This window comes from Ruoffia halotolerans (genome assembly GCF_014049385.1).
GTDB lineage: Bacteria > Bacillota > Bacilli > Lactobacillales > Aerococcaceae > Ruoffia > Ruoffia halotolerans.
This window is the reverse complement of sequence record NZ_JACAOA010000008.1, coordinates 1-57,671: the sequence shown is the minus strand read 5'-3', so window position 1 is coordinate 57,671 and position 57,671 is coordinate 1. Positions and strand designations below refer to the sequence as shown.

At 34.9% G+C, this 57,671-nt stretch carries 52 protein-coding genes, 1 other RNA gene and 1 other annotated feature (1 of these 54 running past the window's edge); of the genes, 12 read left to right on the top strand and 41 right to left on the bottom strand.

Annotation, left to right across the window (positions count from 1 at the left end; all coding sequences use genetic code 11):
• The 6 genes from HW423_RS04430 to HW423_RS04405 all read right to left on the bottom strand — a co-directional run.
• Positions 1-604, bottom strand: partial view of a DRTGG domain-containing protein gene (locus HW423_RS04430; protein ID WP_218930734.1) — the 5' end (the start) only. It extends 716 nt beyond the left edge of the window; 604 of the gene's 1,320 nt are visible here — the first part of the coding sequence; its start codon is at positions 602-604; its stop codon lies off the left edge, out of view.
• A gap of 86 nt (positions 605-690) precedes the next feature.
• Entirely contained in the window at positions 691-1,494 is an 804-nt protein-coding gene (locus HW423_RS04425; protein WP_218930733.1) for a ZIP family metal transporter, read from the bottom strand.
• 12 nt (positions 1,495-1,506) lie between these two features.
• Complete coding sequence (gene dinB, locus HW423_RS04420; RefSeq protein WP_235956294.1) at positions 1,507-2,553, bottom strand: DNA polymerase IV; 1,047 nt, start codon at positions 2,551-2,553, stop codon at positions 1,507-1,509.
• Between the two features lie 223 nt (positions 2,554-2,776).
• Entirely contained in the window at positions 2,777-3,148 is a 372-nt protein-coding gene (gene yajC / locus HW423_RS04415) for a preprotein translocase subunit YajC (protein WP_218930731.1), read from the bottom strand.
• Between the two features lie 71 nt (positions 3,149-3,219).
• Positions 3,220-4,365: a tRNA guanosine(34) transglycosylase Tgt gene (gene tgt / locus HW423_RS04410; RefSeq protein ID WP_218930730.1), complete on the bottom strand. Its 1,146-nt coding sequence runs from the start codon at positions 4,363-4,365 to the stop codon at positions 3,220-3,222.
• A gap of 15 nt (positions 4,366-4,380) precedes the next feature.
• Positions 4,381-5,157: a glutaminyl-peptide cyclotransferase gene (locus HW423_RS04405; protein ID WP_218930729.1), complete on the bottom strand. Its 777-nt coding sequence runs from the start codon at positions 5,155-5,157 to the stop codon at positions 4,381-4,383.
• 71 nt (positions 5,158-5,228) lie between these two features.
• Here HW423_RS04405 and HW423_RS04400 point away from each other — a divergent pair, with 71 nt between their 5' ends.
• A complete protein-coding gene (locus HW423_RS04400) occupies positions 5,229-5,855 on the top strand; it encodes a lysophospholipid acyltransferase family protein (protein ID WP_218930728.1) in 627 nt (208 codons plus the stop codon).
• Positions 5,856-5,910: 55 nt separating this feature from the next.
• On the opposite strand, the gene HW423_RS04395 is transcribed toward HW423_RS04400, so the two are convergent.
• Both HW423_RS04395 and HW423_RS04390 read right to left on the bottom strand, forming a co-directional pair.
• Positions 5,911-7,698, bottom strand: coding sequence for an ABC transporter ATP-binding protein (locus HW423_RS04395; RefSeq protein WP_218930727.1), 1,788 nt, complete (start codon positions 7,696-7,698; stop codon positions 5,911-5,913).
• Positions 7,699-7,700: 2 nt separating this feature from the next.
• Positions 7,701-9,455 carry an ABC transporter ATP-binding protein gene (locus HW423_RS04390; RefSeq protein WP_218930726.1) on the bottom strand — a complete coding sequence of 585 codons (1,755 nt, stop codon included), beginning with the start codon at positions 9,453-9,455 and terminating at the stop codon, positions 7,701-7,703.
• A gap of 545 nt (positions 9,456-10,000) precedes the next feature.
• Between HW423_RS04390 and HW423_RS11535 the strand changes: the two genes are divergently transcribed.
• Positions 10,001-10,171, top strand: a complete 171-nt coding sequence (locus HW423_RS11535) for a hypothetical protein (RefSeq protein ID WP_408014883.1) — start codon at positions 10,001-10,003, stop codon at positions 10,169-10,171.
• Positions 10,172-10,775: 604 nt separating this feature from the next.
• Here HW423_RS11535 and HW423_RS04380 read toward each other — a convergent pair.
• A complete protein-coding gene (locus HW423_RS04380) occupies positions 10,776-10,988 on the bottom strand; it encodes a YneF family protein (RefSeq protein ID WP_138403917.1) in 213 nt (70 codons plus the stop codon).
• A 72-nt stretch (positions 10,989-11,060) separates the two neighbouring features.
• Entirely contained in the window at positions 11,061-11,309 is a 249-nt protein-coding gene (locus HW423_RS04375) for a DUF896 domain-containing protein (protein ID WP_218930724.1), read from the bottom strand.
• Positions 11,310-11,394: 85 nt separating this feature from the next.
• Between HW423_RS04375 and lexA the strand changes: the two genes are divergently transcribed.
• Positions 11,395-12,015: a transcriptional repressor LexA gene (lexA, locus tag HW423_RS04370; RefSeq protein WP_218930761.1), complete on the top strand. Its 621-nt coding sequence runs from the start codon at positions 11,395-11,397 to the stop codon at positions 12,013-12,015.
• A 77-nt stretch (positions 12,016-12,092) separates the two neighbouring features.
• Here lexA and HW423_RS04365 read toward each other — a convergent pair whose 3' ends face one another.
• The 15 genes from HW423_RS04365 to HW423_RS04295 all read right to left on the bottom strand — a co-directional run bounded on the left by HW423_RS04365 (position 12,093) and on the right by HW423_RS04295 (position 29,448).
• Positions 12,093-12,605 (bottom strand): adenine phosphoribosyltransferase, encoded by a 513-nt coding sequence (locus HW423_RS04365; protein WP_218930723.1) that lies wholly within the window; start codon positions 12,603-12,605, stop codon positions 12,093-12,095.
• An 8-nt stretch (positions 12,606-12,613) separates the two neighbouring features.
• Complete coding sequence (gene recJ, locus HW423_RS04360; RefSeq protein WP_218930722.1) at positions 12,614-14,947, bottom strand: single-stranded-DNA-specific exonuclease RecJ; 2,334 nt, start codon at positions 14,945-14,947, stop codon at positions 12,614-12,616.
• Between the two features lie 5 nt (positions 14,948-14,952).
• Positions 14,953-15,363, bottom strand: a complete 411-nt coding sequence (locus HW423_RS04355; RefSeq protein ID WP_218930721.1) for a LapA family protein — start codon at positions 15,361-15,363, stop codon at positions 14,953-14,955.
• Positions 15,364-16,170, bottom strand: coding sequence for an SDR family NAD(P)-dependent oxidoreductase (locus HW423_RS04350; protein ID WP_218930720.1), 807 nt, complete (start codon positions 16,168-16,170; stop codon positions 15,364-15,366).
• A 16-nt stretch (positions 16,171-16,186) separates the two neighbouring features.
• Positions 16,187-17,110 carry a ribonuclease Z gene (rnz, locus tag HW423_RS04345; RefSeq protein ID WP_218930719.1) on the bottom strand — a complete coding sequence of 308 codons (924 nt, stop codon included), beginning with the start codon at positions 17,108-17,110 and terminating at the stop codon, positions 16,187-16,189.
• 133 nt (positions 17,111-17,243) lie between these two features.
• Positions 17,244-19,091, bottom strand: a complete 1,848-nt coding sequence (locus tag HW423_RS04340; RefSeq protein ID WP_218930718.1) for an acyltransferase family protein — start codon at positions 19,089-19,091, stop codon at positions 17,244-17,246.
• An 8-nt stretch (positions 19,092-19,099) separates the two neighbouring features.
• Positions 19,100-20,410, bottom strand: coding sequence for a GTPase ObgE (obgE, locus tag HW423_RS04335; protein WP_218930717.1), 1,311 nt, complete (start codon positions 20,408-20,410; stop codon positions 19,100-19,102).
• A 34-nt stretch (positions 20,411-20,444) separates the two neighbouring features.
• Positions 20,445-22,490: a glycine--tRNA ligase subunit beta gene (glyS, locus tag HW423_RS04330; protein WP_218930716.1), complete on the bottom strand. Its 2,046-nt coding sequence runs from the start codon at positions 22,488-22,490 to the stop codon at positions 20,445-20,447.
• Between the two features lie 13 nt (positions 22,491-22,503).
• Positions 22,504-23,388, bottom strand: coding sequence for a glycine--tRNA ligase subunit alpha (gene glyQ / locus HW423_RS04325; RefSeq protein WP_218930715.1), 885 nt, complete (start codon positions 23,386-23,388; stop codon positions 22,504-22,506).
• Positions 23,389-23,642: 254 nt separating this feature from the next.
• The gene (recO, locus tag HW423_RS04320) at positions 23,643-24,431 is read right to left on the bottom strand and encodes a DNA repair protein RecO (protein WP_218930714.1); all 789 of its coding nucleotides are present in this window, start codon (positions 24,429-24,431) and stop codon (positions 23,643-23,645) included.
• Positions 24,432-24,448: 17 nt separating this feature from the next.
• The gene (gene era / locus HW423_RS04315) at positions 24,449-25,354 is read right to left on the bottom strand and encodes a GTPase Era (RefSeq protein ID WP_218930713.1); all 906 of its coding nucleotides are present in this window, start codon (positions 25,352-25,354) and stop codon (positions 24,449-24,451) included.
• A gap of 9 nt (positions 25,355-25,363) precedes the next feature.
• The gene (locus HW423_RS04310; RefSeq protein WP_218930712.1) at positions 25,364-25,750 is read right to left on the bottom strand and encodes a diacylglycerol kinase family protein; all 387 of its coding nucleotides are present in this window, start codon (positions 25,748-25,750) and stop codon (positions 25,364-25,366) included.
• Positions 25,728-26,225, bottom strand: coding sequence for an rRNA maturation RNase YbeY (ybeY, locus tag HW423_RS04305; RefSeq protein WP_218930711.1), 498 nt, complete (start codon positions 26,223-26,225; stop codon positions 25,728-25,730). The genes HW423_RS04310 and ybeY overlap by 23 nt, the downstream gene beginning before the upstream one ends.
• A gap of 17 nt (positions 26,226-26,242) precedes the next feature.
• Entirely contained in the window at positions 26,243-28,465 is a 2,223-nt protein-coding gene (locus HW423_RS04300) for an HD family phosphohydrolase (protein ID WP_218930710.1), read from the bottom strand.
• Between the two features lie 23 nt (positions 28,466-28,488).
• Positions 28,489-29,448 carry a PhoH family protein gene (locus HW423_RS04295; RefSeq protein WP_218930709.1) on the bottom strand — a complete coding sequence of 320 codons (960 nt, stop codon included), beginning with the start codon at positions 29,446-29,448 and terminating at the stop codon, positions 28,489-28,491.
• A 232-nt stretch (positions 29,449-29,680) separates the two neighbouring features.
• Between HW423_RS04295 and HW423_RS04290 the strand changes: the two genes are divergently transcribed.
• Positions 29,681-31,597 carry a purple acid phosphatase family protein gene (locus tag HW423_RS04290; protein ID WP_218930708.1) on the top strand — a complete coding sequence of 639 codons (1,917 nt, stop codon included), beginning with the start codon at positions 29,681-29,683 and terminating at the stop codon, positions 31,595-31,597.
• A gap of 95 nt (positions 31,598-31,692) precedes the next feature.
• Here HW423_RS04290 and HW423_RS04285 read toward each other — a convergent pair whose 3' ends face one another.
• The 3 genes from HW423_RS04285 to HW423_RS04275 form a co-directional block, all read right to left on the bottom strand.
• Positions 31,693-32,136 carry a GatB/YqeY domain-containing protein gene (locus HW423_RS04285; RefSeq protein ID WP_138403936.1) on the bottom strand — a complete coding sequence of 148 codons (444 nt, stop codon included), beginning with the start codon at positions 32,134-32,136 and terminating at the stop codon, positions 31,693-31,695.
• Between the two features lie 21 nt (positions 32,137-32,157).
• The gene (gene rpsU / locus HW423_RS04280; RefSeq protein ID WP_138403937.1) at positions 32,158-32,331 is read right to left on the bottom strand and encodes a 30S ribosomal protein S21; all 174 of its coding nucleotides are present in this window, start codon (positions 32,329-32,331) and stop codon (positions 32,158-32,160) included.
• 217 nt (positions 32,332-32,548) lie between these two features.
• The gene (locus tag HW423_RS04275; RefSeq protein WP_218930707.1) at positions 32,549-33,004 is read right to left on the bottom strand and encodes a Fur family transcriptional regulator; all 456 of its coding nucleotides are present in this window, start codon (positions 33,002-33,004) and stop codon (positions 32,549-32,551) included.
• Between the two features lie 62 nt (positions 33,005-33,066).
• On the opposite strand from HW423_RS04275, the gene HW423_RS04270 reads away from it, so the two are divergent.
• Entirely contained in the window at positions 33,067-33,888 is an 822-nt protein-coding gene (locus tag HW423_RS04270) for a pyruvate, water dikinase regulatory protein (protein ID WP_218930706.1), read from the top strand.
• 62 nt (positions 33,889-33,950) lie between these two features.
• Here HW423_RS04270 and HW423_RS04265 read toward each other — a convergent pair whose 3' ends face one another.
• Genes HW423_RS04265 through hisS form a run of 3 tightly spaced genes read right to left on the bottom strand, consistent with a single transcriptional unit; the run spans position 33,951 to position 37,973 of the window.
• Positions 33,951-34,844 carry a deoxyribonuclease IV gene (locus HW423_RS04265; RefSeq protein WP_218930705.1) on the bottom strand — a complete coding sequence of 298 codons (894 nt, stop codon included), beginning with the start codon at positions 34,842-34,844 and terminating at the stop codon, positions 33,951-33,953.
• Between the two features lie 31 nt (positions 34,845-34,875).
• Positions 34,876-36,651 (bottom strand): aspartate--tRNA ligase, encoded by a 1,776-nt coding sequence (gene aspS / locus HW423_RS04260; RefSeq protein ID WP_218930704.1) that lies wholly within the window; start codon positions 36,649-36,651, stop codon positions 34,876-34,878.
• Entirely contained in the window at positions 36,651-37,973 is a 1,323-nt protein-coding gene (hisS, locus tag HW423_RS04255) for a histidine--tRNA ligase (RefSeq protein ID WP_218930703.1), read from the bottom strand. Before hisS ends, aspS begins: the two co-directional genes overlap by 1 nt.
• A gap of 41 nt (positions 37,974-38,014) precedes the next feature.
• Positions 38,015-38,209: a binding site (T-box leader), on the bottom strand.
• Between the two features lie 443 nt (positions 38,210-38,652).
• Here hisS and HW423_RS04250 point away from each other — a divergent pair.
• Positions 38,653-39,909 (top strand): N-acetylmuramoyl-L-alanine amidase, encoded by a 1,257-nt coding sequence (locus tag HW423_RS04250; protein ID WP_218930702.1) that lies wholly within the window; start codon positions 38,653-38,655, stop codon positions 39,907-39,909.
• Between the two features lie 56 nt (positions 39,910-39,965).
• On the opposite strand, the gene dtd is transcribed toward HW423_RS04250, so the two are convergent.
• The 6 genes from dtd to HW423_RS04220 all read right to left on the bottom strand — a co-directional run bounded on the left by dtd (position 39,966) and on the right by HW423_RS04220 (position 45,729).
• The gene (gene dtd / locus HW423_RS04245; protein WP_218930760.1) at positions 39,966-40,418 is read right to left on the bottom strand and encodes a D-aminoacyl-tRNA deacylase; all 453 of its coding nucleotides are present in this window, start codon (positions 40,416-40,418) and stop codon (positions 39,966-39,968) included.
• Between the two features lie 48 nt (positions 40,419-40,466).
• Complete coding sequence (locus HW423_RS04240; RefSeq protein WP_218930759.1) at positions 40,467-42,614, bottom strand: RelA/SpoT family protein; 2,148 nt, start codon at positions 42,612-42,614, stop codon at positions 40,467-40,469.
• A gap of 201 nt (positions 42,615-42,815) precedes the next feature.
• Complete coding sequence (gene deoC, locus HW423_RS04235) at positions 42,816-43,487, bottom strand: deoxyribose-phosphate aldolase (protein ID WP_218930701.1); 672 nt, start codon at positions 43,485-43,487, stop codon at positions 42,816-42,818.
• A 14-nt stretch (positions 43,488-43,501) separates the two neighbouring features.
• Positions 43,502-44,251, bottom strand: coding sequence for a 16S rRNA (uracil(1498)-N(3))-methyltransferase (locus HW423_RS04230; protein ID WP_218930700.1), 750 nt, complete (start codon positions 44,249-44,251; stop codon positions 43,502-43,504).
• Positions 44,251-45,213, bottom strand: coding sequence for a 50S ribosomal protein L11 methyltransferase (prmA, locus tag HW423_RS04225; RefSeq protein ID WP_218930699.1), 963 nt, complete (start codon positions 45,211-45,213; stop codon positions 44,251-44,253). The genes HW423_RS04230 and prmA overlap by 1 nt, the downstream gene beginning before the upstream one ends.
• 12 nt (positions 45,214-45,225) lie before the next feature.
• A complete protein-coding gene (locus tag HW423_RS04220; RefSeq protein ID WP_218930698.1) occupies positions 45,226-45,729 on the bottom strand; it encodes a DUF3013 family protein in 504 nt (167 codons plus the stop codon).
• A gap of 358 nt (positions 45,730-46,087) precedes the next feature.
• Between HW423_RS04220 and gpsB the strand changes: the two genes are divergently transcribed.
• From gpsB to HW423_RS04205, 3 genes are all read left to right on the top strand, one after another.
• Positions 46,088-46,444, top strand: a complete 357-nt coding sequence (gene gpsB, locus HW423_RS04215) for a cell division regulator GpsB (RefSeq protein ID WP_138403948.1) — start codon at positions 46,088-46,090, stop codon at positions 46,442-46,444.
• A 14-nt stretch (positions 46,445-46,458) separates the two neighbouring features.
• Positions 46,459-46,828, top strand: an RNA gene (gene rnpB, locus HW423_RS04210) — RNase P RNA component class B.
• A 92-nt stretch (positions 46,829-46,920) separates the two neighbouring features.
• The gene (locus tag HW423_RS04205) at positions 46,921-48,051 is read left to right on the top strand and encodes a THUMP domain-containing class I SAM-dependent RNA methyltransferase (RefSeq protein WP_218930697.1); all 1,131 of its coding nucleotides are present in this window, start codon (positions 46,921-46,923) and stop codon (positions 48,049-48,051) included.
• Positions 48,052-48,116: 65 nt separating this feature from the next.
• Here HW423_RS04205 and HW423_RS04200 read toward each other — a convergent pair whose 3' ends face one another.
• On the bottom strand, positions 48,117-48,563 hold the full coding sequence (locus HW423_RS04200) for a ribonuclease HI family protein (protein ID WP_218930696.1): 447 nt from the start codon (positions 48,561-48,563) through the stop codon (positions 48,117-48,119).
• Between the two features lie 37 nt (positions 48,564-48,600).
• Between HW423_RS04200 and HW423_RS04195 the strand changes: the two genes are divergently transcribed.
• Positions 48,601-49,566 (top strand): tetratricopeptide repeat protein, encoded by a 966-nt coding sequence (locus HW423_RS04195; RefSeq protein WP_218930695.1) that lies wholly within the window; start codon positions 48,601-48,603, stop codon positions 49,564-49,566.
• A gap of 107 nt (positions 49,567-49,673) precedes the next feature.
• Here HW423_RS04195 and HW423_RS04190 read toward each other — a convergent pair whose 3' ends face one another.
• Complete coding sequence (locus HW423_RS04190) at positions 49,674-50,072, bottom strand: DUF2187 family protein (RefSeq protein ID WP_218930694.1); 399 nt, start codon at positions 50,070-50,072, stop codon at positions 49,674-49,676.
• An 85-nt stretch (positions 50,073-50,157) separates the two neighbouring features.
• Entirely contained in the window at positions 50,158-51,060 is a 903-nt protein-coding gene (locus tag HW423_RS04185) for a diacylglycerol/lipid kinase family protein (RefSeq protein ID WP_218930693.1), read from the bottom strand.
• A gap of 195 nt (positions 51,061-51,255) precedes the next feature.
• Here HW423_RS04185 and trhO point away from each other — a divergent pair, with 195 nt between their 5' ends.
• The gene (trhO, locus tag HW423_RS04180; protein WP_218930692.1) at positions 51,256-52,230 is read left to right on the top strand and encodes an oxygen-dependent tRNA uridine(34) hydroxylase TrhO; all 975 of its coding nucleotides are present in this window, start codon (positions 51,256-51,258) and stop codon (positions 52,228-52,230) included.
• Positions 52,231-52,261: 31 nt separating this feature from the next.
• On the top strand, positions 52,262-55,972 hold the full coding sequence (locus HW423_RS04175) for a transglycosylase domain-containing protein (protein ID WP_235956286.1): 3,711 nt from the start codon (positions 52,262-52,264) through the stop codon (positions 55,970-55,972).
• A 282-nt stretch (positions 55,973-56,254) separates the two neighbouring features.
• On the opposite strand, the gene ccpA is transcribed toward HW423_RS04175, so the two are convergent.
• Positions 56,255-57,259 (bottom strand): catabolite control protein A, encoded by a 1,005-nt coding sequence (ccpA, locus tag HW423_RS04170; protein ID WP_218930691.1) that lies wholly within the window; start codon positions 57,257-57,259, stop codon positions 56,255-56,257.
• Positions 57,260-57,671 lie beyond the last annotated feature (412 nt).

Below are 57,671 nucleotides of genomic sequence, written 5' to 3'. Positions count from 1 at the left end.
GTGTTTGATCAATCGGCGTAAAGATATCGGCAATAGTCATAATTTCTTTCTTTATTTCTTGGTCTGCCATAGAACGGTTAATAATCGTCGCCACTGTAAATGAATCAAAAGGCGTCGAAATAACTGGTAATTTCTTCTCGTTAGCAAGTTCCACGATCTTATCACTCGTATCAAAGCCACCTGTAATAAGGACAGCAACATCATTCTCTAACGCCAATTGTTGAACTTCTTCCCTGTTTCCCACGATGATGAGTGAATTAGGTACAAAGTATTTTTTAACGTCATTTTCTTGCATTGCACCAATAATGAATTTATTAAGGTGACGATCTAAACCTTCTTCCCCACCTAGAACAGTTCCTTCGATTATTGAAACCATTTCATTAAAGCGTAACATTTCTGGTAAAAACTTTGATTTCTTCTCAATACGTATTGTTCCAACTCTCTCGATTGTTGAGACAATACCCAGTGTTTCAGCATCTTTAATTGCTCGGTAAGCCGTTCCTTCACTCATATTTAAATGCTTGGCGATTCCTCGAACGGATATTTTTTTGCCAATGGGAAGTGTTTCAATATATTGTAGTATTTGATTATGCTTAGTAGTCACTAAATCCCTCCAGATAAATAAAAAACTGTTATACTGTGAATCGATAATTACAGTATAACAGTTTAATTACAGATTGAAAATAATTATTAACCTAAGGCCACATCTAATATCATCATTAGGATAAAACCACCAATTAATGCTAAAGTTGCTTCATCCGTATGGTTAGAGGATTGTGATTCAGGAATTAATTGCTCAACAACCACAAAGATCATTGATCCAGCTGCGAAAGCAAGTGCATAAGGTAATATTTCTTGAACAACTAGAACGGCTGCTGCCCCAATAACAGCTGAAACTGGTTCAACAACCGCTGATAACTGTCCCATTTGAAACGCTTTTCGTTTCGTTCTTCCATCTGCATATAATGGTAATGATAAAGCTGATCCTTCAGGTATATTTTGTAAACCGATACCAATAGCTAATGCAATGGCTCCAGTTAAAGTTGCTCCACCATTACCAACGCCTGCTGCCGCAAAGGCAACACCTAAGGCGAGTCCTTCTGGAATATTATGTATGGTTACGGCTAAGAATAACATCATTGTCTTCGATAATTTTCTATTATCTGAGTCTCCATGGTCTTCAGATAAATGCGTATGCGGAACTGTGTAGTCAAGGAGTCTTAAAAATAAACCTCCAACCACAAAGCCTACTGCTACGGGTAACCAAGCCGGTAACGATGATGAGCTAGATTCAGCATATTCTAACGCAGGTGCTAGTAACGACCAAAAAGATGCTGCGATCATCACTCCTGCTGCAAATCCTTGCATAATTGCTAAAAAGCGATCATTCACTTCTTTAAAAAGAAAAACAAAAGAAGAGCCAAATAATGTACAAAGCCAAGTAAATATCCCTGCAATGAGTGCTTGAAAAATTGAATTACTAAATAATGCCATATATTTATTCTCCTAGTCTAAGTCAAGTTTAATTGATGTATATAAAGGGTGGTCGAAATTTGAAAAAGTCACACCTAATAATCGAATGGTCCGGTCAAGATGTCCATGCTCTTTCCAAATTTCCTTAGCTAATTCTATACTTTTTTCAAGAGATTCAATCGTTTCAATGGATTGAATTTGTCGAGTAATTGTCTCAAAATTATCGTATCGAATTTTCAAAGTAATCGTATGTGCTCTCATATCAGAAATATGATGTCGATTGTCCACCTGGTGTATCAATTTAACTATATTATCTACTACTTGAGACTCTAATTCAAGAAATACCGAGAAGGTTCTTTCTCTTCCAATTGATTTTCGTTCGCGCTTATTATTCACAGGTGTATTATGAACGCCTCGCACTTTAAAATATAAGGAATAGCCCATTTTACCAAAGTTATCAATTAATTCATCGAGTGACTTTTCGTATAAATCTTTCCCAGTAAAAATTCCCATATCATGGAAATTCGGGAGTGACTTCTTCCCTACTCCATGAAATTTATCGATACTTAATTCTTTTAAGAATTGAACAGCATCTTTGGGTTCAACTAAGGTGATTCCGTTAGGTTTATTATAGTCTGAGGCAATTTTTGCGATGAATTTATTATAAGAAATCCCCACAGAACAAGTTAAACGCGTTCGGCGGTAAACTTCTTCCTTTATCTCCATAGCCATGATTGTCGCACTCTTCATATTCTTTTTATTATTCGTTACATCCAAATAAGCCTCATCTAGGGATACAGGCTCAATTAAATCCGTATATTCATTAAAGATTTCTCTAATTTGCATCGATATTTCACGATAGTAATTTAAATCTCCTTGGATAAAGACAGCTTTAGGACAACGCATATAGGCTTCTTGAGCAGACATTGCAGAGTGAATGCCATACTTTCTTGCTTCGTAATTACAGGTTGATACAATCCCTCGTCCACCGGTAAGTTTGGGATGCTTTGCTATAACAACAGGCTTATTCTTTAATTTAGGGTTATCTCTCACTTCAACACTGGCATAAAAGGCATCCATGTCGACATGGAGAATTTTTCTTGATATATCGGGTTCAACTTCATCAAAAGATAAAATACCATATTGCACGCAACTCACCTCACTTTATTGTATATATTATACAAACACTTGTTCGTAAAATCAATCTCTAATGTTTAAGTATCATTTGAAGATAACTTTATTTATTGACAAAAAAATGCTCCAAGAAATCCCTTATACAGGAATTCTTAGAGCTTTATTGAAATTAAAGAGTGCTTTCAGTTTCATCGCTTTCTTCAGCAATGTCTTCTCGATTTTCTTCGTGAGCAATATCGTTCGCTACTTCAATTTCGTCTTGACGATTTACAATATTACCACCTTGAGTAACAGTTGCAATAGCACCTAATGTAAATGTTAAATATACACCTTCACAATCAAGTACGACTGTTTGACTACTTTGGCTCACTTCATCTACAACACCATGAAGCCCTCCGATAGTCACTACTGCGTCACCTGGTTTCATGTCATTTAACATCTCTTGTTTTTTCTGTGCCTGTTTCTTTTGTGGTCTTATTAGCATGAAGTACATTACTGCGAATAAAGCTATAAACGGCATAAAACTTAGAATAAATTCCATTAACGTTTGTCATCCTTTCATTTTTTAAGCATAAAGACAGTGTATCAAAAATTCAGACAATTAGCCACTATCTAGAAGTTTTTTGCGTTCGGTTTGTTATATCCGTATTTTTCGAAGAAATCTTCTCTAAATTCAAGTAATTGGTCGTCCATGATCGCTTTTCTAACATTTCGCATTAATTCTAATAAAAAGTAAACATTATGAATCGACGCTAATCGCATGCCAAACAATTCATCTGTCTTAATTAAATGTCTTACATAAGCACGCGTATAATTGCGGCAAGTATAGCAATCACAATTCTCATCAATCGGTCTGAAATCGCGAGCATACTGAGCGTTTTTCACAACTAAACGTCCATTACTTGTCATACAAGTTCCGTTTCTTGCGATACGTGTTGCAAGAACACAGTCAAACATATCAACCCCACGTATAACACCGTCAATTAAAGCATCCGGTGAGCCAACTCCCATTAAGTAACGAGGTTTATCTTTAGGTAATTCTGGAGTTAAATAATCTAAGACACTATTCATTTCCTCTTTTGTTTCACCTACAGATAATCCACCAATAGAATATCCAGGGAAATCAAGTGATACAAGATCTCTAGCGTGTTGAATACGTAAATCTTTATAACCCGCACCTTGAACGATACCGAATAAAGCTTGGTCTTCTGGTCGTTGATGTGCTTTAAGTCCACGCTCAGCCCAACGAGTTGTTCGGTTAATCGAATTTTTAACATAGTCATAACTGTGATGGAAGTCCGGACATTCGTCGAAACTCATAATAATATCTGCTCCAAGAGCATTTTCGATTTGAATTGCTTTTTCAGGTGTTAAGAATAATTTCTCTCCACTAATATGATTTCTAAAATGCACGCCCTCTTCTTCAATTTTTCGCATATCACTCAGTGAGAAAACTTGGAAACCACCAGAATCTGTTAAGACTCCACGGTCCCAGTTCATGAACTTGTGTAAGCCCCCTGCCTCTTCAACAATCTCTTCTCCAGGTCTTAACCAAAGATGATATGTGTTACTTAAGACAATTTCTGCACCCATATCTTTTAATTCTTCCGGTGATAAACCTTTGACCGTTGCCAATGTACCAACGGGCATATATATGGGTGTTTCAAAACTTCCATGAGGTGTATGTAAAATACCTAATCGCGCGCCTGTATTTTTCTCTTCTTTAATTAATTCGTATCTAATTGCTGGTTCTGTCATAATATTTCCTTTCTATTAATGCTTTAATTCTATCTCAAAAATAACCGGATACAGTTTCCCCGTAATATAAAACTGATTGCCTTCAATATGAGCAATTCCATTAAGGGAGTCTACTTCATCCAACTCTTGGTCTGTCAAATTCTCTTCGAGAACTTCAGTCAGGTCATACTTATATGTTACGATACCCGTTTTTGGATCGATGACAATGATTTCATTAGTATACCATACATTTGCATAAATATATCCGTTAGCAAATTCCAACTCATTGATTTCTTCTATTAATTGATCATTATAAGTCACATCAATTGTATCAATCACTTCAAAGGTGCTAGGATCTCTTTGTTCAAGGACACTCGTTCCATCTGACATCCAAATGACATCTTCTTGGTCGTCATAAGCTAATCCCCAGCCTTCGCCTTCATAATCTACGGTATCAATTATTTTTAAAGTATCTTTATCTCTTTTAAATGCCACGCCACTACGCCATGTCAGTTGCCACATTGCATCTGAAGTAACTGTCAGACCTTCCCCGAACAATTCTTTATCTAATTGATCAACGACATCATAATGACCTGTGTCTAAATCTAAATAACCTATCTTTGATTCACCGTACAAACCTGTTCCTAGCAATAATTCGCCTGCTTCATTTAATTCAAAGCCTTGTGTGAACGCTGTCGAATCACTTGGATGAATTGACAAAAGTTCATATTCATCTTGAGAAGCTACTGAAATTATTGGTATAATACAATGAACGCAAATTAATAATGTTATTTTGTGAATGATTTTCTTCATAAAAAACTCCTTTAACCCAACCTGAGAATATAGTAATTTTATCATATTTTTTAATAGAAAGGTCGTTAGTAATGAATCTCTATTCATTTTTATTATTTATAGTCAAATACATTGTATACATTTTTAATGGGAAACCCTATGTCGTTGGCCAGGAAAATTTATCAAAAGATGTCGCAATTATTGCATCAACCCACCGTCACTGGTTAGACCCTATTATCTTAGCTATGGTTGTTGAGCCAACTGAAATTGCTTTCATGGCTAAAGATACTTTATTTAAGAATAAAATCTTCCGCTATTTGTTGCCGAAATTAAATGTTTTCCCAGTCAAAAGAGAAAAACCATCACCGAAGTCACTTCGTCGTGGTGTTGAGGTCATGAACGAAGAGAATAAACATCTAGGAATTTTCCCTACAGGCTCACGCTACTCCACTGAAGTAAAAGGTGGAACTGCCTTTATCCAAAGGCTGAGTAAGAAGGATATTGTTCCAATTGCTTTGCAACCGCCAATGAATGCGAAAGAATTTTTCTTCCGTAAGAAAGCAAAAGTAGCCATTGGCGAACCTATTTCTTTCGATGATTCTAAAAAATATACTCGAGAAGAACTGAAACAAATTGATCTTGCGATTGCAGAGGCTTTCGATAAATTAGACAAGCAATTGGATCCTGATTACGAATATATCCCAAGTAAAAAAGACTAATAAAAAGACATCTAACTTTCCTTCTAATTTGAAGGCAGCTAGATGTCTTAATTTTTTAGTTTTTAGTCTGTAGTCGATACATTTGATAGTATGTCCCTTTTTTCTCAATCAATTCATCATGATTCCCTTGTTCGATAATGTTACCTTTATCAAGAACAATAATTTGATTGGCATCTCTAATCGTACTTAGTCGGTGAGCAATCGCAATGGTTGTTCGGTTCTGACGCATCTTCGCCAAACTTGCTTGAATATACTCTTCTGTTTCCGTATCAATGTTAGCTGTCGCTTCATCAAGTATTAAAATCTTTGGATCTCGTGCCATCGTTCTAGCGAATGAAATTAATTGTTTTTCACCACTTGAATAACTAGCTCCTCGTTCAATAACTCGGTGCTCATAGCCATCTGAATGTTTTTCAATAAACAAATTAGCATTTACAAAGTGTGCCGCTTCCCGAATCATTCGATCTGATATTGAATGGTCTAACAAACGAATATTTCGATTCACATCACCATAGAATAAGAAAGAATCTTGAAGAACTAACCCGATATCTTTTCTTAATTCTTCATAAGGAAACTCACGAATACTATGCCCGTCAATTAAAACATCTCCTGATTGAAACTCATAAAATCGCATTAAGACATTAATAATTGAACTCTTACCACTTCCGGTATGTCCGACAATCGCAACCGTTTCTCCTGGATTAACTGTAAAACTAATATTGTTTAATACATTTTGATTTCCATCATAAGAGAATGTTAAGTTTTTAAATTCAATTTTTGCATCTTTGATTTCAGCGTCTTCATGAACAATTTGCTCCGGCACATATTCCTCATGATCCAATACACGCAGAATACGTGAACTTGATACTACCCCATCTTGAAGTAAACTTAAACTATCCATCATCATTCCCATTGGTCTAAAGAATTGTGAACTATATTGAACAAATGCATAAATCACACCTACTTCTAATATACCATTTAAGTATTGTCTACCTAAGAAGTAGATCACTAAAGCTAAGGATAATCCTTCTAGTAAACTAATAACACTCATTAATAGAAGTGCATTCATTTTTACCATTTCATAGCGCGCATCAAAATGTTTTTCATTTTGGTCATCAAATTCATTAATAATTCGTTTCTCTTGACGGAAATGTTGAATAACATTCATCCCAAGAATAGACTCATTAATTTTAGTATTTAATCGACTTAGATTCTCACGCATTGAGCGATATACTTGTGAACTATAACTTTGATAATACCAAATAATTCCAATCATAATTGGAACAAAGATTAAGAATAACAATGCCATACTTGGATTCATTAAATACATCCCAACGAATACTGAAATGACCGTTACGACCCCTTCAAACAGTGCATAGAATGTATTCCAAAAGTTTTTCAATGTTTCTGTATCGTTTGTTACGCGAGAAACTATCGATCCGCCTGGAGTTTGGTCAAAGTATCGCATTCCTAGAGTATTTATTTTAGTAAATATTTTATCTCGGACGTTTTCAACTGTCTTTTCAGCAGCCATATTGAATAAATACGTCGATAAATAATTCGATACCCCTTGTAATAGAAGTAAGAAACCATAAGTTAAAGCAAAAGTTGTCGCTATTTGTACAGTAACGTCGAGATGTGTCAAATGATCATCAATAAATGTTTGAATTACTCTTGGCATAATAACAGAAACAGCTACTGTGACTGATGTAAATAAGATAGCAACAAAAAATGTCTTCCAATATGGTTTTGCGAAAGCAAAAATTCGTTTCGTTACGGTAAATTGCTCTCTCATGGACATTTTTCTTGCCCAAGCTGATTCATGTTGACCTTTACTTGCCATTATTACACCTCTTCCATTTCAGAACTTAATTCTAATTGTTGGTGTTCGTACATTTCTTGGTACCAACCGTTATTGTTAATTAATTCCTCGTGTGTTCCACGCTCAACAATTTGACCTTCATCAAGCACAACAATCTCATCCGCATGCATCACACTACTTAGACGATGGGCAGAAATTATTGTTGATTTGTCTTCACGTGTTTCTTTAATTGAATTTAGAATGGCTTCTTCAGTCTTAGCGTCTACGGCAGAAAGTGAATCATCCAATATCAATAATTCTGGATTAATTAACATCGCTCTCGCCATAGAAATACGTTGTTTTTGTCCTCCAGATAAAGCCACTCCACGTTCACCTACTAATGTATCATAGCCTTCACTAAAGCCTAATATGTCCTCATGAACTCTTGTCACTTTGGCAATTTCTTCAACTTCTTCATTAGTAGTATCCATATTCGCAAAACGAATATTATCACGAACAGTCGTAGAGAATAAGAAATTATCTTGAGGAACGTAACCGATGTTCGCTAATAAACTATCTAATTGATAATCTTTAATCGAAATTCCATTGAAGGTAATATCTCCTTTAAATTGGTCATAATCACGTAACAACAACTTAAATAATGACGTCTTACCAGATCCAGTACGACCAACGATTCCAAGTGTATTCCCTTGTTTGATGTGAATATCAATATCACGTAAGGAAGCCTTGTCATCATTATCTGGATAAGCAAATTCATCTATGTCAATATGAATATCACCTGAGATGGATTGACTCAATGCATCCGGTTCTTCAATAATCGTACTTTTTTCATTTAAAATTTCTAAAATACGGTCATAACTTGCTGAACCACGTTCTAAAATATTAAACAAACGCCCGATCGCAATCATCGGCCACTGTAAACGAGCCACATAACTAATGAAAGCAACTAATAAACCAATAGTAATTTCTCCTTGTGAAACTAGAAAACCACCAAAGAATACACCTAAAATCGTAGCTGCACCCATAATTAGTTGACTTGTAGGTCTAAACGCAGCATCAAATAAATAAACTTTTTGATTTCGATCAACTACGTTTGTCGTCATTTTCTTAAAGTCTTCAATATCTAACTCTTCCTCACCAAACGTTTTAATTACTTTCATACCCGTAACACTCTCTTGAACTTTATCGTTCATCGAAGAAAAAGCTGCTTGAGATTTTCGTGAGTGATAGTGAAGTTTACGACCAACAAAACGAATTAAAATCGTTAACAAAGGTATAGGTATGATCGACACTAGTGTTAATCGCCAATCTACAAAGAAAAACATCATGAATAATGTCAGTAATCCTTGAGATAAAGAGTCAACTAAGGTTAAAATTCCTCCTCCAGCAACCATACGAATCGAGTTCAAGTCATTTGTCGTTCTCGCCATCAAATCTCCAGTACGATATTTTTGAAAGAATATCGAATCCATTTGTGTAAAATGATTGAACAATCTTGCTCTAAGTATCTTTTCCAGTTTTGCTGATGTTCCAAAAATCTTCGTACGCCATACGTAACGCATCGCATATTGAACTATAGCAATAACAACCAGAATGACACTCCATATAACCAATTGACTTCCTGTAATTGTACCTGCAGTCATATTATCTATAATAATACCAATAATCATTGGCACAAGCGCAGTCATCACACTCAATAGAATTAACATTGATATTCCAAAAATATACGCTTTTCTTTCTTGTTTAAAAAACCAACCCAGTTTTCCAAACATATCCATACAATTCACCCCATCCTAAAATATAAAAAAGAGAGACACGCCATATCCTTTGCCTCTCAAAATAAAGCTATCATTTTCTTCTCAAAAACTTAACTTTTAACTAAAAAAGCCTTGATACAACCGCTATTAGTAGGATAAAACATACCATAGCCTATTTAATGAAGCAAATCTTTTGCACCTTATCTATTGAGAACAGTCTTAGTATTATAACACTTTTAAAATTGTCATGCATAATTAATTAGAAATGGTTACAAAAAATAATTAATTGATATCAGATGTTACGTATTTATTTTCTATGAAATTGAAAAAAATCTAAAAAAAAATAGAATGGAGAAAGAGATAGTGTTGGTTACAATACGGGATCCAACGCGGAAACTTTCATTCTTAGGAATGGAGGTTTTTTTATTAAACCATTTAAAACATTGGATGAACAACTCATCATTGTCCATAATAGGAATTTAAAAATTATTGATTATAAAAGAGCAAAACGATTTTTACTGACTAATAACTATTATAATATCATTAATGATTACAGTAAGTTCTTTATGGACAATGAAACTAATATTTATAAAAACAATGCTCCTTTCGATGAAATAACACAACTTCACATATATGATACAGCAATAACCCATGCTCTGATTAAACCGTTAGATCATGCAGAAGATCATATTAAATATATAATGCTCATCGTTTTGCCGATAATTATCCTAATATAAAATACGCCTATTTACAATTAAGTAGTTAAATAAAAAATAGAAATTCAAAACTAGACTGGTTAATTTCAAATCTTTGTAATTTAATAAAAAAGAAAACCAGACATAAAAAAGGATAATGCTATAAAACATTATGTAAAAAATTATAATGATTCCCAATATGGGTTATCCTAAACTTTATTGATTTCGGACAAATTAACACATTATTTTATTGCTTGCCTATATCCTTGTTAAATCAAATAGCAAAGAATTGCCTATCATTTGTTCATGAAAATCGAATTCTATAAATGGTATCTTCACTCCAGAAATGATGTATATAACGTTTTTATCATATTGCAATGTTTTGTTAATCGAAGTGAATATGCTTATTTACATAATTCTTTTCTAGACAAAATTAAATATTTGGAGAAAAAACAAAATTCTATTTCTATTAATGTCATTCAAAAAAGTTGGGATTTCCAGAGAATTGGCATGAAAACAACAAAAACATTTATTCATTAATACTCTTTTAGTATTCTGAATTTATAAATATTTTTTCATTGAATAAAAGGGTTGATAACACATAAATGCCATCAACCCTTTTTATACTTATTTTACATACGCTATATTAACGCTGTTTCATTGAGTTCATAATTTGTTGAACTTTCTTTTTAGATGGTTTTTGACCCATTTGAGCCATCATTTGAGAAATCATTCTCTCGTCAATCGGTGGATTTTCCTTAAAATAATCCATCATATACTTTCTTGATAGGAAGAAACCAGCGACAAAACCAATAATTAATGCAATAAATACGATAACTAACCATATCCAAGTTGCCATTTAACTACACCTCTCTTCTAAACATCATGTAATACAATAATACTAAATAATCATTGTGTTGACTAGAGAAAATTATTTGTTGTCTCTATTATGTAAGCCACGTTCTTTTTGTATCTCTTTCACTTTATTTGGAGTTAAGTCCTCCCCTTCAGGATCAACGACTTTAATTCCCTCAATTTGAGCACCAATACTATTTCTCATACTTTGAATATATTCATTGTGCAGTTTTTTTCTTTCAATCGCTTCTTCTTCAGTGATTGTCCCTGCTTTGTTCTTTTTAGACAGTTCGTTGATGCGTTTGATCTTATCTTTACTTAACATGTAATCACTCCTTTACTACGAACATTTGTTTGCTAAGCGGTATTATAAATGCTATACTAAAAACAATAAAAACGAAAGAGTTGAAATTATGAAATCAATATCAGCAAAACAATTAAATATACTTGATTGTATATATAAAGCAATTGACTCTAATGGATACCCTCCGACTGTCAGAGAAATTGGAGCAGAAGTTGGATTAGCTTCTACATCCACTGTTCATGGTCATCTTTCTCGGTTAGAAGGCAAAGGTTACTTAGTCCGTGACGCAAGTAAAACACGTGCGTTAGAGCTTACACCAATTGCGCTTGAAACATTGGGTATTTCAAGAAAGAATATTCCCTTGCTTGGTCGCGTTGCTGCCGGTGCGCCTATCTTAGCGATTGAAGAGGCTGTTGATTACTATCCAATTCCACCTAATTTAGAACATTTTGATAGCAATGATTTATTCATGCTCCAAATTGACGGTGAAAGTATGATCAATGCCGGTATTCTCAATGGTGATTTAATTACAGTTCGTCGCCAACCTTCTGCCAATAACGGAGACATCGTTGTTGCTATGACTGATGAAGACGAAGCAACGTGTAAGACTTTTTACAAACAATCTGATCACTATATTCTACGTCCCGAAAATGATGCTATGGATGACATTATTTTAAACTCAGTCAAAATATTAGGTAAAGTTGTTAGCTTATACCGTGAATTTTAAATATATTAATTAAAACGAAATCCGAACACTATAATAAGAGTTCGGATTTTTTTGAATTTTAAAATAAAGAGTAGATATTAGAATTGCATTAAAGCTTTATAGTTATAACCTTCAATTTTTTCTCTACCATTTAATTCTTTCAATTCAATTAAGAATGCAATTCCTACAACTTCTCCGCCTAGTTTTTCAACTAAGTCGATTGTTGCTTTAACCGTACCACCTGTTGCTAATAAATCATCGATTATGATAACTTTTTGACCAGGTGTAATAGCATCTTTATGCATCGTTAATAAATCAGTACCGTATTCAAGTTCGTATTCGACTTCAATAATTTCACGAGGTAATTTCCCTTTTTTACGAACTGGTGCAAAGCCAATTTCCATTGCGTAAGCTACAGGACAACCGACAATAAAGCCACGTGCTTCAGGTCCAACAGCTACTTCAGCTCCTACTTCTCTTGCATAGTCCACAATTTCTTGTGTCGCTTGCGCAAAAGCAGGTCCATTTGCCATTAATGGTGTAATATCACGAAACGTTACGCCTTCCTGTGGATAATCTTCGATTGAAGCAATATAATCATTTAAGTTCATTTAGTTATTTAATTCCCTTCAAAATAATCTTTAATAGCGTCTAACGGCTGATAATTTAATAAAGCCTCTGACTTATATTCATTTTCATATTGAATAAAAGTCTTTAAGTGAGGTAGATCAATTTTATTATTTGTTGCTTCTTTATTAAACTCTAACCGACCATTCTTAATTGTAACAAATTCTGCTTCTAAAAACATCAAAAACATCCCTTTTAATTTAACTGGGTGTATATTTAATGCTTTTGTTATATTTTCAAATTCTGTTTTGTACATAAATTCTTGCTTGGCAAAGATATATTTATACAAATCAACGAACTCTTCTCGAGAAGGGATACCTGCCATATATTTCGATTCCTGAACAAATGATCCTAGATAGACTTTCGACCAAGCTTGTGTATTCACTATCTCTTTCAATTGTTGTAATTGGATTGGCGGCTCCATTACGATGAGGTTATTATATTGGGCTAAATTAACTTCTGATGCATTCTCATATAATACAACAGCTGCACCGTTCAATTGCTTGGACATATAATCTGCAATCGGCTGATGAGAGAATAAATATAAAGCTTTATCTATAATTAATAAATCTTTGTGAATCTTGCTTGAGCGGTAATCTAACCACTGAGAGCCATTAACTCCCATATCTTTCAGCATTAACTGCGGAAGACAGTTCCCATTCCATTCATTAATATCTAACTCTCCAACGACAGATATCACACTGCCGTTCTCTAAGCCTTCAGCTTGCTCTGCTTTGCCAAAGCCAATGGCTTGTAATTCGACTTTGCTATCCGTTTGGCTTAGGGCAAGTTTAACATGGTTTTTATCTGCTCCAATAAATCTAATTGTGTTAATATGAGCATCTTTAACCATAAACTGCGGTTTTGGATTATCCATACCGAAAGGTCCTAATAAGTTCACTTCATTAATAAAATCAATCGTCATTTCATTCACACTTAACGGCATATCGATAACAATTGGCTCAGGTTCGTTTAGTAATTCAGTGTAGTGTTCAAAGCTTTTGTGAATGCTTTGTTTAAAGTCTTCCCAATTCTCTTCATCAATCGTTAATCCTGCTGCTTGACTATGACCACCGAAGTAAGTTAGGTACTCATTTTGTTTAACGAGTTCTTCAAAGATATTTATCTTAGACACACTTCTTGAACTTCCTTTATATTGTTTTTTCTCTTCTATATATTGAAAGACAATCGCTGGTCTTTGATATTTTTTAACTAAACGACTTGCAGCAATCCCTAAGACTCCGGCAGGCCAATCCTTATCTGCTTCAATAATAATATTTGGAATTGAGTCGTATTGACCCATTCGATTTTCAATTTCTCTAGTAATGTTTTCGGTGATGGATTTTCTTTCACGATTCTTTTCATTCACTATTTCTAATAACGATTCCGCTTCAGATATATCTAATGTTTTCAATAACTCTAAGCCCGGCGTCGGATCACCTAATCTACCTACCGCATTCAAACGTGGGCCGATAATAAAGCCAATTGTCTCACTTGTTAAGTTATCTAAATTAACTTTTTCATTTTGTAATAATAATTGTAAACCAACGCGCATTGAGTCTTTAATGAGAGTCAATCCACTTAATACAATCGTTCGGTTTTCATCCGTTAACGACACCATATCTGCAACCGTACCGATGGCTGCCAATTCAACAGCTTCTGTGGGTACTTCACCCAATAAGGTACTAACCACTTTTAAAGCAACCCCAGCCCCACTTAATTCTGGGAAAGGATATTGACCTGAAGGATGTTTAGGATGAATAATTGAATAGGCATTCGGTAATTCACTTTGCAATTCGTGGTGATCAGTAATAATACAATCCACACCTATATCATTCATTGCATCCACAGCTTCAAAACCAGCCACACCATTATCAACAGTAATGATTAATCGAATATCATATTCGTCAACCAACTCACTCCAACGTGCTTTATTCGGTCCATAACCGTCCGTTAAGCGGTTTGGTAAATAATAATGGACATTGGCTCCGATCGTCTCTAATGTCTCATACATTATCAATGTGCTGGTAATACCGTCTGCATCATAATCTCCATAGATTAATATTGGTTCAAACTCTTCAATCGCTGTTTGAATACGGTCAATTGTTTTGTCCATCTCAAATAATAAAAATGGGTCATGATATAGTTGAGGTTTTTGATTTGTTTTTTCGATTAACTCTTCTGTGCTTGTGATACCTCTAATTGAACATAGTCGTAAAAAAGTTGAACTAAATGTTGTTTCATTATTGTTTAAAATACTTTCGGAAGCGTCTCTATTAAACTCTGGTCTGATTTGCCAATCAAACTGTGCCATATTGAACTTCACGAATATTACACTTCCTCTGTTGTATCAGTAACTACTTCTTCATTTAACTCTGGTTTTTCATATGATTTTACAGAAATTGTATTACGTGAAACACGCTCTTGTTCTTCAATCTTACTGCGTAACTCAGAAATTGTTGCATCTTTTTCAATTGCAGTGTTTGAATGATTATGTTTCTCTTTTGATAATTGCTTTTCTAACTCTTTATTTTTCTTTCTGTTTGATTGAATCGCAGACATTGATGCAATCATTCCAATGATAACACCAACCAAAATACTGAATAATACAACTAAGACAAGCGATACTTCAAATTGAGTGAAAAAGAAATCAATTCCAACAACATTTGTATTTTGTAATGCAAAAACGACTACTAAGATAAGTAACATAATAATCGCTATAACTTTCCATTGTTCTTTCATCTAAATATCCTCCTTGAAATTTAACATTTCTCCTGCTAATTTATCTCCAATATTAGGAAACACTTTATATAGTATATCAATAATATGATAATAACGGGGACGATTTAATTCTCTTTTACGACGTGATGGTTTTAAATGCTTAGTCACATCTCTCGCTAATTTTTGCGGATCTAATGCAAATGCCTTAATTCGGTCATAATACTCTTGAGATTTTGAATCGAAATTAAAAAAATCCGTCTTGACTGGTCCAGGATTAATTGTGGTCACATCAATACCAAACCGCTTTAACTCCAATCTTAAACTATTCGCGTAGCCTATCACAGCAAACTTTGATGCAGAATATACACTTGAGCTTGGTGTTGCAATTTTTCCGGCTATGGAAGAAATGAATAAAATATGTCCTGGCGTATTTTTTATAATCATCTCTCTAGCTACTAATTGGGACAAATAAATCATCGCATAAGTATTAATTTTAAAGAGTTGATCAATTTCTTTTGACGTGAAATCTACTGCTTTTTTAAATATACCCATACCACTTGAATTAATCAAAAAATCTATATGACCAAAAACATTGATTGTTTCTTCCACCGTTTCTTCAATTTCCTTTACCTCAGACAAATCTTTTGCTAGTACAAGTGTTTGTATATCGTATTCTCGTTTTAATGTATCTGCCAATTCAGAGAGTACTTCTTCTCTTCGAGATACTAATACAAGATTTGCACCTTTTTTAGCCAATTCAAAAGCAATCGCTTTACCAATTCCACTTGAAGCACCCGTCAATAAAACAACCTTGTTTTTTAGAAACATAATCTCTCCCTTTCAATTATATTTCAAATTCATTTAAATCATAAGCAACTTTTGTATGTTTGAATATCGAACGTGCATCTTTTTCTAATTGTTTCACATCTGCCCCTAAATATCTAGAGCTAATGTGATTTAAATATAATTGCTTAACATTTGATGCTTTAGCAACTTGAGCCGCTTGTTCGACCGTAGAATGGAAATAACGATTGGCAATTTTATTCTCGCCTTTTGCATGTGTTCCTTCATGAACAAGAACATCAGCATCTTCGGCTAATTTCTCGATGTTTGCATTGGGTCTCGTATCTCCAATGATTGCAATCACTTTGCCTGGTTTGACTTCACCAACAAAATCTTTACCGTCCAGTTTAGTACCATCTTCTAAAGTGACTGTTTTTCCATTTTTTAACTTCCCAAATATCGGTCCGTTTGGAATATTGTATTCTTTAAGTTTTTCAACCAATAACACACCATCGGATTTCGGTTCTTCAATTCTATAACCAAATGACAAAATATTATGTTGTAGAGGTAAGTATTTAACTTTCCATCCCTTATTTAACTGAATTTCTCCACCCTTCGGATCTAGTTCAACTATATTTACTTTATAAAGTAAATTTGATTTTGAATATTTCAATGAAGCATTAATGTATTGTTCAATACCTGGAGGTCCGTAGATGGTAATAGGTTGGTTATCTCCGCCTTGGAACGAACGACTACTTAAAAATCCTGGTAAGCCGAATATATGATCTCCATGCATATGAGTAATAAATATATTTTTAACCTTACCCGGTTTTAATGTTGTTTTTAATATTTGATGTTGAGTTCCTTCTCCACAATCAAACAGCCAAGTTTCATTCAATTCATTCAATAGTTTTAACACTAAAGAACTTACATTACGACTTTTTGATGGAACGCCAGCGCCAGTTCCTAAAAATAATATTTCCATAGTCACTACCTTTCATTAATACATTATATTTTACTACAATTTTTTGAGAATTTCTTTACATTTATCTTATTAAACATAAAAAGAGTGTTAGTGAGTTAATCTCCCCACCAACACTCCTCAATTAACTAATTTTTTATCTTTGACGATATATTTCTTTAGCAATAAAGACTGATAATTCGTGTGCTCCTTCTTCAGTTGGATGCGCACCGTCTTCTCTTTGCCAGCCGACTTGGTCGTTTGAGTAACTTGCCCAATCAATAATATGAACATTACCGAATCGCTGAGCTGCTGCTAATAATTGTTGATTAGCGTCAGACACCCATGAACGCTTTGTATCTGATGTTACAAAGAAAATGTCATGTTCTGGCCCAATTGCTTCAATATAGTCATTAATTTGGCCTTCTGTAAAGGTTCCATTTGATCCCATCATCGTAACAACCGTTGGTTTCAGTAACCCACTTTGATCTAAACTATTAACAACCGACACACTATTATACAATTGACGTCCGACTTCACCGTTAATGACCGCTTTAGGGAAGGCATTTTGAATTTGTTTTGTTGCTGCTAATAAAGTAGAGTCTCCTACAAAGGTAATATCTAGTCCATTGGCATAAAGCATTTCTTGTTGGCCAAGGCCTTTAATATTGTTAACTACTTTCACATTTTCAGTATCTTCTGTCTGTGTGTCTTCGGCTATTTGGGAGTTCGTTTCAATAATCGTTTGCAATTCTTCTGCCGTTTGAGCTCTTTCTTCAGGTGCAGCAAAAATTCCAATCGTACCAATGACGAAAATCACAATATATGCACCTGTAATCACTTTAACGTTTAAAAGAGTCCCTTTATGAGATCTTAAATATCTTAATTGGTGACGTGTTTTCTTAATATTAAAGTCTTGTCCAAGTGGTAAACTAATAGTCACTTGCTCAAATAATCGGTAACTGATTTCAGCAAGTATCGCGATAATTAAAAACTGAATTGTATAGTTTGCCCATGATGGTAAACCTAAATTTTGCATCATATTAGGAATAATTAAATAAACAGGATAAAACCATAAATAGTAAGAGTAGCTACGTTTACCAATAAAGGTAAGCAGTGGAAAACTTAATATCTTATTCCAAATCGTACTTGGGTGAATGGAAACAAGAATAAATAAGGCACTTAAAAGTGTGAATAAACTCATCCCAAAGCGATAAGCAAAGGGTTGCGTTCCGTACATAAATTTACACATAAAGAACATCAAGACCATAATTAACGTCCCTATCCCATTAAAGATCCAATTAATTTTACCTTTAATTGGCTTCGCAGTAAGATTCATCGGTAATATTAAACCAACAACCCCACCTGTTGTATAAGAGAACGCCCGTGTAAATACACTATAATAAATACGTGTAGGGTCTTCACCATCTTTATATAAATAACCCATTAAAAATGCTGATACAACAGTAACGATGAGTAACATATTCACCGTTGTTGTTTGTTTCTTATGCCAAGAATAAAATAGCAATATTAATAAGGGTGTAAGTAATATTAGCTGCCCTAAAATTCCCACATACCATAAATGCGTGAAGGCACTGGGGTTTGCAGCTTGAACGAAATAAGACTGTTCATTCAAGATTTGATAATAGTTGTTAAAGAAAGCAAGTCCTGATAAAGCCATATTTCTAAGGTTAAATAAAGACCCTCTTGAAAATAACAAGATAAAAGAACTTGCTGTTATAATCATGGCTAACATTGGGAAAAACAATCGACTTAATCTTTTTTTATAAAAGTTTAAGTAATTTATTTTAATTCCTTTTTGGCTAGCACTTACAAAGTGTCTAAAGTTAAAAAAACCAGCGATTAACAAGAACATATTTACCGCTAAAAATCCACCGGGTAATATATGCTGGAAAAAATAATACACAATAATTGTGATAATTGATAGCCCTTTAAGACCATCAAAGATATCTAATCTTTTTTTGGACTTAGTTTCTTGTGACATGCTATCACCTAATCCATAAACTCAAACTGGAATGTTGATAACTCAACAATATCTCCTGTCTGAGCTCCAATATCACGAAGAGCTTGATCAATTCCCATACCACGCATTTGTCTTTGGAAACGAGCAATACTTTCATCATGTGCCATATTCGTCATCGCAAATAATTTTTCGATTTGAGCACCCGTAATTCGGTAGAAGCCTTCTTCGACTTGTTCGACTTCGAAAGGCGCTTCTTCTTGCTCTAAAGTATAATAAGCTTCTTCGACTTCAACTTCTTCTTCAAGTGGAATAAATTCTTCGTTTTGAACAAGTGAAGCTGTTTTCTTGATTAGCTGATCTACACCTTTATTTTGCCATGAGCTAATCGGGAAAATTTCTGGAACTTCTAATTCACGTTCGCTATAATAAGCATTTAATTTTTCTTGAAAAATTTCAAGATTTTCCTCAGAGATTGCTTCGTCCATTTTGTTAGCGACAATCAACATCGGTCTCAGTAATAATCTCTCGTTGTATGCTTCTAATTCATCCATAATGTCAGTGAAATCAACAAAAGGATCACGACCATGTACTGCTCCCATATCAATGACATGTAACATAATTTTTGTTCTTTCAATGTGGCGTAAGAATTGAATTCCTAATCCAACACCTTCAGAAGCTCCTTCGATTAAACCTGGCATATCGGCGACAACAAACTCTTGTTGGTTTGCTAGTTGTACAACACCTAAGTTCGGAACTAGCGTTGTAAATTGATAGTCAGCTATCTTTGGTTTTGCATTACTAATTAATGAAAGTAATGTTGATTTACCCACACTTGGGTACCCAATTAAGGCAACATCTGCAAGAACTTTTAGTTCAAGTTCTAATTCTAATTCTTCTCCGGGTTCACCATTTTCTGCAATAGAAGGTGCGGGGTTTTTATGCGTTGCAAAACGAATGTTACCTCGACCCCCACGTCCTCCTTTAGCGACAGTGAATTTTTGACCATTGTCAACTAAATCGGCCATGAACTGACCTGTGGAAGCTTCACGAACAATCGTTCCAGGTGGAACTTTAATAATTAAATCTTCTGCTCCAGCACCGTATTTACTCTTACTCATTCCATTTTCACCATTTTTGGCTTTAAAATGACGGTTATAACGGAAATCCATTAAGGTTCTTAATCCTTCATCTACGATGAAGATAACATCTCCACCTTGACCTCCATCTCCGCCGGCTGGTCCACCATCTGGAACGTATTTCTCTCTACGGAAAGCGACCATTCCATCGCCACCCTTGCCTGCTTTGACTTCTACTTTAGCATGATCTAAAAATGTTGACATTTGACATCACTCCTTTCTTTCTTTGTATAATTTTCTAAAACTTACTATTTAACTCTCTTGGGTCTATAAATTTCAATACTTTATCCGTAATAAATTTCATTGTTTTCAATCTGTTTTCTCTTATTGCTTCATTATCGTCATTAACCATATTGTTGTTGAAGTAATCGGCAATTGGATCAGACAATTTAATGAACATATCTAATGCTTTTTCTCGCTCCGTAGAGAAATCTGTTTTTAACATATCGAATAATTTTTGCTCTGATTCTGTTTGAGCTTTCGTTTCTTCGAATAAGCCATCTGAATTTTCTTTAACGCCTAAATTCACCACACGTGTTAAAGATTCAACTAAATTACGATATTCTTCTGGTGAGTCATTCTTAAGTTTTTGAATGCCTCTAGCAAAATTAACACCTGTATACACATTCGCATGACGTCCATTAAGCTCTGCTTGAATGATATCATAATCAATCGCTTCTTTCTCAAGAAATTGTTGAATACGTAATTTAATAAAATCAATAAATGAGTCAATCAAATCTTCTTCAGTGACAACCATATCTTTAATCACAATTTTTACAAATTCTTGCATGTCAAAGTTCCAATCATATTTCTCACTAATTTCTACCATTCCCATCGCTTGACGGCGAAGTGCATAAGGATCGTTAGATCCTGTTGGAATTAATCCGATGTTAAAGTAGTTTAATAGTGTATCAAATTTATCAGCAAAAGCAAGCATTGCTCCAGCTAATGTTCCTGGTAATTCTCCCCCACTACTTGTAGGCATATATTGTTGGCTAATCGTATGCGCAATTTCGTCTGATACTCCAAATTCTTTCGCATAAATTTCACCCATTTGACCTTGTAATTCGTCAAATTCATTAACTACTTGAGTCATTAAATCAAATTTATAAATTTTAGCTGCTTCACTTGCTACAGAACCAGCTTTGGGTTCATTAATTGTTTCAGCTAATTTATTAACAATATGTTCAACGCGTTTTTGCTTTTCTGCTAATGTTCCAAGTTTAAAGTGTTCTTTAACCGACCCTAATTTCTCAGTGAAGTACGCTAAATCATGAGTCATATCTTCTTTATAGAAGAATAAAGCATCTTCTAAACGTGCTTTCAACACTTTTTTATTTCCTTTAATAACATTCTCTATATGATTGTCATCACCATTACGAACTGAGATGAAATAAGGTAATAACCTATCAGTTCCTTCTTCTAAAGCGTAGAAATATCTTTGGTGGTCTCTCATCGCAGTGATTAATACAATTTGTGGGATTTCTAAATACTCGTCCTCGAATTGACCAAAGAAGGCCGTCGGCCATTCAACTAAAGCAGTCACTTCATCTAATAAATCTTCAGTCATTGGAACATTCCAATGATTGTCTGAAGCAATTTGTCCAATTTGTTTGATAATAACATCTTTTCTTTCAGATGAATCAACAAGCACAAACTCATCTCTTAATTTTTCTATATAATTATTAGGAGACGTAATTTCTGTTTTACCACCTAGGAAACGATGACCAGTTGATGTATTTCCTGCTTCTATATTAATAAAGCTAAATGGAACAACTTCATCATCAAGTAATGACACAATCCAATGTACTGGACGGATAAAACTTTTATTGAATGAATTCCAGGTCATGCTAACTGGGAATGTCATCGCGTTTAATACATCAGCCATATTCGCTAATACCTCTTTAGCTGATAAGCCCTCTGTATGTTTATTAACGAAGATATAGTCTTCATCTTTAATTTGTTCAACAAAGATGTCATCGACAGTTAATTTTTGTCCGCGAACAAAGCCTTGTGCTGCTTTACTCCATTCACCTTCTTCGTCCTGTGCAATACGTAATGCAGGTCCTTTAACTTTCTCAGATACGTCTTCTTGACGTTCTGAAATTCCTTTAACAATCACAGCTAAGCGTCTTGGTGTTGAATAAGCGACTGCATCATCATAAGTCAATCGGTTATCAGTTAAAAACTGCTCAACTTTATCTTTTAATTGGTCACTTAATTCAGTTAAAAAACGAGCAGGTATTTCTTCCATACCAACTTCTAATAAATAATCTTTTGTCATGTCAATCGCTCCTTTACGCTTTGTCTCTATTTAATAATGGGAAGCCAAGTTCTTCACGCTCATTTACAAATGCTTGTGCAACAGAGCGAGCCATCTTTCTAATTCTACCTAAGTACCCAGCACGGTCTGACTGAGAGATTACTCCACGTGCATCAAGTAAGTTGAATGTGTGTGAGCATTTTAAGATGTAGTCATAGGCTGGATGTGACAGTCCATTATCAATTAAATTCATAGCTTCTTTTTCAAATGCATTAAATTGTGTGAAAAGCATTTCAGTATTACTTAAATCAAATGAGTAAGTCGAGTGTTCACGTTCAGGTTGTTTAAAAATTTCACCATATTTCACTCCCGGAGCCCATTCTAAGTCATAAACATTATCCACATCTAGAATATACATGGCTAAACGCTCTAATCCATATGTTAATTCACTTGTTACTGGGTCTACTTTTAAACCACCTACTTGTTGGAAGTAAGTAAATTGGGTAATTTCCATTCCATCAATCCATACTTCCCATCCTAAGCCTGCACAGCCTAACGATGGATTTTCCCAGTTATCTTCAACAAAACGAATGTCATGCGCAAGTGGGTCAATCCCTAAAGCCACTAAGCTATCTAGGTATAATTCTTGAATATTTGTCGGAGATGGTTTCATCACAACTTGGAATTGATGATGTTGATATAAACGGTTTGGGTTCTCACCATAACGTCCATCAGCTGGACGTCTTGATGGTTCAACATACGCTGCATTCCAAGGCTCAGGTCCGATTGCACGTAAGAAAGTATACGGGCTCATTGTCCCTGCTCCTTTTTCAGTGTCATAACTTTGTAAAATTAAACACCCTTGTTCTGCCCAATATTGTTGTAATGTTAATATCATTTCTTGAATTGTCTTTGCCATTGATAATTCCTCTTTTCTGTAAAATAAAAAAACTGCCCCTATGATTAGATAAAAATCTAAATCATAGGGACGAAGTAACTTCGCGGTTCCACCCTAATTCAAGCGTTAACTTGCACTTATATCAAACGATTCAATTAAAAAAACTTTTAAGGTTGCCTTCGATTTGGTCTAGCTTTCACTCTCCTAGACTCGCTTTACTATCTTATTTAATCACCTTAATACATAGAACATCATACTACAATTCACTCAAATTCTCAATCAGATTTGTATCGTTTTCTGATGACATCTTTCATGGAAGCACTTAATGTATCCAAATTATTTAAATAACTCTTGCTCTTCAAGTTAATACCGACAAATTCTTTATAAATTTCATCCATTAATCGACGTAATTCTTGGATTGTCACTTGACTGACTTGAATACTATTTATTTGATGTAAACTAGCTAAATCAAGCCGACTTGCAATAAACATTGCTTTTGGCGCTATATGCATACGAAATGGATCTTCATGAAAGTGTTTCTGACATAGGACTCCTTGGAATTTCATACTGAAATCAAAAGGCTGTACCGTTGTCCCACAGATGCGACAACGATCAAAATGTATATCAAAACCAAAGTATCTTAGTAACTTAATCTCCATGCTAATCGTAATCGCCTCATAAGATACGTCACTATTAATTAATTCTAATGCTTTCTTTAGCATCTCGTATAATGCCTGGTCTGGTGTATTATCATTAATCGCTGCATCGACTAATTGAGTCACATAACTTGAATATGCTTGTTTCATATAGTCCGTTTGAATTTCTCGATGAATTTCAATCGTATTCGCTTCTTTTAGAAAAGATAAGCCTTCTTCGTTAATGTTGCCAATATAGTGGTTCACTGTGAGCGGTATTAGTTGACTAGTTAAGTGATGATTAGGTTTTTGTAAGCCTCTTACAAAGAACATTTTCGTTCCATAATCTTTTGTAAAAATCTTTACGAGCGCATCATGTTCCCGATGCTTTCTCTGAAACAAAACAATCCCTTCGAACCGTTCATTCAACTAATCACCTCTATCATTTAATAATTGTCAGGTCGATAACCAAAGTCATTCAATTGAGTACGACGATCGCGCCAATTCTTTTGAACTTTCACCCATAAATCAAGATAAACTTTATCTCCTAATAGAATTTCAATATCTCGACGAGCCCGTTGTCCAATTTTTTTAATCATTGATCCTTGGGCTCCGATAATAATTCCTTTTTGAGAACTGCGCTCTACAATAATGGCTGCTTGAATCTCAATCTTATCATCTTCGTTTCGTCTCATGCTCTCAACTTGAACCGCAACCGAATGCGGAATTTCTTCGCGTGTTAATTCTAATATTTTCTCACGAATAAATTCAGCGACAATAAAGTATTCTGGATGATCCATCACTTGGTCAGCTGGATAGTATTGAGGTCCTTCTGGAATAATTTCTTTAATTCCTTGGATTAGTGCATCAACGTTATTACCTTCTGTGGCACTAATTGGGTAGATTTCATCAAAATCATGTTCTTGACGGTAAGTGTCAATGATTGGTAATAATTCGTCTGGTGTTACTAAGTCAATCTTATTAATAACTAAGAACACAGGAATGTTTGCTTGTTTCACTCTTTCAATTACAAGACGGTCACCAGGTCCGATTTTTTCAGATGCATTCACAACTACTAAGATTCCATCTACCCCTTTAAGTGCGCTGTATGCTGCATTCAACATAAAGTCACCTAAAGCATGTTTCGGTTTATGAACTCCTGGTGTATCAATGAAGACGATTTGACTCTCTTCATCAGTAACGACCCCTTGAATTCGATTACGTGTTGTTTGTGCCTTGTCAGACATAATGGCTACTTTTTGTCCTACAAAACGGTTTAATAAAGTTGATTTCCCTACATTTGGTCTACCAATAATGGTAATAAAACCTGATTTAAATTTTTTATTTTCCATAAACACTCCTTAATTAATAAATATTAACTTCCAAATTTTTGGTATAAATATAATCATTCCAATAACAACCGACATGGTTGCAACCACTAATACTGCACCAGCGGATGCATCTTTTGCTTTTTTGGCTAGTTGATGGTACTCCTTTTGACACGCTAAATCAACTGTATGTTCAATGGAAGTATTCAATAATTCCATACCGATGACTAAGCCAATGCAAATAACGATACTCAACCACTCAACTAAATTAATCTTGAATAGAAATCCTGCAATGATAACTAGAGCTGTAATAATCATATGGATTTTAATATTTCTTTCAACTTTTACAGTCTCAATAATCCCTTGAACTGCATGATAAACAGATTTTGTAAATTTGTTATTGCCCTCGTGAAAAGCCATTTTCTTCTAGCACCTCTTCTTGTAACGAGAACATTTCTTTTTCGTCAGCTTCAGTTTGATGGTCATACCCATTCAAATGTAAGAAGCCATGGACAGCTAAGAATGCTAATTCTCTTTCGACTGAATGTCCATAATCTTCAGCCTGCTCTACAGTTTTTTCAAAAGAAATAATAATATCTCCTAAGTGTTTAGACACATCATTGCCACCTTCAATATCAGAAAATGAATCAAAGTTGAATTTCGGTGCCTCATCTACGTCTTCCTCTAAAGCAAAACTTAATACATCCGTTGGTCGATCAATACCACGATACTCTTTATTCAATTCATGAATAATATCATTTGATACGATTGAGATATCGACTTCGATACCTTCGCCTAATCCAAGTTTGTGAGCTGTTTGGTTAATAATGTGGTTTAACATCTCTGTATGTTCTTCAGTTAGTAACCCATCTTCATCTATTAAATCTATAATCATAAGTTGTCCTCCACTTTTTAATCTGGATACTCCACCCGAGTATGAAATGTACTTGCTATAGTTTGTACAATTGATTTTTTAACTTTTTCTAATTCAGTAACTGTCATATGACACTCTTCAAATTGTCCTTCGGCCAATTTCCCATTAATAATACTATCAACTAATTTTTCAAATGCTGTTTGCGTATGTTCTTTAACTGTTCTAGAAGCAGCTTCAACTGAATCAGCAATCATGATAATCATTGCCTCTTTGCTTTGAGGCTTAGGTCCAGGATAGCGGAACTTTTCCTCGTCCACATGATTGTTTGTTTGTTTAGCCTGATGATAAAAATACCTTACTAAAGTGGTTCCGTGGTGTTGCATACAAATATCGATAACACTTTCTGGCATATCATATTCTCGTAAGATCTTTTCTCCTTCAGTGACATGCCCAATAATAATGGCAGCACTCTCTTCAGCCGTCACCATTGAATGTGGAGACTCCATTCCTTCAGATAAATTCTCAACGAAAAACAATGGATGATTTACCTTTCCAATATCATGGTAATACGATGCAATTCTTACTAATAATGAATCTGCTCCGATAGCATCCGCAGCATTCGCTGAAATATTCGCTACCATCATACTATGGTGATAAGAGCCTGGTGCTTTCTCTACAATACTTTTCAATAGCGGATGAGTTAAATTCGCTAGTTGGTTTAAAGTTAATGGTGCTTTACTGCTTAAAAGTTTATGCCAATATGGTTCAATGAAGAAATAAATACCAAAGGCTATCAGTAAATTAAATAATATAAACGATAATATAACAACTGAATTTTCAGTTACTAACGAAACGTTCGTCATCAACACTATCGGCATCACAAATACAGCATGCAAGACCAATGCATATAAGAAGCCGTACCTTAATGAGATGTTATTCTTAATTAGTAATTGATAACTTAATGAAATTAAAGAACTAAAGAAATAAAAACTTGTTATCATAAAGGTCACAGTCATACTATCGCCATCATGAGAAATAAATAATGCAAATAAATTGAAAAAGCCCATAAAGAATAAGGTTAATCTTATATTGGTCCTTGGTCTTAACAACATTGGGATCACATAGATTGGAAGAAATAACATGGCGTAATCAATCCCATTCAATTGCAATATATGCAACACTCTCAAGACTAGAAAACTTACTGTAAAGAGTAAGCCATAACCCAGGATTTGTGTGCCCAATTCAATGTCCAATAGCGCATTTTCTTTCTCTTTTACAACATAGTAAACAAGTGCGATTGCATGAATGATAATAACTGCTGCAAAAGCAATTAATAAATCATTGTTAGACTCGCGATCTAGATAACCAAGCAAATCTAATTGTCTGTAAGTCGTTTGGTTAATAATGTGTCCTTCTTGAACGATTATTTGCCCTTGTAAGATATAGCTCGGTTGAATAGCATTCTCTGCTTCTGCACGACGCTTTTCTGTCTCACTTTCACTATAAACTACAGTTGGTACAACCAATTCTTGCATTAATTCGCTGATAATGCCCTTATTTTCAGAGTCTATATCCAATTCACTAATATATTGATTCACATCTGATAAAATTTGATTTAAATCAGTCGATTCAATTTCACTACTTAAAACACTCGCAAGTAAATCATTGATTTGTTGTTGCAATTGATTTAAAGCTTCATTATTTACTGTTAACAGTCTAGTAATAGATTCCACTGATAACGATTCATCTAATTCTTCGACCGAATCACTCTCACTCGCTAAGATTGCTTGGTTATAAACAACAAGCTGTTCCGTGGCTTCTAATTGTCCAAAAGGAACAGATTGTGTCTCAGCTCGTTGACTATCTATCGATTTAATATCCATCAGATCACTTGATACATAATCTTCAAACATCTCATTAATGTCAACAGTTGAGTATTCATTCTCTCTAATAGAATAAATTAAATTAAAAAACTCTTCAGCCTGCTCCACTTGTTGATCAAGAATAGCAGGCTGAAAAACATATGCGTCTGGCACGCTTGAACGTGCACGTTCCATATTAATCTTAGTCTGTTCAGTATCTTCTATCGTTACAGGAGCTTGAACTGTTTCCTCCGCAACTTGGTTGATACGAAAATTATATTGTTCAGGTTGCACATCTGTAAAACCTATAAAAAATATCAACACAGACATAAGCAAAATAATTAGAGGGATGAATAATGTGCCTAAAACCGTCTGTAGTTTCCGTAGTTGCTGGTTCATTTTACTCCCCCCTCTATATAAAATTAATCTTCAGAATAAGCTCTAATAATATCCGCTACAACTGGATGGCGTACAACATCAAATTCATCAAAGTAATTAAATTTAATTTTATTTATTTTATTTAATTTTCTCTCAGCATCAATTAAGCCTGATTTAACACCTTTTGGTAAGTCAATTTGAGTCTGATCTCCGTTAATAATCATCTTAGAGCCAAAGCCAAGTCGTGTTAAGAACATCTTCATTTGTGCAATGGTTGTATTTTGAGCTTCATCTAAGATAACAAAAGCGTCATCTAATGTACGACCACGCATATATGCTAAAGGTGCAATTTCAATAATACCTCTTTCCATCAAACGATTTGTATGTTCCATCCCAAAAATAGTATAAAGTGCATCGTAAACAGGTCTCAGATATGGATCTACTTTTTCTTTCAAGTCGCCTGGTAAAAATCCAAGGCTCTCTCCGGCTTCTACGGCAGGACGCGTTAAGATGATTTTTTTAACACGGCCTTCTCTCATAGCTTGAACTGCTAATACAACCGCTAAGAAAGTTTTCCCTGTACCTGCTGGCCCGATTCCAAACACCACATCGTGAGTTTCAACTGCTCTGACATATTGTAGTTGTCCAAAATTTTTCGCACGAATCGCTGTTCCGTCATATGCTCGACCGATGACTTCTTCAAATAGGTTAATGAAATATTCAATGGTTCCATTTTTTGCCATCTTAGCAGCAGTAATGATATCCATCGTTCGAGGGGTAATCCCTCTTTCTAAAAGCTCAACTAAATTCAACATGATTGCTCGTGTCATCTCAACATCTTCTTCTTTTCCTGATATTGTTATAACTTCGCCACGATTACTAACCTGAATATCAAAGTTCTCTTCGAGTAATCGAACATACTTATCATGTGTCCCTAGTATCGCTAATAACCAATCTTGGTTTGATACAATAACTTGTTGTGAAAATGCATCTGCTCCGCTCAAATAATACGCTCCTTTTATCATTGTCTTTAATTAAAATAAGATTACCATAAATACATAAAAAAATGAACTTTAGTACCTAATTATAACAAAATCCTTTTAACATTGCATGGTAGAACAAAGTTACTTCATTTTTTCATCTTTACATCTAATTTACACGATATTTACAGGAAATTTACACTTCTATCGTATAATTAGTGATGTAAATAACAAAAATTGTATAAGGAGAATGAAAATGAAATCTTTGAAAAAAATGGTCTTGTCTGCTTTACTGGCAACAACTATGTTATCAAGCGTTGGATTTAATGTTCACGCACAAGAAACAACCACAGGTTCAATCACTGAAGATACACATATCGCTAATGAGGAACGTGCGAATGATGAGGCATATTCTGAAGAAGCAATTACGTCAAATGACGGTATTGAATTTGACGATGAAGGTAATATTACAGCAGTAACGATTGGTGGAGAAACTGCAGAAGTTACTCAAGAAAACCCTGCTAATCCGGAAACACCTGTAAATAATTCACCAAACAGAATTACAACAAACTTAACCGATGACCCTTCGACATCTATGCATTTCCAATGGCATACAACCGATTCAGATGAGAATGCAAAATTATACATTTGGGAAGAGGGGCAATCGATGGATGACGCTATTGAAGTAGATCCTGAAATCATTGAAATTGATGATGCCTTCTATAACCAAATGACAGAAGACGGGCATTACGTTTATGCTATTATGTGGGATGAGGAAGAGAATAAGCCCATAACAGACGATGATGACCCATGGATTGCAACTGAAAATCCTGATGAAGTTGTTGGATACTATACTGATGAAGTATTCTCAGATGACAACCTATTATGGTTAGACAAAGGGTTTGATAATTATTCTTTAGGTTTACCTTACCCTAGCTTTACTGAAACAGCATATAAAGCAACAGCGACTGAATTAAATCCAAACACTGTATATCACTATACAGTAGGAAATAAAGACGGTGAATTATCTGACGAAGCGACATTTACAACAGCAAGCGAATCAAGTGATGATTTCTCATTCATTCACTATACTGACACTCAAAACGCTTTCTCATCAGAAAACCAACGTTCAGAAGCAGATTATTCAAATTCAACCATTCAATCAATGTTAGAAAATCCTAATGCAGAAGATGCCCACTTTGCACTACATACAGGTGATGTAGTTAATGATGACTGGAACGATACAGAATGGAACTTAACTTTAGATGCATTATTACCATTAAATAATGAAATGCCACATATGTTTATCACCGGTAACCATGATAATGATAACTTCTTAGATCATATTAATACCGACAATGCAGTTGAAGGGATGGATTCAGGTGCAGCTTATTCAACGCGTTATAACGGTGTACAATTCATTAACTTAAACACTGAACAAGCAAATGAATCAGACGAAGATGAAGCACCAGCAATCTTAGATAACCAAATGGAGTGGTTTGAAGAAGAGTTACAAAAAGCTCAAGAAGCTAAGGACAACGGAGACATTGACTGGGTATTTGTCAGCTATCACCGCCCTCTATTCTCTTCATCTTATCATTCATTAGAAGATGAAAGTGTACAATTAATTCGTGATGATTTAATGGCTTTACTAGATGAGTATGATGTAGACTTAGTCTTCAATGGGCACGATCATAACTTAACCGTGACTCATGCACTTACTCATAATGCTGAAAACTTCGGTAACGCAGAAGTAGCCACTGCAGGTGAATCGATTGAAGATGTGACAACGTTCAATAATCCTGAAGGAACGGTCTTCTTCATTCCTAGTACAGCGGGAACTAAGACTTATAATACGATTTATAAGCTTGAAAGTTTTGATTGGATCTTAGAAAACGAAGATATTCATGAAACATACGAAGACTTATTCGGTCATGAATTAACTGAAGAAAATATTAATAGCTTCCGCGAGTTGTTATTAACAGAAGAACAACCTTTCATTTCTTCATTCTATGCAGAAGGTCATTCAAATGCACGTGAATCAAACTTCCAACACTACTCTGTTGTAGACGTAACTTCGGATACTGTCACTTATGAATTATATCAAGTGGTTGGTGAAGATTTAGACAACCGTGAAACGACACTTGTTCATACCTATGAAATCACAAAATAATTTTCTTTACTAGAAAAATAAAGCTGCGAGTAAAAAGTATTACTCGCAGCTTTTTCTATAGAAAATAAAAACACCCTTTCGGATGTTTAAAAAGATTAACCTAATAGATTCTTTGTAACTTCTTTTACAAGATTACCATCAGCTTTTCCTTTTAGGTTGGCCATAGCTTTCCCCATAACTTTACCAAAGTCAGACTTAGACGTTGCATTCAGTTCGTCCATTACTTTTCGAACTTCAACTTCAATCTCTTCTTCTGATAATTGTTTAGGTAAGTAACGTTCGACTACTACAATTTCATCGGTTACTTCATCTACCAAATCTTGTCGTCCAGCTTTTTCAAATTCAGCTAAAGAATCTTTACGCTGTTTTAATTCGCGAGCAATAATCGTAATTTCTTGCTCCTCATTTAAAGGTTCAGAATGCTCTAATTGCTCCATTTGTAATGCCGACTTCAACATACGTAATACTTTTAAAGTCTCTTTATCTCTAGCCTTCATCGCTTGCTTGACGTCTTGATTAATTCGTTCAGTTAGTGACATTTCGCCTCACCTATCTGTTATTTAGAATTTTCTTTTACGAGCTGCTTCCGATTTTTTCTTACGTTTAACACTTGGTTTTTCGTAAAATTCACGTTTACGTGCTTCTCTTAAAGTACCTGTTTTTGAAACATCTCGCTTAAAGCGACGAAGAGCGTCTTCTAATGATTCGTTATCACGAACTACTGTTTTAGACATTATGAATCCCCTCCTCCCAAGCTTTTCTGACCTTACTATTTTTTATGCAAAATAATAAAGTTCTTGTAATATTATAATCAAACAACCTTGTCTTTGCAAGGTCTTAATGAAACTTTTTCCATAGAAAGTGTCTATTTGTTTCCAAAAATTCGATTAAATATAGGATCTTTATGCTGTTTATCACAAAATTTATTATATAAAATTTTAAATTTAAGTTTTATACTTTACACGTTGAACATAAACCAAATATTTCAAATCGATGTGTGTCAATTTGAACATCATTTAAAGCATCCGTCATTTTAGTTAAATCCATCGGGCATGTTTCTAAAGGTATTGCCATCCCGCAATTTTTACAAATGAAATGGTGGTGATGGTGATTGTGGTCTAAACAATTCATACGAAAATGTTGTTCTTGGTTATATTCTGTTGCTTCCAGAATACCAGCTTCGACAAAGTCATATACATTACGATACGTAGTGTTGTAACTCATCGTGGGATAATTTTCTGTTAGCTTCTCGTGAACTGTTTGCGCACTTAAGTATCGATCATTACACGCAAACAGCGTTAATATTTCTTGTCTTTTTTTAGTGTTTTTAAAGCCGCATTCTTTTAATTTTAAGATTGCTTCATTAATTTTATTTTCTTCTTTTTTTGTTATAACTTCATAAGTCATTACTTGACGTCTCCTTATATAAATATGCTATGATGTAAGAACTTATAGGGGGTCATTTTAACATGAATAATAATAAAGTACTACATTATTATATTTTATCAGATTCAATTGGAGAAACTGCTCAAAAGGTGGCAAAAGCCTCTTTCGCACAGTTTCCTAATGTCACTACAGTATCACATAAATATACATTTATTTCAAACCATGAAACACTTCAATCTATTCTTGAAGATGCAAATGAACATGATGGTTTAGTGTTTATGACAATTGCCGATGCAGAACTTGCTAAATTTGCTGAAAAATATTGCATTAAGACTGGTTTAATTTGTTATAACTTAATTCAACCTTTCACTTTAGAAATTGCTCGTCGATTAGAAACTGAACCATCTGCTATCAGTGGTGCCCAATATGAATTATCAGAAGATTATTTCGATCGCATTCGTGCCATGGAATTCTGTCTAGCTTACGATGATGGTAAAGATCCTAAAGGTTTACGCGAAGCTGAGATTGTTATTCTAGGTATTTCTCGAACTGGTAAAACACCATTAAGTATGTATCTAGGTACTTTAGGCTATAAGGTCGCAAACTTACCTTTAATTCCTGAAAAGGAAGTCACACCGATTCTATACGAAATCGATCCAAAGAAAATCATTGGTTTAACGAATAGTTCTGCTGTAATAAATAAACATCGAGAATCGCGTATGAAGGAATACGGCATAGGTACGGGTTCAAAATATGCTTCTAAAACACGTGTCAATGAAGAGTTGGAATACGCTCATAAAATTTATGAAGAGTTAGGTTGTCCAATTATTAATGTTTCTGATCGTAGCATTGAAGAATCAGCGAGTATCGTCATGGAAGTCATGAATTTACCACAAAGAATCTAATATCAAAATAAACACTAACGCATACTTGGCTCTCAAAGAGCGAAATATACGTTAGTGTTTTTTTAACTCAAAATATCTGTCATTAAATTCGGATTATAGGACTTCGTTTTGAACATAGAGATTTCTTCTTTATATGGGGCAACTTTAACCTTTTCTTTCTCAGGAAGGGGCACCCAAGGTGTTTCTAGAATCTTAGGAATATGACTTAATTGTGGATGATGAACAATTGCATTCAATGTTTCAAAGCCAATAGAGCCTTCTCCGACATTAGCATGTCTATCTTTATGGCTCTTAAAAGGATTTTTTGAATCATTGATATGTAAGACTTTTAATCGATCTAATCCAATCACTTTATCAAATTCGTTCAAAATTCCATCTAAATCATTCACAAGATCATACCCCGCGTCATAGACGTGACATGTATCTAGGGTAACTGATAATTTCTCATTGAAAGTAACACCATCAATAATAGCGGCTAACTCTTCAAAGTTTCTACCAATCTCTGTTCCCTTACCTGCCATGGTCTCTAAAGCAATCTGAGGTGATTGTTCAGCTGTTAAAACTCCATTCAAGCCGTTTATGATTTGTTTAATTCCAACTTCAGCACCTGCACCCACATGTGCACCTGGATGCATCGTAATTTGAGTGGCACCAATAGCTTCTACGCGTTCAATTTCTTCTCGTAAAAATTGCATCGCAAATTCATGGTAGCCTTCATTCGTTGTGTTAGCGAGATTAATAATGTATGGAGCATGAACGGTGAAAAATTCAATACCGTTTTCTTTCATAAACGCCTTCGCTTCTTCAATTCTAAACTCAGAGACTTCTTTTCGCCGCGTGTTCTGAGGCGCACCAGTGTAAATCATAAAGATATTACTTCCGTAAGATGCTGCTTCTTGAGCAGCACCTAGAAGCATCTCTTTGCCTTTCATTGAAACATGTGATCCGATATACATGATATCTCTCCTTGTTTGTTAATCCTTTAAATTACTTTTTACTTTCTTTAACTGAAATATTTAATTCACGCAATTGATCATTACTTACTCTACTTGGAGCTTGTGACATTAAGTCTAAGCCGCGTCCTGTTTTAGGGAAGGCAATTACTTCACGAATGTTTGGCTCTTGAGCTAGAATCATAACTAAACGATCTAATCCTAATGCAATTCCGCCGTGTGGTGGAAAGCCATAATCTAACGCGTCTAATAAGAAACCAAATTGACCATATGCTTCTTCTTTAGTGAAGCCTAATAAATCAAACATTTGTTCTTGCATTTCACGAGTATGGATACGAATACTTCCTCCTCCAATTTCATAACCATTTAAAACAATGTCATACGCATTTGCTAACGCATCTGCAGGATTGTTTGATAATTCAGAGATATCTGAATTTTGTGGTGATGTAAATGGGTGGTGCATGGCGACATAACGTTTGTTGTCTTCATCATACTCAAGTAATGGCCAGTCTACTACCCATAGGAAAGCTAATTGAGATGGGTCATATAATTCGTGCTTAGATCCTAAGTGAAGTCTAAGTGCACCTAATGAGTCTGCTACAACTTTTGTAGAGTCGGCCATAAAGAAGATAATATCCCCTACTTTAGCGTCTAACGCATTTGTTAAGTAGTTGTAGTCTTCTTCTGATGAGAAGAATTTAGCAATTGGGCCATTAAAGCCATCTTCTGAAACTTTTGTCCAAGCTAGACCTTTCGCACCATACGGTTTAACAACGTTGTATAATTCATCTGCAGTTTTACGTGTATAATCGTCTGCATGCCCTTTTAAGTTGATGGCTTTTACTTGACCACCGTTATCAACTGCCCCTTTGAACACTCCAAAATCAGTTGTTTTAGCGAAATCTGACAGATCTACTAATTTCATTTCGAAACGAATGTCAGGTTTATCTGAACCGTATTGATCTATCGCTTCTTGGTAAGTCATTACTGGGAAATCTTCAGTAATTTCTATGCCTCTAGCTGCTTTTGCTACTGCTTTTAACATATCTTCAGTAAATTCTTGGATTTCTGCTTGAGTTAAGAAACTTGTTTCAATATCAACTTGTGTAAATTCTGGTTGACGGTCTCCACGTAAATCTTCATCGCGGAAACAACGTACGATTTGGTAATAACGGTCCATCCCAGCACCCATTAATAATTGTTTAAATAATTGTGGTGATTGCGGTAAGGCAAAGAAATGACCTGCATTATTACGTGTTGGCACTAAATAGTCACGTGCCCCTTCAGGTGTTGACTTAGTTAAGTAAGGTGTTTCAACATCGATAAAGTCTAAATTATTTAAAAATTGACGAATTGTTTGTGTCACTTGGTGACGTAAGCGAATGTTGTTGAACATCTTCGGACGACGTAAATCGATGAAACGATTACGTAAACGTACCTCTTCATCCGTTTCAATGCTATCTTCAACATAGATTGGTGGTGTTTTACTTTTAGCAAGAACAGTTAATTCAGTAGCTAATAATTCAAATTCACCTGTTGGGATTTTAGGGTTTACTTGCTCAGCTACACGACGTTTTAAAGTTCCTGTAACTTCAACAACGTATTCACTTCTTAATTGATCTGCTTCGTCCATTTGTTCTGGAATATATTGAGCGTTGAAGACTACTTGACAGAAGCCTTCTCTATCACGTAAGTCAATAAAGATAACCCCACCTAAGTCACGTCGCTTTTGTACCCACCCTTTTAATGTTACTTCCTTATCTACATATGATTCATTAATTAAACCTGCATAAGTCGTTCTTTTTTTCATTAGTATTTACCTCCAAAATATTTGTCAATGGCTGATGTATCAACAGTTAACTTACGATACTCGCCCATAAAATCTGCCATTAAATCATCAAAAGCAATTTCGGTCTGTTTCCCAGTTCCTTGATGCTTTACTTGAACTTTTCCTGTTTGAACTTCCTGTTCTCCAATAGTGATTACAAGTGTTGCATTTAATTTATCAGCTGTCTTAAATTGTGATTTCATGCTTCGATTTAAGTAGTCACGATCGGCAACTAAACCATCTTTTCTTGCTGCTTGAACTACTTGTAGAGTCATCATATTCGCTTCTTCACCTAAGCTCATCACAAAGACATCTAAGCCTTCTGATTCTGGCATGTCAACTTCTTGGTTCTCTAATAGAAGAATTAATCTTTCTAAACCAATACCGAAACCAAAGCCAGGTGTCTTTGGTCCACCTAATTGTTCAACTAAGCCATCATAGCGTCCACCACCACATACTGTGGATTGTGCCCCTATTGAATCGTCAGTCGCTAAGATTTCAAAGATTGTATCTTGATAATAATCTAGGCCACGAACAATGGTTGGTGTCACAGTGAAAGGTATATTCAGTGCTTTCAAAAATGCTTGAACTTCATCAAAGTGTTTCTGACTTTCTTCACCTAGAAAATCTAAAATAACTGGTGCAGACTCTGCTAACGCTTTGTCTCTCTTATCTTTTGAATCGATAATACGCATTGGGTTATCTTCCAAACGTCTTTGCGAATCTTCACTTAATTGATCTTTAAGGGGCGTAAAGTATTCGATTAAAGCATTACGATAATTTTCACGTTCATCAGGTTTGCCTAAAGAGTTAATGTGTAGTGATAAATTTGATAAACCTAATTCATCAAATAAATCCATGGCTAATGCAATACCTTCTACATCAGTGGAAGGGTTTGTACTACCAAATACTTCTATTCCTAATTGATGGAATTGACGCTGTCTTCCAGCTTGTGGTCTTTCATAACGGAACATTGGTTCCATATAATAAACTTTTAAAGGTTGTGGGTGTTCTGGTCCATGTAATTTATGCTCGATATAAGCTCGAACAATTGGTGCCGTTCCTTCTGGTCGTAAAGCCAGGTGACGGTCCCCTTTATCCATAAAATCATACATTTCTTTAGATACAATATCTGTCGTATTCCCTACAGATCGTTTAAACAAATCAATCGATTCGAATAATGGCGTTCTTATTTCTTTAAAGTTATATGAATCTAATACTGCACGAGCCGTATCTTCTACATAATGCCATTTATCAATATTAACTGGCAGTATATCTTCTGTTCCTTTTGGTTTTTTTAACATAATTTACCTCCATAAATATAAAAAAGCCCTACAGCAAGTTGCTATAGGACGTCTTCAACGCGGTACCACCTAAATTTGTAACAATATATATTATTACCTTAGAACTGTAACGTAGTTAGCGGAACAACTTTGCATTGTTCATCTCCATAGTGTCTTCAATGGCTCATCTTCTACTTTCAGCGGAATGAGAAGTCTCTGTTATTGAGGCATTTACTTGGCTACTTCAACGATTTTATTAAATACTTCTTTATTATAGAGTCTAATTAAAATTTAATCAACTAATTTCTTAAAGGTTTCAAATTAAATCGTTTCCAAGCAATGTTTCTTCTACTTTGATAAAATATATGAGGTAATCAGCAAATGATTTAAAGCCAAACTAATGACATATTAATCGGCTTGTCTACTCTTTCTATTGAAAATCCAAGTTGCCTTAACGGATTTATAACAAACATATTACTATTGAGTGACAAAGGTTAATCGTATTTGAATTTATGTTACACAATTTATATAATAAAATTAATATCTTTAAAATTTTTTGTAGGAGTGGGGGGATTTTATCAATACCTTCAATATATTCTTAAAACGACTTTATACTAAAAAGTATTTTCCACCTTTTATTACATTCGTATTAATTTTACTTAGTTCCATTGCTATCTTAAGCTTAACAACGAGTGAATTAATGATGATTGAAAAAGAGTCTGTCGTTTTAAGAAGTCAACCAGCAACAAATAGCCAAGCCATTGATTCCATCGATATAAACTCAAATGTGAATGTTTTATCCGAACGAAATGGTTGGTTACGAGTGCGTTATAAAGGAACATCTGAAGGTTGGATTCCAAAGTGGTTACTTGATAACGATAATTTAGTAACTGATCAAAATCTTGCCGCTCATTTGCTTGTTGCATCATCAATATATTCTGAGCAAACAACTGATTCACAGCAGTTAGCTGACATTGATGCGGGCACTTATTTAATTGTTAATTTCGAACGTAATGGCTGGGTGCAAGTTGTCTATGAGAACCAATATGGCTATATTCCAACGAGTTCTGTAGAGTTAATCCATCAAGATGCGATTCCTGAATCAGTACCTGACCCTGAATCAACAGAAGAATCTTTACCAGATGAAATGACGCAAGAAGAATTAGAAGAAGCTGAAAGATTAGTAATCGTACGACAAGAAAACCAAGCCTTCTTATCAGCACCGGATTTATATTCGGACATCATCTATACACCATCTATCAATCAACGCTTTGAACTCATTGATGTTACTACTGGTTCAGATGAAACTGAGTTCTATTTAGTTGAAGATGAAACTGGCATTAGAGGATACATTGAATCTCGTATCGCTGCCCTTGGAAACGACTCGTTAAATCATGTCGGCACAACCAATCCTGGATCCTTAGCCGACGCAACCATAATGATTGACGCAGGTCATGGTGGCGAAGATTCTGGAGCGATTAGCTTAGATAATATTACATATGAAAAAGATGTTACTTTACGGACAGCAGAAATCTTACAGGAGAAATTGGAAGCTGCTGGTGCGACTGTTCTTCAAACTCGTTCAACTGATGAATTCGTTGACTTAGATGAGCGAACAATCCTAAGTAACGAAGCCAATGTCGATGCATTCTTATCACTTCACTATGATTCGTCACCTGTGCCAGATTGGCACGGGACCACGACTTATTATTTCCATGAAGATGACTTTGATTTAGCTGATAATATTAATCAACAACTGGCGCAGTTTGAATTACCAAACAATAATGTTGTCTTTGGTAATTATCATGTTCTAAGAGAGAATAATCGACCAAGTGTTCTATTAGAGCTCGGATATATGAGTAATAGTACTGATATTGATTATATTCGTTCTCAAGAATATCATGATCATATTACTGAATTAATTGTCGCTGGTTTGGAAAATTACTATAATCATTAAAATAAATATAAAAATGACGCTATCACATTTAACGTGATAGCGTCATTTTTATTGATTTATAAGTTTCTATTTTTTGAATCTAAGAGAATTGTGACCGGACCATCGTTTATAATTGACACTTTCATATCAGCACCAAACTTACCGACTTCAACTTTGTAGCCGTACTCTCGCAAAGCTTGGTTAAAATCTTCATACAATGCGTTTGCCATATCAGGCTTCGCTGCATTGGTAAAACTTGGCCGGTTCCCTTTTTTTGTATTGCCATATAAGGTAAATTGGCTAATCGATAGAACTTCTCCACCAACATCTGATAAAGAAAGATTAACTTTACTGTCCCCATCTTCAAAAAGTCGCATATTGGCTACTTTTCTAGCTAAGTAAGCAACATCTTCTTGAGTATCCTCATGCGTCACGCCAACTAATAACACGTAGCCTCGGTCTATTTGTCCGATAATTTCGCCGTCGACTTTAACATGACTCTCTAAACTTCTTTGAATTAAAACTCGCATCATAACAACCTTTCTTTTGAACTATCAATAACTATTGAATAAAGAATATTATCCCGTCACACGTTTTACTTCATAGACATCTGGTATATTTTTCAATTTATTAATTAAATCATCTAACTGCATCGTATTCGAAACAGCCACTTTAAGTGATACTGTAGCGGTACTATTTTTATCTCGTTTCCCGTTAACACTTAGTAAACTTTTCACTGTATGGCTGACAACATGCAGAACATCATTAATTAAGCCTGCTCGATCAAAACCAATAATGAATAATTCTGTGATATATTCTTCGGTTGGTTGGAATTCTTGATCCCATTTAACATCAATTAATCGATCGTTTAATTCCGTTTCTGCTAACAAATTTGGGCAATCTTTACGGTGAACTGAAATCCCTCGTCCACGTGTAATATAACCAATAATTTCATCACCAGGAACTGGATTACAACATTTACTTAAGCGAATCATTAAATTATCGGCACCTTCAACCACAACGCCACTCTCATGGACGGTTCTTTGGCGTTGACGATTTGAAGCCTCTTTTGAAATAGTTGTGTCATTATCAAGCACTTCTTCTTCAGCTTTTTCTTGTTTTAAATCTAAGAAGTTAATTATCGTTGACACACTTACCTCACCTAATCCAATGGAAGCAAATAAATCCGTTAAAGTATTGTAGTTAAAGCGCTCTAATAAACTGGCTTCGACTTTTTTATTATTTAATACTTTTAGTGAGTGGCCTGTTTCTTTCAGTTCTTTTTCCAAGATACTTTCGCCAAGTTCACTATTCTCTTCGAGGTCTTGGAGTTTAAAGAAGCGTTTAATTCGGTTGCGGGCTTTACTCGTATTAGTAAACTTCAACCAATCACGACTGGGCCCGTTCGAATTTGAATTAGTCAATATGTTTACAATGTCACCATTCTTCAGTTTATAATCTAAGGCGACAATTCTTCCGTTTACTTTAGCACCAATTGTTTTGTTCCCTATTTCGGAGTGAATGTGATAAGCAAAGTCAATCGGACCAGAGCCTGTTGGAAGTTCCATCACTTCTCCGTTTGGTGTAAATACATAGACTTGATCTTTAAATAAATCTTCTTTAACAAAATCCATAAATTCACTGGCATCTTTAGCATCATCTTGTAATTCAACTAAATCACGGAACCATGCCATCTGTTTATTGATACTATCTTCTTCTTCAACCTTGCTTGTCTTACCTTCTTTATAAGCCCAATGAGCTGCCACCCCATATTCAGCAACCATATGCATTTGTTTAGTTCTAATCTGAATTTCAACGGGTTTGCCACTCGCTCCTATAACGGTCGTATGAATCGATTGATACATATTCGCTTTTGGCATGGCAATATAATCTTTAAATCTGCCAGGCATTGGCTTCCACTGCGTATGCACAGCTCCCAATACAGCGTAACAATCTTTAATTGAATCAACTATGACACGAATAGCTAATAAGTCATAAATATCATCAAATTCTTTTCTTTGGTCCACCATCTTACGATAAATGGAATAAATATGTTTCGGTCTTCCTGAAATATCTGCTTCAATTTCTAACTCTTCAACCGCAACTTTAATCTCATCAATTGTTTCTTGAATAAAATTCTCACGTTCCGTGCGCTTCGTGTCCATCTGATTCACAATTGAATAGTAGTATTCTGAATTAACATAACGCAATGCAATGTCTTCAAGTTCCCACTTAATGGAGCTAATCCCTAAGCGATCAGCTAACGGTGCATAAATATCAATCGCTTCTTGTGATTTCTCAATCTGCTTTTCTTTACGCTGAAATTTCATCGTTCGCATATTATGTAATCTATCGGCTAATTTTACGATAATTACTCGTAAATCTTTACTCATTGCGAGTAACATTTTTCGATGGTTTTCGGCCAAAGCCTCTTGTTTACTTTGGAATTTCAATTTCCCTAGTTTAGTAACTCCGTCAACTAAAAATGCAACGACTTCACTAAATTCATTCCGGATATCTTCCAATGTTCGATCCGTATCTTCAACGACATCATGTAAAAAACCTGTAGCGACTGTTGAAGGATCTAATTGTAACTCTGCCAAAATACCTGCTACTTGAATGGGGTGAATAATATAAGGTTCACCGGATAAGCGAAATTGGTCTTTATGAGCTTCTGTTGCATAATCAAGCGCACGCTGAATAAACTCCAAACTACTGTCATTCATGTACTTTGCACATAAATCAATTACCTCTTGTGCTGAAAAATCTTGTCCTTGCAAATTTATTCACCTCACTTCTTAAAATATAAGCGCAATTATAACCTAATTATACTCATTTAACAATATTGTGTTTTTTACTTTGAATTTCATTATAACAAAAGACTGTGCCTTTGTTTAGCACAGCCTTTATTTGTGTTTTAGATTAGCTTAATAGTTATCATTAGATGTTGATGGTGTTCCTGATACAATCGCGATTCCTTTTGAAGCTCCGATACGCGTTGCTCCAGCTTCAATCATAGCGATGGCTTCATCATAATTACTTACGCCACCACTTGCTTTAACACCTAAATCTGGACCTATGGCTTCACGCATTAATTTAACATCAGCTAGCGTCGCTCCTCCAGTAGAAAATCCAGTTGAAGTCTTAACAAAGTCTGCTCCAGATTCTTTAACGACTTCTGATGCTTTACGTTTCTCGTCATCTGTCAATAAAGACGTTTCAATGATTACTTTGGTTGTAATTGACTCATCAACTGCTCCAACTACTGCTTTGATTTCTTCTAGAACATAAGCCCAGTCTCCATCTTTAGCACGAGAAATATTGATGACCATATCAATCTCATCTGCGCCATCTTTGACAGCTTGTTGTGCTTCAAAAACTTTCACTTCCGTCGCATTTGCGCCTAAAGGGAAACCAATAACCGTACAAACTAAGCTATCTGAGTCTTTTAATAATTCTTTTGATTTTGCAACAAATGCTGGGTTAATACAAACTGATTTAAAATTATATTCTGCAGCTTCTTGGCATAATTTTTCAATTTGTTCCTCAGTTGCATCTGCTTTTAATAATGTGTGGTCAATATATTTTGCTAATTCCATTCTATCTCCTCTTTCTATACTTCTAAATGATAACTCATTGCGCTTAAAGCGTATATAGGTGCCGTTTCGGCTCTTAAAATCCGTGGACCTAAACTACATTCAATATACCCTACTTGTTTCAATTTGGCTACTTCTAACTCTGTTAAACCGCCCTCAGAACCAAAGACGATGATTAAATTATCCCCTGCTTGAACTTCTTTCAAGGTTTCCTTAAGTTGGCCGTGTTGTCCTTTCTTAGCTGTCTCTTCATAAGCAATTAATTTATGCTTATAATTACCGGCTTCTTTTTGCAAAGTATCAATAGTAGATAAATGATTTATCTCTGGGATCACATTACGGTGGCATTGTTCTGCTGCTTCTTTACTAATGCGTTCCAATCGTTCGATTCGATTACTAATTTTATTACCTTTCCACTTTACAACATCTCTATCCAATGCCAAAGGGATAAATTCATTCATCCCGCATTCGGTTGCCTTTTGAACAATTAAATCAATCTTGTCATTCTTTGATAAACCACAAGCAATAGTTACTTGAATGGGTAATTCAGTTTGTTGGTCTTCTAAAGCATTTATAATGCGTAAGTTTGCTAGATTATCTTCAATTGTCTCTATCTTCGCTTTATAAGCGATATTTGTTGAATCTACGATTATAACTTCGTCATCTATCTTTCCTCGCATCACTCGGACAATGTGATGATTATCATCTTTTTCTAGTTGAATCTGTTGATTAACTTCTAGGGTTTGTTTTGAAAAATAACGTTGCATTAGTCCGCATCTCCTTTAACAACAATATAATTTACCCATTCTCTCATCTGAGTTTTTTGATAAATTTCAAAGTTGTAAGTTTCAATTGCTTCCTCAATAAACGACGCTTTCTCATTTAAAATTCCGCCTAAAATCAGATACCCATTGTCATTCAATAATTTATGAGCATCAGAGAATAAATCTACTAGAATATGCGGTAAAATATTCGCAACAATGACATCCGCTTTTTGGTCAATTCCTTTTAGTAAATCATTTTCAATAAAGCGAATTTTTTGCGCGTCAATTAAATGTCTAATCATTTCATGATTCTTTTGAGCATTTAAGTTATTGATGGCAGCATTGACTGCTTGAGGATCAAAATCCAACCCTAACACTTCTTTAGCTCCAAAAACAGAAGCAATAAAACTTAAGATTCCTGTCCCAGTTCCTACATCTAGAACGGTTTCTCCACCTTGCATAACCATCTCAAGTGCCTGAGCACTTAAGCGAGTTGTCGGGTGATTCCCAGTTCCAAAAGCAACGCCTGGATCCATAAAAATGACTTGTTCAAACGGTGCAGCTTCATAGTTATCTTGCCATTCAGGTACAATAGATAAAAAGCGAGAAATTCGCTCAGGTTTATAATATTGCATCCAATTTTCATGCCAATTTTCAAATTCTATATCAACCACTTCAATCTTAAAATCAACCGTTCCGACAGTTTTTAATTGTTCTTCAAGTTTTTCTAAATCAATCTCAGATTCATAATAGCCAATCACTTCGACGGGATGATTTAAGTAATCTTCAGGTAGTTCTTCTGGAATTTCACCAAACAAATTCGGATGATTTTCTAAATATCCTTGCGCATATTTAATTTCGTTGCCTACTGCACCTGCTTCATTTAAATAGTAATTGACTAAATCAATATCCACTGTTTGCAAGGAATCGAATGTTACTTTTATTTCTTTCCATACTTTATCCATATTCAACACTCCTTAATTAATATCTTCATGATGTGGAAAATAAATAGGCGTTTTACTATAGCGATTGCTTTCAATTAAGCGGTTTTGGATCGCTTCAAAGTCACTCCATTTCCATTTCAATGAAAATTCTTCCACATCCGTTTCTGAAAGAAAATCAAGCCACTTGACATCAACAGAAGACGTTAATTTTTTTAAGTATTTAACAATTGCTAAACATTTTCCGTAATCAATTCCACGCTCACAATTTACTGGAATTGACACAATGTAATCCTTATCACTGAAGCGTTTATAACCATCCTTATAAATCATCATTTTTACATTATATACGAGGTCAGTTTGATGGCTGATGTTGTCATAGTTATCTCTAAAAGAAAGATTATTCGGATTTTCTAAATTCATTTGGAATATTAACTCAATCTCATTCTCTCGCTCTTGCCATTCAATAGCCCATTCACAATGAAAATAAGACTCCTCAATAAGTTGCTCAAACACATTTAATATATTTGCTCTATTCATTCATACACCACCTATTTAATCATTACATATTATGACTGATTTTCTAAGATAATTCAATTTAATTAACAAGCACCAAGCTTATAATATGACATTAAAATTATTTGTTTTTTTCTCGCTATGTACATATATTTTGTGAAATTATCAATTTACCCTTGTTATTCAAGACTTAGCGCATTATAATGGATTAGCAATTTGACTAATTTCATGGCATAATAAATGAAATTTAGTATTTAAATTTAAATAAAATCGCTACTTTAGAGTTTTGCTTTGATATTTATTCAAAGTCATAGTAAACTTATAATGTTATTAATTTAAAGTGCCATTCTAATAAAAATATATAATATACGAGGTGAATATAATGGCAGAAAAAAACTTAACAGCAAAAGATATTTTGCAAAAAGAGTTTAATAAATCTGTTCGTGGATACAATACTGCTGAAGTTGATGAATATTTAGATAGTATCATCAGAGATTATGATTCTTTCCAAAAAGACGTAGTTTATTTAAAAAATGAAAACGAACGTCTCATCAGTAAGGTTGATGAATTAACTAAACAACTTGCTTTAGCTAAGAAAAGTACACCAAACTCTCCAGGGAGTGGCGTGACAAACTTTGATATCTTAAAACGCTTATCTAATTTAGAGAAGCATGTTTTCGGTTCGAAAATTGACAACACGGACAATACGATCGATTACTCTAAAGCAACAAAATATTAATAAATGACTGAGTAAATTTCGGATAATCGCGGTTATTAAATTAACTGAGGAAAGTCCATGCTCGCACAAGCTGAGATGCTTGTAGTGTTCGTGCTTAACGAAAAAATAAGTTAAGGTACCCTATTAGGTTAACGGCGAAAGAACTATCTAAGGCTTCGGCTATGATTTAGTAATTTGTAAAGTGCCACAGAGACGACGCTTATAGGAAACTATAAGATTGGAACGCGGTAAACCCCTCGAGCGAGCAACCCAAACATTGGTAGGGGCATTTCTTCGAGTAGTAAATGAACAAAAGAAGAGAACGATATTATTATCGTAGATAGATGATTATCCATTATCCCTAGTTCCTATGCTAGAGATAATGACAGGACATGGCTTATAGAAATTTACTTATTCATAGGATTATTTAATTGACTCTGGAATCAGAGTCTTTTTTTATGTAAACTTAAAGCGTAATAAATATTGGAGTGAAAATTATGAAAACTTATTCGTTATTAGCAACTGCAGCGGCTGGAATTGAAGCCCTTGTTGCTCGAGAATTAAAATCATTCGGTTACGAAACTCAAACTGAAAATGGACTGGTTCGTTTTGTCGGAACTGCAAAAGATATTGCCTACGCTAACTTTTGGTTACGTACTGCAGATCGCGTAAAGATAATCTTTGGTGAATTTGATACAAAAACATTTGACGATTTATTCAATCAAACGTATGACTTACCTTGGGAAGATATTCTTCCGATGGATGCAGAATTTCCAGTAAGTGGAAAATCAATCAAATCAACATTACACAGTGTTCCTAATGTGCAACGTATTGTTAAAAAAGCCATTAGTAAGCGACTGATGGACTTCTATCACCGCCGTACTGACTTACCAGAAACTGGTGCCCTTTACCCGATTGAAGTAGCCATTAGAAAAGATCACGTTATGTTAACTTTAGATACAAGTGGGTCAAGTTTATTTAAACGCGGGTACCGTGAACATAAGGGAACGGCTCCAATGAAGGAAAATATGGCAGCGGCGTTAGTTATGTTAACAACTTGGCATGATGATCGTCCTTTATATGATCCAACTTGTGGTTCAGGAACGATTCTTATTGAAGCGGCTTTAATGGGTCATAATATTGCCCCAGGTTTAAAACGTGAATTTGCTGGTGAAAAATGGGATTTATTGAATGAACATACAGATATCTGGGATAAAACGCGTCAAGAAGCTAAAGAAGCAGCAGATTACGATAAAGACTTACAAATCTATGGTACGGATGTTGATGGACGGATGATTGAAATTGCGAAAGACAATGCACGAGAAGCAGGTGTCGGTGACTCCATCGAATTCAAGCAAATGCAATTATCTGATTACCGCCCTACAACTGATTATGGAATCTTAATTTCTAACCCGCCATATGGGGACCGTATGTTATCAGAAGAAGATGTCCAAAACATTTATCGCCAAATGGGTGAATTATATGAAACGATGCCTACTTGGAGTAAATACATCATCACAAGTGATGATAAATTCGAAGAATTTTATGGTAAGAAAGCTACTAAAAAACGCAAATTATATAATGGCCCATTAAAGGTAACTTATTACCAGTACTGGGGGACGAAGTAACTCATACCCTTGTAGATTTTCAAAAAAGCTTGTTGACTGGCGTCTTGCCAAATCAACAAGCTTTTTTATAATAATTCTAATTCTAATTCGGAATATCTTATATCTTTTGCTATCTTCCCTTCTTTTCTCAATGCTTGCCTAGCTAAAGAATCTGCGCCACGATTTTGAGCTTCAGGAATCCAATTAGCGAAAAATGTAGGTGAATCATCCATTATTTTTAATATATAATCGATTAACTTTTTATATTCTTTATTCTTAGCGAATTTTTTTTCTATGGATTGGATGACAATTTTACTATCTGACTGATACATGATAATCTGATTAATATTAAGATGTGTTTTAACAAAGTTTAAAGCACCGATTAATGCTAAAAACTCAGCCACATGGTTATCTACGACTTCAGATATATGTATTTTAATTAATTCTTGTTGTTTACCATGATTGATTTGGATTCCTATGCCGGACTCTTGAGTTTTAGGATTAAAAGCAGCATCTGTACTTATTTTTATCATTTTTAACCTCTTATTCTTTTTATGAAAGGAACTGACTATGACTGATATCACACCAATGCCTAATAATGCTGAAAATTATTATAGAAAAGCAAGGAACGCTCTAGAAAACAACCAATTCAATAAAGCGATTCGATACTTAGAAAATAGTTATGATCTTGAATCTAACCCACTCGTTTTTACTGAACTAGTTAAATTATATATTGCTTTTAACAAGCAAGAACAGCTAAATAAATTATGGGAACAGGACCAATTTACATTGGATTTTATCTCACAATCCTCAGAGCTAACAAGTTTATATGCCCAATCTCTACCGATTATAAGCCCAACGAGCGAAAGTTTAAATGAATTATATCAATTGAGAGATTCAATTCAAAGTTCAACTGCGACAACTGAATTAAATAAGGCCATTACAACCATCTCGGATTTATTAAATGTAAAACAAGAAATAAATGCTTTAACAACTGAAGAAAGAATTGAGACATATGCGAAACAGTTACTAGAAAAGTCCTATTTTGAAGTCTTATCTAAATTAAAACTTGTTTATCAAACTGATTTAGACAAGAATTTACCTCTTCTGAAAGTACTTCTAAATGATGACAATCTTTTAAATTTTATTAAAAATGACATCTTACACTATATAATTATTAATGGTCAGTCTTTAGATATTGACTATACGTGGCTAAATGTAGAGAAGCCTATCCAAACGAAACAGTTACAGCCTTATACAAGTACGGACTTTTATCATAAAGGCACACGGATAATCGAAGATTATTTCTCACAAACTGATCCTCACTTTGCTAAACAAATTCTAGAATTGTTCAATTTGCATGCGATGGTTTTTTATCCTTTTTATGATGATGCAATTTCAGACCCACAAAAATGGTTAAACTATACATTATTACAATTCGGCTTAGAAAATGAGATGATTGACATTCTTACAAAACAGGAAAAGGAGTATTACCAACTTGCTCAAGACGAACTAGCACAATTATTCCAAGCGTAAATAAAGAGGCTTTCCAAAAAAATGGAGGGCCTCTTTACTTATACTTTATCTAAATCTTAAAGAAGTTAATTAAAAACATGCCTGATGATATTAAAGGCATGCCTTTATTAATTTGTTGTCTTTACTTCTTCATATTCGAACATAACATCTTCGTCTTCCGCTTGCTTTGGAAGCGATACAAATGATTCAATATCTTTGAAGTTTACAATTGTACGGTCTTCGCAAATATCACGCATCGTAATATCAGATTTACTCCAATATATCTCAACAACGGCACTATTAGTTAATAGTTTGATAATTATTCCGGTCATCTTACTATCTCTGAATTTAAACTCGATCTGATTACCAACTTCAGGACGAATTTTATCCTTTACACTTTCAATCTTGATAAGTCCTTTATCGTAATCAACGTCTAAAATCGTTGCAATACGGGATTTACTCGTACCTCTTCTTAGTTCACGCTCAATAATCTTACGTTCACTTGCTGTTACGTTTTCTGCACTCACGTTAATTCCCTCTTTCCTTGTTGACCTTAACGCTCACTAATACAATTATAACGTATTTTCAAATATATTGCTCACAATATGCTTTTTAGCTTTCTCCAGTAATTAAAACGTCAATCGCTTGACCCAAAATCTCAATCTCTAATGGCAATTCTGGACCGTTATCCCCGTCAACATTTGTAGTAATCGATTCATTATTGATTGACTCAATTTTAAATTTCTTGTCGGATAATCTGAAGATATTATCTGCATCTAAATTAGATAACCCAACCTCGAGTCCTGCTCGAATCGTACTTATTGGCGTATGTCCTTTTATTGCGGATAAGTAACCTTTACCGTCATTGTAACTGGCTCCAGGAACCATAAATTCAACGCCACCAATACTGTTTGTTAGACCAACGAATAATAAATTTGTTTTAATATCTGTAGCCGCCCCATCTGATGCTGTCACTCGAACTTCATAACCTTTATCGGTAAAGAATGCTTTCACGCCATCTCTTACATAAGCAAGAGCGCCGAAGCGATTCTTATCATCGGAATCTGTCGTCATTACTTCTTCCGCAATTGGTCCTAATGCAATTACATTAATGAATATACGATCATTTACTTTTCCAACATCTAATTTATCGATCGAAACAGTTTTAAAGTCTTCAATCGCTTTTTCTACGTTCATTTTATATCCCAATGCACGGCCTAAATCATTAACCGTCCCCATTGGAACAAAGCCAAATACCGGCTTATCTTGAGCTTCAATAATTCCATTTACCGTTTCTGACACCGTACCATCGCCACCTAAGCAAATGACTGTGTCAAATCCCTCTTTTGTTGCATTTTTACTCCATTTTGTCGCATCGAATTCTTCTTCCGTAATTTTTATCTCAACTTTAGATTGATGATAATCTTCAAGAACATTCTTTAATTTTTGAGCGTACTTTTCTCCATGCCCTTTTCCTGCAACTGGGTTTGTTATTAACAAGACGTTTTTCAGCATAAAATTCACCATCTTCGTGATATATTTATTATTATCTAAATAATATTATACCAATTTAGATAATAATTCACATCTATAATATGATTTTTCTATTACATTTATATGAATTTTGGCTAAAACCTGTTACCATTCTAGATTTAATAGTATAATATATATTCAGAAAACTGTAGTATGCAACTACAAGGAGGAAAAATAATGACGAAAGAATTTAAGGTGTTATTATACTATAAATACGAGACAATTGATGATCCTGAGCAGTTTAGAGAAGAGCATTTAGCTTTTTGTAAAAAAACTGGCTTAAAAGGACGTATTTTAGTTGGAACTGAAGGTATTAATGGAACTGTTTCTGGTACAATCGAACAAACAGAGAAATATAAAGAATTTTTACATTCTCTTCCAGGATTTGAGGACGTATGGTTCAAAGAAGATCCTGCTGATGACTACGCTCATAGTAAAATGTTTGTCCGTGTACGTGAAGAAATCGTTTCGTTAAACTTAGAAGATGACATCGATCCATTAACGACAACGGGTAAACATTTAAAACCAAAAGAATTCCGTGAAGCACTTGAAGACGAAGATACCATTGTATTAGATACACGTAACGATTATGAATATGACTTAGGTCACTTTAAAGGCGCAATTCGCCCTGAAATTCGTAACTTCCGTGAATTACCTGAATGGGTAATAAACAATAAAGAGAAATTCATGGACAAAAAAGTCGTTGTTTATTGTACAGGAGGCGTACGTTGTGAGAAGTTCTCTGGTTGGATGCTTCGCGAAGGTATCGCAACAGAAGTTGGCCAATTAGAAGGTGGAATTGATACATACGGTAAAGACCCAGAAACTCAAGGGGATCTATGGGAAGGTCAAATGTACGTCTTTGATGAACGTATCTCTGTACCAATTAACCGCGTATCACCGACTGTTGTTGGTAAAGATTATTATGACGGAACGCCTTGTGAACGTTATGTAAACTGTGCAAACCCAGATTGTAATAAACAAATTTTAAGTTCAGAAGAAAATGAAGCAAAATATGTCCGTGGATGCTCACCAGAATGCCGCCGTCATCCGCGCAATCGTTTTGTAAGCGAGCATAATCTTTCGACTTCTGAATGGCAAAACCGCTTAGAAGCTATTGGAGAATCTTTAGAGAATACCGAAACGGCTTAATAATAAATTTTAACAGGAAGATGGTGAATCAATGACTGATAAACATTCAAAAAATAATTCTAATAATAATAAGTTTTTTGATATTTCATTTGACGAGCCTATTGAAGATAGCCACTCAAATCGTAAAGTTCCGTCTGAAGATACTAATGAATCAAATAACCATCCCACTTCTAATAAGTGGGATAACTTTTATGATGATTTTCAAGAGGAACAACAAGAACGCTATTCTGATATTCGGAATGATAACTCTTCTAACTCGGACTTTAACAAAGAAAATACATCATCCGATAATAAAATTGAACCGAATAAATCAAATTTAATGATAAACCGGTCAATTAAACGTGTTCAAAAGTTATTTAGAGAAACAAATGAAGCGCCCTCTTCTACTTATTCAGATATTAAATCAGCGAAAAGCCGAGATTTAAATGAACGAGCCAAAAGAGCCTCTCTTCACACAAGCAACATTCCATTAAGAGATGATGCAATCAAACGAAATATTGTAAGAGAACGCAGAGAATCAGAACTCAATGATCAGCTTTATTCAGATAAAAGTGGCTATAAGCCAGTCTTTTCATTATCTGATACAGAAGATAATAAAGAGGAGCCGTTGAATAATAATAGCTCAACACACAATGCGTCTTCTGATCTACCAAGTCCTGATCGATTATTAGCTGAACGGGAACGACGTCGTAAAGAAAGAATCACACAACTTGAAAGTATGAGTTCGGACAAAGAAATTGAAGATTCGTATCACTCAATGAAGTCACCGTCATCTTCATCAAACGACAATCATGAGGATTCCAAAGATATTGAGAACAAACCAATTGTTCCAGTAATGCCTACACCTCAAGTGATTGACCCTACTCCACTTGAGAGTGAACCGACTGTGCCTGATTCTGAGTCTCATATCCAAACAAATGACTTTGACGCTGTTGAAAAGCAAGCTAAGATTGATGATGCTGAGCAATCTGAAAGTCAATCAGATGAAAACTGGGCTGATTCAATTCATGTGTTCAACCCTGATGATGAAGCCGTATCAGCCGCTTCCTTAGGTCAAAGCATTGACAATCCCGCTGGGACTGCATCGTTAGCCGGCAGCGTTGCTGCAAGTACGGATTTTGATGCTGAAACTGATGCAGAGGCAATCGATTCTAAACAACAAAAACGTCAAAAGAAAAAAGACAAATACTCATTAAAAAACTTTTCATTAAAAGATAAAACATTTTTTGGAATTAATGTTACTTTCAATGTTATTAAACGATTAATTATGTATTTAATTATTCTCATCGTCTTAGCAGGAGCACTCATTGGTGGTACAGGTATCGGATTCTTTGCGAATCTTGTAGCAAATACGACCCCTCCTAATGAACGTGAGATGGCAGAACAGATTAATCGTCTGGAACAACAAAGTACATTGTATTATGCTGACGGAAACCCAATTGCCAGTGTTCGAACAGATATTGTTCGTTCTGTTGCAAATCTAAACGATATTTCAAATTATATTGTCGATGGTTTTATTGCAACTGAGGATGAATATTTTGCAGAACATCCGGGAATTGTTCCAAAAGCATTGCTTCGTGCTGTTCTCCAAACTTTGTTAACGGGTTCGGGAACAGGTGGTTCAACGCTAACACAGCAATTAGTTAAGCAACAAATGCTAACAAATGATGTCACTTTCTTTAGAAAAGCGAACGAAATTCTTTTAGCTTTAAGATTAGAAAACTATTTTACTAAAGAAGAAATATTAACGGCTTACTTAAACGTGTCTCCTTTTGGTAGAAATAACAATGGAGATAATGTGGCTGGTATTGTAAAAGCAGCTGAGGGTATCTTTGGTGTAGCACCTGAGGATGTTACTTTAAATCAAGCCGCATTCATAGTCGGTCTTCCTCAGGACCCGTATACTTATACTCCTTACGATCAAAGTGGAAAAATCCGTGACGAGGAATCCCTTCAATTCGGTATCGAACGAATGAATGAAGTTTTATATCGTATGTATCGTGCTGAAAAAATTACTAAAGATGAATATGAAACAGCCATTGCTTATGATATTACTCAAGACTTTTTGCCACCCGAGCCGCGTGAAGAAATTCGTCAATCATACTTATATCAAGCGGTTATGAACGGTGCCGTTGAGGAACTGATGTTATTAAACATTCAAGACGATGGGTACTCATGGAAACAAGTCTATAGCGATGACGAATGGTACAATGAATATTACTTTGCGGCTGAAGAACAGTTACGTACTGGTGGTTACCGCGTATATTCTACAATCGATAAAGAAATTTACGACCAACTCCAAGAATCAGCGAGAGCTTATGAGGATCAGCTTGGAGCCGTTTATGATGGTGTCTACATTGACCCTGAGACTGGTGTGGAAACATACTATGTTGAAGAAGTTCAAACTGGTTTAGTTGCAATTGATAACAATACTGGTGCGGTCCTTGGATTCGTAGCAGGAACAGATTTTGAAAATAACCAGATTGACCACGCATTCCAAATGCGTCGTTCACCAGGTTCAACCATTAAACCGCTGGCCGTTTACGGACCTGCAGTGGAGAATAACATCATTAACCCTTCTACAGTTATTCCGGATACAGCTTTTGTAGAAACTTATGAAGATGGTTCTACTTGGGCACCGACGAACTACGGTAGTGTTGTGAGTGATACATTAATGACCGCTCGAACTGCCCTATTAAGATCAGATAATTTACCTGCGGTACGTATTTATGAAGAATTGCGTTCTCAAGGTATACCTATCATTGATTATCTTGAGCGTATGGGCTTCAATACTATTGACTCGTATACTGAAGAAGATACAAACAACTTAGCCTTCTCTCTAGGTGGTGTGACTACTGGTCCTACTGTTCTAGAAGAAACACGTGCTTTCTCAACGTTTGCTAACGGTGGAGAGTACGTAGACGGTCATTATATTGAACGTATCGAGGATGCTTTTGGTAATGTTGTATTCCAACAAGACGAAGCTCCGACACGTGTATTCTCGGAAGATACGAACTATATAATGATTGATATGTTACGAGATACTCTGACTGAAGGTACAGGTCGTACTGCGAATGAATACATGAATGTACCAGGTGACTGGATTGCAAAATCAGGTATTAGTGAAAACTCTAAAGATATATGGTTTATTGCTTCCACCCCATCGATTACAATTGGTTCTTGGATTGGTTATGATTCAAGATATGCTGATTATACGATTGATGTGAATGATGGTTTTGACCGAGAAAGTGTACGTAGTCAAATTTATTGGTCACGTATTGTAAATGATTTATATGAACTTCGCCCAGAAATATTCGGTACGGAAGAAACTTTCCTCCAACCTGATTCTGTCCGAGAACAAACTGTTCTAGAACAAACGGGTACACTTCCAGGTAGATTTACTCACAATGGCAATACTTATCAGTTAACTGGCCCGACGAAGACAGAGCTATTCAAGGTTTCTAACCCCGCTCCTGAGTTAACCTTTGACTTTATGTTAGGAGCTACTGAAGAAGATCTTGCTCGATTCTGGAATAATGTTCGTTCAACTCAAGAGCAACAAAGAAGACAGCAACAACAGCAACAACAGCAGCAACAATCATCACAAGAAAGTGTTGAAAGTAATGAAGGCGATGAAAGTAATCAGGATGAATCTACTGAAGATGAAACAACAGAAAATCCAGATGAAAATAATAACCCAAGTGATGAGGAACAACCGGCAGAATCGACACCAGAAAGTTAATAATCAAGAAAAGACACTGAGTACTACTCTATTAGTAGTTTTCTCAGTGTCTTTTTATTCTTTTTATTATAGTTGAAATATATTTTATTCTGTTTTAACGCAATAACGCTCTATTTAAGACATGTTATTAATTGTTTAAGCTTTTATCTATTCAAAAGACAAATAGGCTGTCATAGTCAGATTTCTTTGATTCACCTCATATAATAATCAAACTAATGAAAATAGTCCCACTAAACTGTTAAATAAACAATTTAGTGGGACTATTTTCATAAACATTTTAAATTACTCTGTGTGCAATGTTGATCCACGATGTTTGATCTTATACGGTAAGATGACTTGTTTCTCTTCAACTTCTTCATTACTCATAATTTTTGTTAACAGACGCATCGCGACCGCACCAATATCGTATAAAGGTTGTTGGATACTTGTTAATTTAGGTCGTACAATTTCAGTAACGATTGAATTATCACTTGTAATCACTTCTAAGTCATCAGGTACTTTAAAGCCTGCATCTAAAGCAGCGTTCATTAATGCCGCAGCAAATGTATCTTCTTTAACGATAACACTATCAGCTTTAAGCGTTTGTAGTTCTTCTAACACTTTATCTGCATCTGTATATCTTAGTGATTGTTGGATAACTAAATCTTCATCAAACTCTACACCTTTTTCTTCATATGCAGCTTTAAATCCTTCTAAGCGATGTTGAGACGTTAAAAATTTTGGCTCATCTGTCACTAAAACAACGCGACGTCCATGTTCTAATAATTCTGCTGTGATTTCTTTTGTAGCAACCGTGTGATCAATATTCACACTATAATATTCAGGGTTGTCAACTAAAGTACCAGCAAAAACAACGGGGGTAGAAGTACGTTCGATTTCTTTACGGATAGACTCAGAAACATTTTGTCCCATAAAGATAATTCCATCTACTTGATTCGCAAGTAATGTATTAAATACTTGTACTTCCTTCTCATGACTCTCATCAGAGTTTGCTAAGATAATGTTATATTTGTACATTGATGCAATATCATCTATTCCTCGAGCTAAAGATGAGAAGAATAAATTCGTTACACTTGGTAAAATAACTCCAACTGTCGTCGTTTTTTTACTTGCTAAACCACGAGCTACCGCATTTGGTCGATAATCTAATCTTTCAATGACTTCTGAAACTTTTTTGCGAGTACTAGGTTTAACATTCGGATTACCATTGACAACACGAGATACCGTTGCCATAGAAACCCCTGCTTCACGAGCGACATCATATATTGTAATTGTTTGTTTTTCCATAGGGCTAACCTTCTTTCAAATAAGTATCTACTTGTTGTAAATTTATCACAATTCATTTTTTATTGCAAGCGTTTTATTTCCAGTGAATTTTGATTTCAGCAATGTTTTTATGAAAATGATATAAATATACCCAAGATTACATGTTCCTATATTTTCATAAAAATGTCAATAAAAAATGTGAATAATACATTAAATTAATGGGTTCTAAAATAAATGAGGTTGATGACAAATTTCGTCATCAACCTCTTCTTTGACTCTACACAAAAACGCAGATATCCGTTATATTAAAAGTACGACCAAATAACATAAGGAGGATATCTACGCATGAATCATTTTATCGAAAAAACACTTCAATTGAAAGACCTTAATATCACAATTAACACAGAAAAAATTGATGAGGTGAAAATTAAAA

What these genes read in the sequence shown, in the direction of transcription:
- hisS (WP_218930703.1), bottom strand. Translation starts at nt 37,973, where the DNA reads ATGTTAAAAAAACCAAAAGGAACAGAAGATATACTGCCAGTTAATATT.
- HW423_RS04375 (WP_218930724.1), bottom strand. Translation starts at nt 11,309, where the DNA reads ATGTTAAGTAAAGATAAGATCAAACGCATCAACGAACTGTCTAAAAAG.
- HW423_RS04355 (WP_218930721.1), bottom strand. Translation starts at nt 15,363, where the DNA reads ATGAAAGAACAATGGAAAGTTATAGCGATTATTATGTTACTTATCTTA.
- HW423_RS04400 (WP_218930728.1), top strand. Translation starts at nt 5,229, where the DNA reads ATGAATCTCTATTCATTTTTATTATTTATAGTCAAATACATTGTATAC.
- glyS (WP_218930716.1), bottom strand. Translation starts at nt 22,490, where the DNA reads ATGACAAAAGATTATTTATTAGAAGTTGGTATGGAAGAAATACCTGCT.
- dtd (WP_218930760.1), bottom strand. Translation starts at nt 40,418, where the DNA reads ATGCGAGTTTTAATTCAAAGAAGTTTAGAGAGTCATGTTAAAGTCGAC.
- HW423_RS04200 (WP_218930696.1), bottom strand. Translation starts at nt 48,563, where the DNA reads ATGATAAAAATAAGTACAGATGCTGCTTTTAATCCTAAAACTCAAGAG.
- HW423_RS04205 (WP_218930697.1), top strand. Translation starts at nt 46,921, where the DNA reads ATGAAAACTTATTCGTTATTAGCAACTGCAGCGGCTGGAATTGAAGCC.
- HW423_RS04175 (WP_235956286.1), top strand. Translation starts at nt 52,262, where the DNA reads ATGACTGATAAACATTCAAAAAATAATTCTAATAATAATAAGTTTTTT.
- tgt (WP_218930730.1), bottom strand. Translation starts at nt 4,365, where the DNA reads ATGACAGAACCAGCAATTAGATACGAATTAATTAAAGAAGAGAAAAAT.
- aspS (WP_218930704.1), bottom strand. Translation starts at nt 36,651, where the DNA reads ATGAAAAAAAGAACGACTTATGCAGGTTTAATTAATGAATCATATGTA.
- HW423_RS04185 (WP_218930693.1), bottom strand. Translation starts at nt 51,060, where the DNA reads ATGCTGAAAAACGTCTTGTTAATAACAAACCCAGTTGCAGGAAAAGGG.
- era (WP_218930713.1), bottom strand. Translation starts at nt 25,354, where the DNA reads ATGGAAAATAAAAAATTTAAATCAGGTTTTATTACCATTATTGGTAGA.
- gpsB (WP_138403948.1), top strand. Translation starts at nt 46,088, where the DNA reads ATGGCAGAAAAAAACTTAACAGCAAAAGATATTTTGCAAAAAGAGTTT.
- HW423_RS04310 (WP_218930712.1), bottom strand. Translation starts at nt 25,750, where the DNA reads ATGGCTTTTCACGAGGGCAATAACAAATTTACAAAATCTGTTTATCAT.
- glyQ (WP_218930715.1), bottom strand. Translation starts at nt 23,388, where the DNA reads ATGGCAAAGACAATTCAAGAAATGATATTAACATTACAACAATATTGG.
- HW423_RS04340 (WP_218930718.1), bottom strand. Translation starts at nt 19,091, where the DNA reads ATGTCACAAGAAACTAAGTCCAAAAAAAGATTAGATATCTTTGATGGT.
- HW423_RS11535 (WP_408014883.1), top strand. Translation starts at nt 10,001, where the DNA reads ATGGACAATGAAACTAATATTTATAAAAACAATGCTCCTTTCGATGAA.
- HW423_RS04300 (WP_218930710.1), bottom strand. Translation starts at nt 28,465, where the DNA reads ATGAACCAGCAACTACGGAAACTACAGACGGTTTTAGGCACATTATTC.
- obgE (WP_218930717.1), bottom strand. Translation starts at nt 20,410, where the DNA reads ATGTCAACATTTTTAGATCATGCTAAAGTAGAAGTCAAAGCAGGCAAG.
- deoC (WP_218930701.1), bottom strand. Translation starts at nt 43,487, where the DNA reads ATGGAATTAGCAAAATATATTGACCACACATTATTAAAAGCAGATGCA.
- HW423_RS04275 (WP_218930707.1), bottom strand. Translation starts at nt 33,004, where the DNA reads ATGACTTATGAAGTTATAACAAAAAAAGAAGAAAATAAAATTAATGAA.
- HW423_RS04405 (WP_218930729.1), bottom strand. Translation starts at nt 5,157, where the DNA reads ATGAAGAAAATCATTCACAAAATAACATTATTAATTTGCGTTCATTGT.
- rpsU (WP_138403937.1), bottom strand. Translation starts at nt 32,331, where the DNA reads ATGTCTAAAACAGTAGTTCGTGATAACGAATCATTAGAAGACGCTCTT.
- HW423_RS04220 (WP_218930698.1), bottom strand. Translation starts at nt 45,729, where the DNA reads ATGAATAGAGCAAATATATTAAATGTGTTTGAGCAACTTATTGAGGAG.
- trhO (WP_218930692.1), top strand. Translation starts at nt 51,256, where the DNA reads ATGACGAAAGAATTTAAGGTGTTATTATACTATAAATACGAGACAATT.
- HW423_RS04350 (WP_218930720.1), bottom strand. Translation starts at nt 16,170, where the DNA reads ATGTTTCTAAAAAACAAGGTTGTTTTATTGACGGGTGCTTCAAGTGGA.
- ccpA (WP_218930691.1), bottom strand. Translation starts at nt 57,259, where the DNA reads ATGGAAAAACAAACAATTACAATATATGATGTCGCTCGTGAAGCAGGG.
- HW423_RS04250 (WP_218930702.1), top strand. Translation starts at nt 38,653, where the DNA reads ATGATGATTGAAAAAGAGTCTGTCGTTTTAAGAAGTCAACCAGCAACA.
- HW423_RS04425 (WP_218930733.1), bottom strand. Translation starts at nt 1,494, where the DNA reads ATGGCATTATTTAGTAATTCAATTTTTCAAGCACTCATTGCAGGGATA.
- rnz (WP_218930719.1), bottom strand. Translation starts at nt 17,110, where the DNA reads ATGGAAATATTATTTTTAGGAACTGGCGCTGGCGTTCCATCAAAAAGT.
- HW423_RS04395 (WP_218930727.1), bottom strand. Translation starts at nt 7,698, where the DNA reads ATGGCAAGTAAAGGTCAACATGAATCAGCTTGGGCAAGAAAAATGTCC.
- HW423_RS04265 (WP_218930705.1), bottom strand. Translation starts at nt 34,844, where the DNA reads ATGTATATCGGATCACATGTTTCAATGAAAGGCAAAGAGATGCTTCTA.
- HW423_RS04380 (WP_138403917.1), bottom strand. Translation starts at nt 10,988, where the DNA reads ATGGCAACTTGGATATGGTTAGTTATCGTATTTATTGCATTAATTATT.
- HW423_RS04270 (WP_218930706.1), top strand. Translation starts at nt 33,067, where the DNA reads ATGAATAATAATAAAGTACTACATTATTATATTTTATCAGATTCAATT.
- HW423_RS04240 (WP_218930759.1), bottom strand. Translation starts at nt 42,614, where the DNA reads ATGAATGACAGTAGTTTGGAGTTTATTCAGCGTGCGCTTGATTATGCA.
- HW423_RS04365 (WP_218930723.1), bottom strand. Translation starts at nt 12,605, where the DNA reads ATGAACTTAAATGATTATATTGCTTCAATCGAAGATTATCCACAGGAA.
- HW423_RS04285 (WP_138403936.1), bottom strand. Translation starts at nt 32,136, where the DNA reads ATGTCACTAACTGAACGAATTAATCAAGACGTCAAGCAAGCGATGAAG.
- prmA (WP_218930699.1), bottom strand. Translation starts at nt 45,213, where the DNA reads ATGGATAAAGTATGGAAAGAAATAAAAGTAACATTCGATTCCTTGCAA.
- HW423_RS04290 (WP_218930708.1), top strand. Translation starts at nt 29,681, where the DNA reads ATGAAATCTTTGAAAAAAATGGTCTTGTCTGCTTTACTGGCAACAACT.
- HW423_RS04390 (WP_218930726.1), bottom strand. Translation starts at nt 9,455, where the DNA reads ATGGATATGTTTGGAAAACTGGGTTGGTTTTTTAAACAAGAAAGAAAA.
- ybeY (WP_218930711.1), bottom strand. Translation starts at nt 26,225, where the DNA reads ATGATTATAGATTTAATAGATGAAGATGGGTTACTAACTGAAGAACAT.
- dinB (WP_235956294.1), bottom strand. Translation starts at nt 2,553, where the DNA reads ATGGATGCCTTTTATGCCAGTGTTGAAGTGAGAGATAACCCTAAATTA.
- yajC (WP_218930731.1), bottom strand. Translation starts at nt 3,148, where the DNA reads ATGGAATTTATTCTAAGTTTTATGCCGTTTATAGCTTTATTCGCAGTA.
- HW423_RS04230 (WP_218930700.1), bottom strand. Translation starts at nt 44,251, where the DNA reads ATGCAACGTTATTTTTCAAAACAAACCCTAGAAGTTAATCAACAGATT.
- HW423_RS04195 (WP_218930695.1), top strand. Translation starts at nt 48,601, where the DNA reads ATGACTGATATCACACCAATGCCTAATAATGCTGAAAATTATTATAGA.